The sequence below is a fragment of the Mesorhizobium sp. P3_B5 genome (assembly GCF_056402815.1).
This window is the reverse complement of sequence record NZ_JBFUGR010000010.1, coordinates 112,831-166,868: the sequence shown is the minus strand read 5'-3', so window position 1 is coordinate 166,868 and position 54,038 is coordinate 112,831. Positions and strand designations below refer to the sequence as shown.

Below are 54,038 nucleotides of genomic sequence, written 5' to 3'. Positions count from 1 at the left end.
CCAAGAAGTTGCGAACGTCCAGGATATTTCTCGACTACCTTCGAAATGATCGCATGGCGACAGCCGTGGCCCCGCTATCCCCTCGCGCAAGGGAAGGAGCGACGGTATCCATGCCGCTGACATGGAGTCAGGTGAGAGCCGATCTCGATCCGAAAAAATACACCGTGCGTACCGTGCCAAGCCTCCTGAGGAAGACCATCGCATGGGCCGACTATGCCGAGGGCGCGCGGTCGATCAGCACGGCGATCAAACGCATCGGTTCGGCAAAGCTTGCCGCATGAAATCGAACCCTGTGAAACCGTGCTTCGCCCTTCCCTTGGACACCGCGCCGATGGAGGCAAAGACTGCAGATGCGCTGCCAAGTGACACCGGCCAGTGGCAATACGAACCCAAATGGGACGGGTTTCGCTGCCTGGCCTTCAAAGCGGGCGATGATGTGGACTTGCGGGCAAAGTCGGGAAAGCCGCTCGGCCGCTATTTTCCCGAAATCGTTACGATGTTGCGTGACCTGAATGCGAGAGAATTCGTGGTCGACGGCGAGATCGTCATCGATGTCGATGGCCTGCTTTCATTTGACTCGCTGCAGATGCGGCTGCACCCGGCGGAAAGCAGGATCAGAAAACTGTCAGTCGAAACGCCGGCCAGGCTGATCCTGTTTGATATGCTGGCCAGCTCCGGTAGCAGTTTGATCCATCAACCCCTGTCTGCACGGCGCCGGGCGCTGCAAGCGTTCGTAAAGTCGGTTGACCGTACCGATCTTGAGCTGTCGCCCTGCACGCAAAATCTGGCGACCGCAACGATGTGGCTTGCAGAGGCAGGTCGGGAGTCAACGGACGGCGTTGTCGCCAAACGACTCGATGACGAATATCGGCCCGGCGAGCGCGCCATGGTCAAGGTCAAACGCCTTCGCACTGCGGACTGTGTTGTAGGCGGCTTTCGCTATCTGGCGAAGTCCCGCGAGGTCGGCTCGTTGCTGCTAGGTCTCTACAATACAAGCGCCCAACTCGACCATGTGGGGTTCACCTCGAGCATCCCCCCGGAAGGTCGCGCAAAGCTGACCCGGGAACTTGAAGCTTTGCGATCGCCGCCGGGCTTTACGGGCAAAGCTCCAGGCGGCCCAAGCCGCTGGAGCACTGAAAGAAGCGGACAGTGGGAACCATTGCGGCCTGAACTGGTCGCCGAAGTCCGTTTCGATCACGTCACGGGCGATCGCTTCCGGCATGGCACGAAATTCCTACGATGGCGCCCCGACAAGGACCCAAAGCAGTGCACGTTCGAACAGATATCGAATGTGTGAGGAGCCCTGATTGCGCGGCTTCCAGTCCACCGACCACGACATGATCAGACCCTTATCCGGGGGAGCGCAGCGAACTGCACCAGGTGGCTAACGGCAACATCGAGATCGTGACCACGGCGCAGGGAGACTCGAGGAGGCTACGGGCATCGCCTGTAGCAGATCGACGGAGGGCACTACTGGAATCCCAGCGCTCGCTTGTGGATAATGCTCACCTATTCCCCACCCGTTCGTTTCTAACGGATCGCTACCGCTGCTAAATGCACGTGCAGGGGTTTCGGTTCCCGCCGCGCCTTTCGGCGCGGCGGGGTTGCCAGGCTGCAGCGGCCCAACCCCAGCGCCACGGCCCAACAACAGAGAGGAACCTATCCCGCCAGCCGCGGTCTATTAAATTTGACATGTCGGAGTGGAAATCACCTCAACGGTTGAACGCGAACGGCTTTGCATCCGTGTCGTCGGCACCGCCGATCGCGGAGGAGACGATCTCGGAGGCGATCTGCGAGAAGGTGATGCCGTTGCCGCCATAGCCCATCACCGCATAAATTCGCGGACGCCGAGGCAACGCGCCGATATAGGGCAGACCCGTGGTCGTGGTGCCGAAGGAGCCGGCCCAGATGAATTCAGGCCCGGTTTCGAGATGTGGAAACAGTCGGCCGAGTTTTTCGGCGATGCGCACCGACTTGTCCCGCGTCAGTGAGTCGCGACGGGTTTCGTCGGTGAAATCCTCGTCCTCGCCGCCGCAAATGACGCGGCCGTCCGCTGTCGCACGCATATAGAGGTAGGGTTCAGATGCTTCCCAGATAAAGGCGGCGCCTGGCCAGATGTTGCGCGGCTGCCGACCGGTGGCGATTGCCCATGTAGAGATGATGCGGTGCTCGGTCGCCGGCACAATGTCGGTCAGTTCGAAGCCTGTCGCCAGCACCAAATGCTTGGCCGTGATGGTCGGGCCGAGGCTGCTGCCGACAACAACCTCGTCGTGACTGTCCTCGATGGTTGTCGCCTCGACCGGTGCATAAAACCGCGCCTTGCGTTCCATCGCCTTGAGCAGCAGGCCAGCGGTGAGCTTGCGCGGATCGAGCGCGAGGTTGTCATGGCTGAGAATGGCGGCGGCGCGGTCGATGCCGAATTTTTCCGCCAATGGTTCGTGGCTCAGGTAGGTTGCACCGATGCCGGCCTGCCTGCGGGCCTCGGCTTCATCGTGCAATTGCGAAGGTCCGAGCGCGTTGCCGGCGAGATAGAGCGACTGGATGCCGGTTGAGCCGCAGTCGATGCCCAGTTCGGCGATACGTCCACGGAGGTTCAAGACGGCAAGCCGCGAGCGTCGCCACGCCTGTTGCGCAGAGGCTCGGCCGATCATGCGCGAAAGTTTTATCAGCGGCTGGTCGATCTCGAACTGCACCAGCGCTGTCGTTGCCGGGGTCGAGCCTCGCAACGGGCCGCGCCGGTCGATCGAGATCACCGAATGGCCGTCGCGCGTCAGCGCCTCCGCCATCATGGCACCGCTGATGCCCATACCGACAATCAGCACGTCGGCCCTCACATCGCGCGTGAGTTTTTCGACAGGCACCGCGGGCGCCCTATAGACGAACCAGACCGGCCGGCCGCTTCGGAGATCGAGCTTGCGGGGCATGACAATCTCCTGGGGGCGCTCGGGGTCTGTTGGCGCGTTTATGCTCTTACAAAAAGCCCGCCGCTCCCGGAGAGGCGGCATTGCCGACAGTGATCCGCCACCATAGTTAACCGGCGGGGCAATATGAAGCGCGGTAGATCCTCGAAGGAGAGGACGCCAAAGGATTGGCGCCCTTGGTCAAGGCCGGGCAAAGCTCAACCCAGGCTGGTGCGTGGTCGCTCGGCTTCTTCCATCCTCGGGTCTCGACATCCACGCCAGCACCGTGCAATCGTCTCGATGTCTTTCGTAAAAAAGTCCCATGGGCGCACTCCATTTTGGCGAGATGAGTTGGGCGAAACGCACAGCTGGAAAAGCTGTTCCAATCAATATTCGTCAGACGCACTTATCGGGGCTGACGGGGTGTTCGATCTCGGCCGCAGCTCGGCCTTTATCTGTCCCAGTAAGATCCGGACAGAGATGTCCGCCGCGCAAGCAGGAATGAGCCAATGCAAGCCCACCAGCTTGTCGACACGGTCAAATGCCTGACGGCATTGATCGGCGTCGCCGTCGGCCCTAACGGGTGAATTTGTGCAGCGCTGCGGAACCTTCAGGCAGCGGCAGCTTTTATTCTCCAATATTGAGGCAGGCGGGCGAAACCAGACCTCGGCGCGATACTCGATCTCTGGGCATCAGCAGTCCGCTTGCACGACACCGATGAGGACGTTAGGCGTGGAAAGGACACGCAATGCAGTGCTTCCTATTTCTTCACGAGATGGCCTCGCGCCGTAGTGACGGCCTGCACCCCGAACTTGTACGCCTTCTCGAACAGCGGACCGCGTTATCGGCGCCAAACGTTGTGACGTTGCACCCCCGTGGGCCAGACGGCGGCCAGCAGGCCGGTCCCAATCCCTCCGGGATGTCACAATCGACCTCGCCCATCGAGGTGGTCCGCTTTCCTGGGAAGCCGAAATCCGTAGTCCGGGGCGCCTAATGTCACCGATCACACCGATCAGGTGCAGTTATACTCCAGGTTATGCCCGTTTTCCCGCACGTCGACGCCTCCAGCAGGCACCATTCGCAACAAAGGTCGGCCGGAGGATAACTGGATGGCTGCCATGCAGCTAGCCGTAGGCGTTTCCGGTGACAAAAACCTTTGGCTTTGCCGCTCGTACCTGTTGCTGACCCTGCTCGCATTGGCGGCCTGTTCGTCTTCGGAGCCCATCGAACAGCAATCAAAAATCGCGGCGTCGGCTTCGCAGACGGCGGCCATGGTCGTGAACGCCTGGGCCGCCGGCGCCGCACCGTCGAACTATGCATCGGCGGCATTGCAATCGACGGCCGAAATCCTTGCCGAGGCCAGTCGGCAGATCCAGTCTGACAACTCTCTTCAACCCGCCGAGCGACGTGTTGTCGTCATGGCGATCGGCCAGCTGTCTGCTGCGGCAAGGCGCGCTCATGCGGGGGTTGAGGCTGGCAACCCGCGACAGGTGAGTCAGGCGCTGCAGGACCTTCGAACGGCTGCTGCCGACCTCGACGCCTATGCCAAATATGGCACGCCGAAATCATGAAGAAGCTGGTTGAAATTTCGCTTGGCATCGTCACCAGCGTTGGCGGCTTCCTCGAGGTCGGGTCGATGGCGACAGCAGCGCAAGCCGGTGCGACTTTCGGGTTCCGGCTGATCTGGGCAATCCTGCTGGGTACCATCTGCATCATCTTCCTGGTCGAGATGGCTGGCCGGTTCGCTGCCGTCAGCGGCCACACGATCGTCGACGCAATCCGCGAGCGGTTCGGATTCAACGCCTTCCTGTGGCCGTTGTTGGCCACCTTGCTCGTCAACTTCATGGTGATGTCGGCAGAGATCGGCGGCGTTTCGATCGCGGCGGAATTTGCGACAGGGATAGGCTTCCAATGGTGGGCGGTGCCAGTGGCCGTCTTGACATGGCTGCTGCTTTGGAAAGGCACGTTCGGTTTCATCGAGAAGGGCGTGGCGATCCTGGGTCTTGTCACGCTCTGCTTCGTGGTCGCCGCCGTGATGCTGAAACCGGATTGGAAAGCGGTTGCGGCCGGCGCAATACCCAGCCTCCCGGAGCATGACGTGGCAAACTACTGGTTCATGGCAGTCAGCATTCTGGGCGCATCGATATCGCCCTACCTTTTCACGTTCTATTCCTCGGGCGCCATCGAGGATCACTGGGACAAAAGCTACCTCGGCACCAACCGCGCCATTGCTGGCCTCGGCATGACCTTCGGCGGCACGATCTCGGTCGGCGTGCTGATCGTGGCCGCACTTGCGCTCGGCGCGCACGGCATCAACCAGATCAACGATTACCACCAATTGCCACTGCTGCTGATCCCGACATTCGGTTTCTGGGGCTTTGTCCTGTTCATTGCATCGCTTGCCATAGCCTGCTTCGGCGCCGCACTCGAAATCGGCCTGCAGCAGGCATATCTCGTCGCGCAAGGCTTCGGCTGGACGTGGGGCGAGGACCTCAAACCCCGCGAGGATCCCGCCTTCTGCGGTGTCTATACGCTGTCGCTGCTGCTTGCCGCCATCCCGATAACGCTTGGCCTCGATCCGCTAAAACTCACCATCTTCTCCATGGCCGTAACGGCTGCCAGCCTGCCGCTGACCGTGGTCCCGTTCCTCTTCCTTCTCAACGATAAGCGCTATGTCGGCGAGCATCGCAACGGCATGATTTCGAATGCCGCGGTGATCTTCATCATCGCGCTCGGCTTCGTCCTTGCCGTGGTGACCATTCCCTTGCAGATTTTCGGAGGTTCGTGATGGATTTGCTGCGCGATCTACTCGACAAACAGGTCGTTGACCGCGAACAGGTCAAGATCGGCAAGGTGGATGGATTGGTGGCCGAGTTGAGGCGAGGCAAGCCTCCAAGGATCGTTGCGATCGAACTCGGGTCGATCACGCTGGCGCGTCGCCTAGGCGAGCGGCCGGGGCGCTGGATGGCATGGCTCGCGGCAAGGCTTGGCGGGGAGCGCCATACCGAGCCGCACCGCATAGCGTGGAAGAAGGTGCGCGAAATCGGCGTCGACATCGAAGTCGACATCGACGTGCGTCGGACGGCGATCTTCGACTGGCAGGACTGGCTGCGCGACCACGTCATCGGCCGCATCCCGGGAGCCTGACGATGGCCACCGTCAATCTCGAACATCTTGCTGGTCGACGGGTGCTCTCGCTGCGCGGCAAAAGCGTCGGTCACATAGAGGAGATAATCGCAGAGCGTGAGGGTGACGATATCGTCGTCACCGAATTTCACGTCGGCATTTTTGCCGCTTTCGAGCGCCTCTCCGCCTTGGCCATCGGCACCGCGGTTCTCGATCTCTTTCACCTGCGCCACCGCGATTGCCTGTACCGCATTCCCTGGGACAAGCTCGATATCTCCGACCCCATCCGGCCAAGGCTACGATGCACCCTTGAGCAACTTTCTCATATGAAGGTCGGAATGGAAGGCAAGAGCGAGGCCCCGCCGCCTGACAGCTTACGCGACCTCAGGATGAGCACTGTGTGGAAAATTGCTCTCACTTTTTTCCTGTGCGCAGGCGTCGCCGGCGCAGTCTTGTGGTACATGACCGCGGCGCGGCCGCCGTTTTCGGATCAGGACCAGCAATTCGACGGCGCAGGCGATGTCGCGCACGGTGAGCTGGTCTTTAACGCGGGCGATTGCTCTTCCTGTCACGCAACACCGGGACAGCCTGACCGCCTGAGGCTTGGCGGCGGCATGGCGCTTGCTTCACCATTTGGCACGTTTCGGCCTCCCAACATTTCCCCGGATCCCGTCGATGGCATCGGCGCATGGAGCGTGACCGACCTGGCGAATGCGCTCATCGGCGGCGTGTCGCCAGAGCGTGAACACTACTATCCCGCTTTTCCCTACACGAGCTTTACAAGCATGAAGTCTGCGGACGTCAGGGACCTCTATGCGTATCTCAGGACGCTTCCAAAGGTATCGGGGCGTGCGCCGCCGCATAGTCCCGCGATCCTGTTCAGCATTCGGCGATCCGTCGGGATTTGGAAATTGATGTTTTTTAGCCAAGGAAAAACCGCTGCGCACCCTGACGGAGACCCTGTGCATGATCGCGGTGCCTATCTCGTTGAGACCGTATCGCATTGTGCCGAGTGCCACTCGACGCGGAACGCGATGGGCGCAATTAAACGGGGTACCCGCTTTGCCGGTGGCATCGATCCTCAAGGCACGGGATTCGTTCCGAACATCACCCAGGACAGGTTGGGCGGATGGACAGAGAACGACATCGCAACGATGCTCAAAACAGGGGAGACGCCCAACCACGGTCGCGTGGGATCCTCGATGGCCGATGTTGTGACGAACACCGCTATGCTGCCTGACAGTGACCGCCAGGCGATCGCACGTTACATCAAAGCCCTCCCGCCGATTGCCACGCCGCTTCCTTGAAGCAATCCAGGAAAGCGTGAAGCGCTTATCCTTCCGGAATTGCGTCAAAAACATCCAGGGTCATTGAGCATAAAGATACGCTGCCAGGTCTTTGGCTTCCTGTTGCGAGATGCCAGTCGCCGGCATCGCCGTCTGCGGGGAGAAGCTCCGGGGTGAAACGATCCATGCGACAAGGTTGTCGGAATTGTTTTCCAGCACGCCCGCTATGTACACACGCTTTGACAGGCCGGCGAGCGGCGCACCGGCCTGGCCGTCCGCTCCCGGTATGCCGGGAATGGTGTGGCAACCGGAGCAGCCGTAGCGGCGAAAGATTTCCGGCGCGCGTTCGGGATCGCCTCCGGTCATCGTTTTGACCACGGCCGCCTGCGTGTGGTCGTCGCGCGCCACCTCGGCCGCGAAAAATGCCGCTGATGCCACGACCAGGGCAATGCCGATCAAGGCGGTGCGGCCAGAGGGAGACGCAAGCAGATCAGGCATTTTGCGCCTTTCTTTCGCTCGAGCCGCGAATCCAGAGCGCCAGCATCGTCATTGCCGCCCCCGCATAGATGGTGCCGGCGGGCATCCACATGATCATGCCTGCCAATTGCTGGTCTTCCAGGGGCGTCAGCCCCCAGGCCGCCGCGTCTTGCGTCTGTGCGATGTAGAGCACGCGTGGGGCAAGCGCCATCAAGGCGCCCAAAACGCCGGTGTGGATCATGGTTGCGAACAGATACCAGGCTGACGCGCCGGTGTCGCTTCGCCAGACAATCGCCCACCAGAACAACATCGCCGTCGCAAAGAAGCTGAGATGCTGGAGGCGATGCAGGGCTGTGCTGGTTACGGCCGCGTCGAATAACACCGGTGCGTGCCAGGCCCAGATGGCGGCGCCATGAACGATGGTTGAGTTCGTGGCGCCCGTGCACCAGTCCCATGGTCCGCGTATCAGAGGAGAACGCATCGCCGACCCGACCGCATGACGCGCCGCTGCGGGTAATCCCCACAGCAGGATACCAACCGGCCGCGCGAGCACGATCAAGGGTGCCGAGACGGCCATGACGATCTCGTGCTCGATCATATGAAAGGTAAAAAGGTGCTCGCCTAGCCAGTGAAGCGGCGAAAGCAGTGCGCCCGCCAGTGTCAGTATGCCGCCGCAAGACAGCAAGGCGGGGATGATCATGCCGCCAGGCCGTCTGGTTCGCCACGCCAACCTCACGGCGCCCACGCAGTAGAGTATAGCTAGTATCGCAAGCGGGACGACGATCCACGGGTCAAATGTCCAGGGAAACCGCGAACCATGCGCCTCGTCTCCATGCGCTATCGCAGGGGTAGCGATCATCAAGAAGACCAATATCCAGATCAGCGCTGGCATGGGTCGAGCAGCATCGTAGCCGTCCCCTGCAACGACAGCGCAAAGACAAATGTCAGTGCGATCAGAAAGCCCGCGTCGACGACAAAACGTTTTGATTGGACCAGTCCCGTTGAACTGACCCGTGACGCAGCGACGCCGGCGATCGACACGACGAAAAGTATGGCGCATGAGGCAGCGGTCCAGGGAACAGTCTGTCGGCAATCAATGTAGGGTGTAATTTGTCCAAGCTGGGTGCTGAGCGCCCAGGCTAGGGGCGGCACGACAAGGCCGGTATATCGAAGCCAACTGTTCGTCATAGCCGTGGAACCCAATAGAGACATGCGTACATTGGCAACCACGTAACGACCACGAAGTTCCAGTACATTGCGTTGTCGCTAACATCCCCGAAGCGCCGCGCGTTGTCGCCATGCCGTGAAAACATCAGGCAGGTCAGGACCAGCGTCTCGATCAGATCGGTCAGAATGTGCGTCGTATGGAGGCCAAGCATGACCCACACGATCGAGCCGTAGGCGTTTTGGTCCCACTTGATGTGCATGGCCGGAAATTCAAAGGCACGCAGGATTAGTGGCACTATCCCGAGCAAGGACATGACGATGAGGCCGACACGAACCTTCAGCAAGTCCTGGTTGCGCGCCCAGCGGGCGAGGAAGAGGTTGGGAACAAGGCTCGCCAGCAGCAGGGCTGTCATGCTCGTTCCGGCAAGCAGGTCAGGCGGTCCGACCTCCAGGGGCCACCGCGGTGCCAGGCTCATGAGGTAGAGATAGACAACGATGGAAAGCGCAAAGCCCGTGCCTTCAATGAGCATGAACGCCAGCGTTCCCCACCAGGACACACTCGCGGTGCCGAGGCCATGCGGTGGAAGCTTCCTCAGGTCGAGTACGACGCCTTCCTTCATGACTCGTCCTCCGGTGTGCCCTTTGGCCAGAACCAGCCAATGAGTGCGATCGCAACTGGTATCGAGCCCCAGACGACCGCCCATGGAGTGAATATCGACCAGATCAGCGTCGCGGTGGTGGCAAGTGCCGCCCATAGTGGCCAGATCGAATCCCCGGACGACGATTCGCGCGCTTCCGGAACGGCTTCAACGACACTACCGACCAACAGTTCGCGACGGTCGACGCGCAGACCCGAAGCGACGGCCGGCATCTCGGGGTTGTCAGACAGCGGTTCAAGGCTGCCGACCACCGGCAGCCGGGCGAAGTTGTACGGCGGCGGCGGCGACGAGGTTGCCCACTCGAGCGTTGAGGCTCCCCACGGGTTGGATGGCGCGACGGCACCTGACCTGGCACTGCGAATTGCGTCGATGAAGAACAGCAGGAAACCGAGAGCGAGAATGATCGCGCTGAGGCTGATGAACATGTTCAGGCCGGACCATGGCATCTCTGGCTGGTAGGTGTAGATGCGCCGCGGCATGCCCCGCAGGCCGAGAAGATGCATGGGGAAAAAAGTCAGGTTGAAACCAGCGAAGATCAGGCCGAACACCCAGCGACCGAGGGTCTCGCTCATCATGCGGCCGGTCAGCTTGGGGAACCAGTAATAGATCGCGCCGAGCAGGGGAAAAACCGCGCCGCCAACCAACACGTAATGAAAGTGCGCCACGACAAAATAGGTGTCATGCACCTGCGTGTCGAACGGGACTGACGCCACCATCATGCCGGTCAGGCCACCAATGACGAATATGACCATGAAGCCGATGACGAACAAAAATGGAGTTTTGAAGATGGGCCGCCCGGCCCACATCGTCGCAAGCCAACAGAAGATCTGCAGTCCTGCTGGAACGGCGATCGCCATGCTCGAGGCGGTAAAGAAACTTTCTCCCAGCCGTGGGAGCCCGGCGACGAACATATGATGCACCCACAGGCCGAAAGCCAGGACGCCCGTGGAGATCAGAGCCATCACCATGCCCAAATAGCCGAATACGGGCCGCCGCGTGAACGTTTCGACGATCGCCGATACCATGCCCACCGCCGGCAGGAAGATGATGTAGACTTCGGGATGTCCGAAGAACCAGAACAGGTGCTGCCACAGCAGCACGTCGCCCCCCTCGGCCGGATTGAAGAAATGTGTCTCGACAAGCCGATCGAGGATAAGGGCCGTGCTGGCGATCATGATTGCCGGCATGGCCAGGATGACAAGAAACGATGTGACCAGCATCGACCAGACGAACAACGGGATCCGGTCAAGCGACATTCCCGGCGCGCGTTGCTTGAAGACGGTCACCACGATCTCGACGGCGACCGCGAGCGCTGAGACTTCGGTGAAGGTGATCATCTGAGCCCAAATGTCGGCACGCTTTCCAGCCGCATATTCGGGACCGGATAGCGGGACATAGGCGAACCACCCGACATCCGGACCGGCATCGAGCATAACGGCGATCCACAGCAGCAAGCCGCCGGCGAGATACATCCAGTAGGAGAAGGCATTGAGGCGCGGGAAGGCGATGCTTCGCGTTCCCACCATCAAGGGCACGAGGTAGACGGCCATCGCCTGCATGACGGGCACGGCAAAGAGGAACATCATGTTCGTGCCGTGCATTGTGAAAATCTGGTTGTAGCGATCGGGCCCGATAAACCGGGCTTCGGGTTGCGCCAGTTGCAGCCTCATCAGCAGGGACAGCAACCCGCCAAGTGCCAGGAAGACAAAGGCCGTGGTGATGTAGCGCCGGCCGATGATCTTGTGATCGACCGTCGAAAGGGCCCCCCACAGGCCTGGCGGCGTTGCCCACGTCGCCGTAAGGCGGCGGTCCAGTTCGGTAGCGTCGAATGCCGTGTCACGGAGCTCGCGGTCATCTTCGCGCGTCATTTCAGGCTCTCCATGTAGGCGGAGATGTTCCGGAGTTCGGCGCTGGTCAGCGGGACCATCGGCATATTGTTTCCCTGCTTGAGCGTCTGCGGGTCGGCAATCCAGGCCGCCAGCGAACCGCGCGTGGTTTCCAATAGCCCGGCGGCGATCGTCTGCCGTCCGCCGATATGCGTCAGGTCGGGGCCGGTCGTGCCGTTGGCAGACGTGCCCCGCACCGTGTGACAGGCAGCACAGGGCTTTGCCAAAAAGGCCACTTGCCCTGCGGCCGCGTCCGGATCGGAGGGCGTCATTGCATCACTACGCTGTGACGCCGCCCAGAATTCATAGTCCGCCGGCGTCTGGGCGATCACCATCATCGCCATGTGGCTGTGCTGCAACCCGCAGAACTCGGCGCATTGGCCACGGTAGACCCCCGGCTTTTCGGCTCGTAGCACCAAACTATTGGAGCGACCCGGAACAAGGTCCTGCTTCCCCGCGAGGCTAGGAACCCAGAACGAATGAATGACATCGGCGCTTTCAAGCCGGAGCTGGACATCCGTCCCAACGGGAATGTGAATTTCGTTGGCGGTTTGAAAGCCAGGCGTAGCACCTGAGCCGGCATAGAAGACCTGCCACCACCATTGCTGGCCTTTGACCGTGATCGTGAGGGCGGCGCTCTCCGGGGAGCCAATGCTGCGGGTGGTATAAAAGCTTGCGATCGTCAGGCCGGCGATGATGATGGCGGTGGCCACAACGGCGGCAATCACCGTTCTTGTCAGCCGCGCCTCGGACGTCGCGCTTTCCGTTTCCGCGCGACGGCCACGCAGGAGCGCCAAGGCAAGCATGACCATCACCAAGATCCAGATTACCGTGCACACGGCGACTATGCCGATGATCAGGTGCGCGACATGGATGGCGGGAGCGCCATGCGGATCAAGCGCCGACTGGTTGCCGCTGCAGCCCGACACCACGGCAATGATCGATAGCAGAAGGGCGCGGACGGTCCTCAAGGCGAGGGTCCCTGGGCCGGGTGAACGCCTGCCGGCCCCTGGTCGAACAGGATTTTGGCCGGACCGCGATTCTCGGCCGGGCGGGTGTGTTTGTCATCGTTGCGACTGGGTGCCGCCACCTTCGGCGTATAGGAACCGATCGTCTGGACATATCCTGCAAGCTGCCAGATCTGTTCGATCGTCATCTTGTCGCGAAAGGCGGGCATGCCGTGCGGGCGGCCGTCCCGGATGGAAGCCACGATGGAAACCATTTCAGGTCCGTAAAGCCACCAGCCGTCAAGGAAACTGGGTCCGACACCGCCACGGCCGTCGCCGTGACACGCGCTACAGCCGAACCAGGCATAAAGACGCTTGCCCTGGCTCAGATTGTAAGCGTCGCTTTCATACACTTTGCCAAGTGCGAAATAACTCTCTGGCGGGGTTCCGCTGATATCGTTTTGCATGAGGTGGAACCGGTCGAGATCGGCAGCAACGGGCGGGTCCGCGCGAAGCTCTCTCGGTTGCCGCAACCAGCCGAGGACACCGCCCGCGCCGATGATGAGTAGGAGCCCGGCAGCCATCAACGCTGACGTCGGAGTTCTGATCGCCCTCTCTGAAACGGTAACGCGGTCTGTCCCCATGGGGTCACCCATCTGGATGTAAGCTCGATCGGCTAAGACGGACTGGCAAAAGCTTATACGAAGGCGTCTTCGACTTCGGGTCGTGGTGAGCCAGAGGGAAGAGGGGGTTTGTCTCGGGAAAATAGGCCCCACAGCAGCCCTTCGGAATGTTGTAGGAAACGACCCTCAATCCCGTCACCTTGCGCACGGTAGCCTCATCGATCGCCGTAGTCAGATCGACAATTTCGCCATCGGCAAATCCCAGGCGCGCAATATCCTCTGGGTTGATGAATACAATCTGGCGCGTGCCGTTCACCCCGCGAAACCGGTCGCTGTAGCCATAGATCGTCGTGTTGAACTGATCGTTGGAGCGAAGCGTCGCGAGATGAAGGACGTCGGTACTCTGCGACGTAGACAATTCAGGAAACAGCCTGTCTGGCGTGATGAAATTTGCTTTACCGCTTTGCGTCACCCATTTGCGTTCGCGCGCCGGCAACGGTCTGGCGAACCCGCCAGGCTTAAAAAGGCGCTTGTTGAAATCCTTGAAAGTCTCCGGGTACGTCCGCTCGATGGCGTCTCGAATCTCGGCATAGTTGCCGACCCAGGCGTCCCAGGGAACCTTCGTCTCGCCGAGCGTGGCCTTGGCAATGCCGGCCACGATCGCCGGCTCCGACAGCAGTTCCGGGCTGGCCGGCTTTGCCTTGCCGCGCGACCCATGGAAATGGGCGATGGAACTTTCCACCGAGACCGCCTGCGGACCAGTCGCCTGCTGGTCCACCTCGATACGGCCGAGGCAAGGCAGGAGATAGGCGATCTCACCGTGCAAGACGTGGCTGCGGTTGAGCTTGGTCGCGATCTGAACGCTCAGCCGCAGTTTGCGCCATCCCTCTTCAATGGCTCCGGTCTCCGGCACCGCTTTTAAGAAATTCCCGCCCAAGCTGATGAAGGCGCGGGATTGACCGTTCATGATGGCTTCGCACGTCTCGACCGTTGAGCGGCCCGTCCAGCGCGGCGGCTCGAAGTCGTAGAGTTCGGAAAGCTTGTCCAGCGGAGCCAGCCCCGGCTTTTCCGTGATGCCGACGGTCCGTTGTCCCTGGACGTTGGAATGGCCGCGGACGGCACAGATATTCGCTCCCGGCTTGCCGATGTTGCCGCGCAGCAGCGCGAGATTGCAGATCATATGGACGTTCTGGACGCCCATAATGTGCTGCGTCAGGCCCATGCCGTATACCGTCATGACCGCATCGGATTTGGCATAGGTGGCCGCAGCCTGCATCATCTGATCGCGGCCGAGCCCCGAGACGCGCTCCAGCTCATCCCACTGGTATGCCCGTGCGGCCTGAGCAAATTCTTTGTATCCAGCCGTATGCTCCTTGATGAAATCATGATCCAGCACGTGCTTCTTGTCGACCGAGGCCATCGAGGCTGCGAAAGCGACCATTGCCGCATTGTCAGGGTCTTTCGGTTTACCGTCGTTCCCGGCCACGCGACTTTTGCCGTTGAGGGCATCATCGGCTTCGATGAGCGCCTTGCAAACGCCGAACAAGGCCGCAATGTCGCCGCCATTGTTGACCTGATAGTATTCCGACGAAATCTTCGTCTCTTTGCCGGTCAGCATCTGGCCCGGCGACTGCGGATTGACGAAGCGTTCCAGGCCGCGTTCACGCAGCAAATTGAAGGTGACGATCTTCACCCCCCGGTCGACAGCATCCTGGAGGTCGTGAAGCAGCCGCGGCGAAGATGTCCCGACGTTCTGGGCGATGTAGAAAATACAGTCGGTATTTTCGAAGTCCGACAAGATTGCCGTGCCGACAGAGGCGCCGATACTCTCCGGAAGCGCCACCGAAGAGCTTTCGTGGCACATGTTGGAACTGTCCGGCAAATTGTTGCTGCCGTACATGCGGGCGAACAACTGGTACATGTAGCTCGTTTCAAGCGATGCTCGGCCAGAGGTGTAGAGGTCGACCTGATGGGGATTGAGGGCGCGCAGCTGCCGGCCGATCTCACCGAACGCTTCTGACCACGTCACCGGAACATATTTGTCGCTGATCTGGTCCCACCGCATAGGTTGGGTAAGACGACCCTGTTTCTCCAAGTCGTGATCCGGCCAGTGTTCCAGCTCGCTCAGCGCGTGTTTGGCGAAAAAAGCCGGATCGGCCCTTCGGGAGGTGATTTCCCAAGCGGTCGCCTTGGCGCCGTTTTCACAGAACTCAAGTGGATGCGGCTGTGACGGTTTTGCCCAAGCGCAACTGACACACATGTAGCCTTCGGGCTTGTTCTGGGCCGAGAGCAGCCTTGTCCCTTTCAACGCGACGTGTTCTCTGGCGATGATCGCAGTTACCGATTTCGCGGAGCCCCAGCCACCGGCCGGTCCTGCATACGGTTTGATGGTGACCGACCTTGTCTTCGACGTCATTTTCAGCCCCATTGCACAGAGCGAGGCCGATGCCGAGCCCGGATACATAGAACTTGGAATCTGCCGGACGGTTCCACGGATGACGTGACTTCGTTGAGGTCGCGCCTTTGCTGACAGACGGGTCAGATTTTTGCATCCGTGCGACTAGGAATGCAGCGGCGGAATCGTGCCTCAGACGCCGGTATTTTCGTTGTGCGCCCAGCGGAAGGCGAATAGCGGTGCCTGGCCATGGCGCCTACGATGCCTATTCAACCCCGATGCCTCCCCCTCCGATGCGGTTATCGGACGGGCGGGACATGGTGTCCCGGTTCACGGGCATATTTGCTCCGCCGAGACGTCAACGACGTAATCTCTCCCTCGCGCCGCGGAGTGGCTCGAGCAGGCGGTCATCCCACGCGGCGACACTTGTGGAAATCGCGAACAAATTCGTTGAAGAAGCGGCCCTTCGAAAAGGCCCTCCTGAAAGCGGCATAGGTTGCTGGAGAAACGTTCTCATACTCATAGCGATTGCCGCTCGGCACAAACCAGACGGAGAGGGTTCTCGTCGTGGGATCGTAGTTGGTGTTTCGGATCACTGTCGACGGCATACTGGCACCCGATGACACGGATTAGAACCCACAAGGGACCCTTGAGTTCCCTTTGCCAGGCGCCTTTCGCTTGACCTGCGTCGACCTCAACGACTGTTGCGCGTCGATTGATATTCAAGAAAAGCGCGATGCAGGATTTGGCAAGAGACAGAAGCAATCGTTTGGGAGGATCAAAGGCGTGGCGGCCCGTTGGCCCTGGCGGTCGACAAGGCCGGCGCGCTGTGAACGCCGACGTTGTCGGAAAACACACCGTGGCGCGCGACTTCCCCAACCAAACGCGCCTCGGGCCGAATTGTCGACGCTCTCGCGCGAATGCCGGAACCTCATGCATCTCCGCGCATTTCGTCTTCGCGGTCGCGGACAGCACGTTGTCCCCCGCTATCAATCCGCCAGGGAGAAACCAGATGCAAACTTCAAGCGCGATTTCAGGATATGCAGAGCGGTTGGCAATAGAGCCGTTTGCCGGCACGGTGACAGTGCGATTTTCCGACGCAATAGTGGCTGCCACGGAACGAGCAAAAGTGCTTCGCGAAGAGGGGCACGAGCCCGTGTTCTATATCCCTTTCGAGGACATCTATTTCGATCTTTTCGAAAAGACGAGCACCACAAGCGAGAGCCCATTGAAAGGAACCGCGAGCTACTGGCGTGTCCATGCTGTGGGTGCCTCGTCCGACAACTTCATGTGGGCATATGAGACGCCGGACGCGGCACCACAGGCCATTGTACGTCATGGCGCTTTCGATGCGGAAAAAGCACGCATTGACGTCGATGCGGCCGAGGATAAGCGCCACACGCCACATTTCACTGAGTAGGTTGCCCTTCCGGAGACCTCCGCATTTGGCGGCCTACGGCGATGGCGAAGTCTCGTGTCGAGGCTTGTTTTTGAAGGGCGCCATCCACCTCATCGGGCAGCGCCTGCACCGGCAAACTGCGGTTGAGCGTTGGGCAGAGCTGCAGCGCCGACGGGAGGTTGGTGCGCTGGAGTCTTTTTTGATGATGCGATCTTGGGAGCGAAGGCAATGGATGAGCTGCACAATAGCGTTGTGGAGGCCCGGCGGCACCTTGCGGTGCCCGTCTCGCTCATGCTGACGGTCCTCTTGGCCGGCTTGTTCCTCACGTGAACCGGTTCCTGTTTCTCGCCGCCGACTTTCTGTCGCGTCCGCCCGGCTTTTATGTCTTGGTCGTGGCGATGGTGCTCTGCACTCTTTTGGTGCCCTTCGGTCTTACAAATGCCGTTACCTACGCACTTTCGGTTGCGGCCATTATCATCACGGGCGTTGTGCTGATCCAGGGTTATCGAGACACCGCCGCCATACACGCCAAGCTGGACGAGTTGATTATCGCGCTGGCAGAGACCCGAAACGACGTGGTGGGGCTGGAGCACGCCGACCCGCATGAGATTAAATCGAAGCTCACGCAACTCGAACAGGAGGCCCAGTCCGATCTCTCGCGCCCCTCTCGCACAAGTCGGGGGGAAGTCGCCGAATTCGACGCAGACAACTCCGACGGAACGTAAGGCGCCTAATCTGAGCCCTCTTTAAGGCTTTGGTGCCATTTCACGGACCAGCTTATTCGGCCGCCGATACTTATCAGCAGCTCGCGAGGTATTGACCGTGACGGCCGTGCCGGCTTGGTGGACTGACCGACGCCACGCTATATCGGCCGATGGCAAGATACTCGACAACTGCCAGGCTAGCAGATGGCAATGTGATGAACCGCGCCCCACCTAAACGATGTGTCAGGGCCGGAAAGTTTGCGTTCCACTACCTGAAGGCCGCTCCGGTCGGAACGCTGACCATCCGCGTAAAGAGCGTGCGTAGCTCGGCCTCATAACGGAAATGTTCGGCTGCTGGAGGCGGTGCCGCGGCTGACGGAAGGACTGCCCTCGATTCGGATCTATCGGCCTGCCAAGCAGTGGAGCACTCGAGGCCTTCTGCAGGAAGTCCATGGTTGTGAGGCAATAAAGAAGGGCGCCGTACATAAAGCGCCCTTCACAATTCGGCATGCGGTCTCGGTGTTTACCAGCCTTGGCGGCCGTACCAGTCGTCGATATCGCGTCGAACGCGATCCTTCTCGATCCCGTAGCGCTCCTGGATCTTGCCTTCGAGCTGATCGCGCTTGCCGGCGATACGGTCGAGATCATCATCAGTGAGCTTGCCCCACTGTTCCTTGACCTTACCCTTCACCTGCTTCCAGTTTCCTTCGACTCGGTTCCAGTCCATGGCACCTTATCCTCCTTGTTTCGGATAGAGCGAAAACGCCGTCAGCCGATGGGAGTTCCACGACGAATTTTTCACTATAGGGCCGCTTCGATGCAGGCGTTGAAAGTCGTCCCGCCACAACAAGCAGTTTCGATCGCATGACGGCTCGCAAGGTTTTTGGCGCCATCAGCGCAACAATCCCTCGTCCTCGAACGCGTCCCAGCCTTCTAACTTTGGCGGTGAGCCGTCTGTCTGCCGGCCGGCCTTCGTCAGGCGGGCCTTATTACCCTTACCCTGCGCCTTTCCCGCGCGTGTCAGTGCGGCCTTGCCGGCGCCGCGCCGCCTGTTTTGGGAGACTTCCTGCGCATCCTCTTCTCGCCAGACAGTCGGGAGATCACGGTCCAGAATGTCCTCGATGTGGCGTGCGTCGAACACGTGAAAGGTAACCTTCGTGGATCGGCCGCGCATCTTGACGGTTCGCGTGCCAATGCTTTGCAGCCGACCGTCCTTGATCCATTTGTGGCGCTCACGCGCAGAGATCGTCAGAACATCCTCTGCCTCGCGTGGAAGCACGGGCAGCTCGTCGATGCCCTCCAAAATTTGGGATATTGTCACAGAGGCGGCTCGGAATTCGTCTGCCTCGTCTTCTGGCATCCTCAATGCAATGCGACCGGTCTCTGCTTTCACCTGCTTGCGCACTGCCCATGGCAGGCGAGCGCGCAGTTCGCGCTCGATCCCCTTCGTACGAACTGACGAACCAAGGGTCGCCGACGGTGGCAGCGGCCATTCAGCAATCAGCGAGGTGCTCATGGAGCAGGTGTTCAAGTCGATAGGCAAGACGGCCTCGGGCGAGAAATGCGACGCTATCGAAGGCCTTATCAAGGAAGCCGACGGGCTGATGGAAGAAGCGTCAAGGACGGCTCTCGAAGCAGGCTTGCTGGCAGCGTGCCAGGCAGTCGAGCACTACGAAATTTCCCGGTGCCGGTCTCTGCGGGAATGGGCGAAAGACCTCGGGCATGACGAGGCGCACAAGCTGCTCAGTTAGATACTTGATCATCAGGAGAGGCGACCAACAACAAGCTGACGAACCTCGCGGTCACGTCGATCAACAAGCCAAGTTGACGACTCCCTGTGATGCGGAACTCGTCGTTGCGGGAAGGCGATCCTCTGTTTTCGCGACTCTTGGAACGCCTTGCTGCGACGCTAGCGAAACCGCTCTTCGCCGTTGCGATTCGAGGGGCTCTGCCGCCTATGACGACGGCAGCCCCACTACGCAACAGGATTTTCGCCGGGGCTCGGAACCGCACGGTCGTCCCGGAGTTCACCTAAAATAACAGGAGGAAACGCCATGAACCCGATCAACACCAACGAATTCGGTCGATCCAACCCCTCTGACGAGGAGGATTTTCTGGGTCAGACAGACGCCGAGCGCGCCGCCAAGAGTGCCGAAGCCATCGGCAAATTGAAGACGAGTGCAGCGGAAACAGCGACGCATTTGAAGAACGCCGCAGCCTCTGTATCGACCGACGCAAAGGATTATGCTGGCACTGTCGCCGCCGACGCCGCAGGTGCGTTCAAGGAAGCGGTGGAGTCGAATAAGACCGCTGGTGCCGACGCGATCGCCAACATCGCGCACTCCGTCAAGCAGGCCGCCGACGGCATCGAAAAACAATCGCCACAGGTCGCCGGGATKGTGCGCAGCGCGGCTGAAGGTGTGGAACGGATCTCGACCGACATCAGGGATCGCAACGTCGGCGAACTAATGGACTCGGTGACGAAGTTCGCGCAGCGGCAGCCGGCCGCCTTCTTCGGCGTCGGCATCCTGGCCGGCGTGATGCTAACCCGGATCATGCGAAGCTCCGACCGGTCCTGATAGAGGACTTGCGAGATGGATAATGGTGTCGATCGCCGTCCCTTCGGGACTGTCGTCAACGAAGTGTTAGGTCAATTCGCTTCGTTGATGCGCCTGGATTTACGCTTGCTCGAGGCGGAGATGCGAGGCAAGGCGTCCACGATTGTCTCGTCCGGTGCATGCGGAATCGCGGCCGCTATTTTCTTCTTGCTGGCCGCCTTCGCGATGGTCCAATTCCTGATCCTGGCGATGATCCATTTTGGCGTCGGCGCGATGGTTGCCTGTTTGATCGTTGGGATCGTCCTGGTGGGCGGGGGGCTGCTGTCACTTCACCTGGCCAAGCGAGCAATGGTCGGATGGACCCTCACTCCGGTGGAGACGGTAAACCAGGTTCGCAGCGATCTGGCTGCATTGAAGCAGGGGGTGCGCTATGGCTCCACTCAACGATGAAATTCGCGAGATCATGGTCCAAAGCCGAGCGGAGCGGCAGGCGCTATTTGAGCCGGTCAGCGAAGTGAGCCGTCGCTTGCAGCCTCGGCACCTGGTCGATGTCGCGACCCACTACGCCAAGCACAAGGTCGCCGGCGTCGTAGGAGGTGTGGCGGAGACAATTAAACAAAACGGGGGCACGGCTGCGGCGGTCGCGTTGGGCGCCGTGGCAGTCTTTGACGCTGGCAGAAGGAGCAACTCGTCCGGCTCCGCGCCGGAACGCTTTGCTCTACCTGAGCTGCGCGCATCAATTCCTGCCAGTACTGACAGTGCGCCCGTACCCGTTCCAGATTTGAGTCAATCGAGGCACACCGTCACCAACCTTGCTCGTGCGAAAGCCCTTGCGGGCTCCGCTGCAGGATTGTTGATCGGGCATGTGATTGGCCGGGCGTTTCAGCCGACCGCGAGCGAACAAGAACTGTTCGGAAAAGCGGGCGGTGAAGTTCAAGACGCCGCTTCCAAATTCGTCAGCCAGCATTCGCATGGCGCAAAAGTGGCAGCTGCGCAGGCTTTCGGCTTTGCAAGATACTCTGCCGCTTTCCTGGCGGTGATGGCGACGGTCGGCGCCTATATGAACCAACCTGGGGACGGTGGCGATCCGCCCGCCTGAGGGCCATTTTCGCCCACCGGTTACGATCAGGTCGACACGATTTCGTTGTGGTGTTGTATCCCCGTTTCGCCGCATAATCGATCTTGAACGGCAACGCGAACACCCTGCTTGACGTTTGAGATAGTTACAGTCCTCTCATCGGCGAGGGTCCATTTGCGTTGCAGAAGGCCAGCTGGTTCGCCTGCACCTCGACAAATTAGTGCGGCTTTAGCCCGGTTGGGTCCGCGTCGGGCGACAGGCCGCGGGCCTTCGCAAAAGGAGCAGTAGCAATGGCCGCGTGGCGACAAATCAAAGTACACCGATAAGCTGGAACGGAAGGCTGACCATATCGCCGAAGGGTATGAGCATCGCGGCGTCTACAAGGACGATGGCGGCGGCAAGAAGGGGGCGCGGAAGGTCACCGGCCAGCCAGCTGCCCACAAAGGGGGCGAGCTTGGCGGAAAAGCCGCAGCGTCAAGGTCCGAGGCCAGCAAATCCGCTTCGGCCAAGAAGGCGGCCGCCACCAGGAAGCGGAACGAAGGACACGCTGGCCACCAGCGCCCGGCAACAAAAGCCCCTAGGCGTCTTATGCGGACTTTCGCTTTGAAGTTGCAGCCTTGCCCTCGGCTGCTGCGCCACCCTCGCTGGCCAGGCTCTTGCGCAGGATCTCGGCGAGGTTGACCACATTCTCCTTCGGCCTCGGCACTGGCTTCGGCGGGGCCTTTCCCTTTCGCTTCGCGTCAACCATTGCGATCAATGCATCCTCGTACGTGTCTTCGAATTTTGACGGGTCGAACTTGGTGACTTTCTTGTCGATCAGCATGCCGGCGATTTCGAGCAGCTCGGGATCGTAGTCGGTTTTCTTGATTTCCTTGAAGACGCTGTCTTCCGAGACCATCTCGTTGTGAGTGCGAAGCTCGGTCAGCAACATGCCTTTTTCAAAGGGCTGGATAAGCACCTCCCGCCCTCGCTGGTAGAGCACGACGCATGACCTGGCCGCTACCTTCTTTGTTTCCATTGCCTTGCGGATGACCTCAAACGCCTCGGCGGCGGCACCGTCGGCGGGGATCAGATAATAGGGCTTTTCGAGGTAGCGCGTGTCGACCTCCCTCAAGGGAACGAACTCACCAATTTCGAGCGTATGTTCGGACGTCAGCTTGAGCTTTTTGATTTCGTCCGGCTCGATCTGAATGAAATTGTCCTTGTCGATTTCGAAGCCCTTCACCTGGTCGTCGGCCTCGACCGCTTCTTCTGTCTTTTCGTCTATATACGCGCTCTTGACCGGCAAGCCGTCCTTGCGGTTCAGGATCTTGAAATGAACCTTTGAAGACTCGCTCGTGGCGCCGACGATCTTGACGCCGCACGCGACGGAACCAACTTTGAGAAAACCGTTCCAGACGGCACGTGGCGCGACCATGTCATACCCCATGATTGATGGGGTGGAACGGACGCCAGCCCGGTTTGTTCCGGCAGGGACCCATGACTTGAGAGATGAGTTTTGAATCCGCAAGGCGATTGCGCTGTGACTGTGGATCAAAAGACGATAGACCAGGCCCTCGACCTGCTGAGCAATATCGAAACATTTTGGTGATGAGCTTTGCGCGTGACCAGATTTTCGAAGCCATCATGCAGGGTCGGGGTAAGTGGACACACGCTGGAACCCAGTCCCGTAGATCCACGTTTTCACAAAGGTCATGCCGAATGACCTAACGATGGAGGAAACAATGAACATCAAGATGCTCACTCTGGGCGCGATGGCGCTTGCCATGATGGCTGGCGCAGCAGCCGCCGGGAATACGTCCGCGCTCGACGATCCGGCAAAGATGTCGCCGTTCTTTACCGATGCCGGCATGAAGACCTTGAAGTCCGAGGCGGACTTCAAGTCCGCATGGATGGCCATGAAACCCGATGAACAGAAAGCGGTGATGAAAGACTGCGGCGATACCACACTCAACAAGTCGCACGCAGATTTCTGCGCGATGGCAAAGATGATGGGCGGCTGAATTTAGGCCGACACCTCGAAGGTGGACTTGGGTCCGCCTTTGAGGTCCGCCGCGCTCTCAGCGAGAATTCATTTACAACTGGTGTTCATTTGCGCGAGGCCCGGACACTGAAACCGAAGCTGTAGGGTCTAAAGCCACGTGAAGTCGGCAAGCCCCTAGGCGTCTCCGCTGGCCTCTGCAAAGGCCAGAGCGAAGGATTCAATCTCGAAGGCTCGGGTCAGCTCCTCGCCTTCCTTGACAACGCGGACGAACCATTCGCCGCAGGCTTCGACCACTTCCACGCAAGAGTGAACCTTGCCATTTGGAATCTCGCCGTCCATCGGGTTGCCTTCTCAGCAATGGGAACGTCGGGCATTTATGACCCTGGAATTGGCCCTCGCAATTAGAAATGACATATGCCGTCGAGAGAAATTAGCGGTTTCTAAAAAGTTACCAGGAAGGAGATCATGTGGCTTCGCAATCATGTCCCCGAAACATTCGAAGCCGATTGAAAGAATCCCCGCCATGACAGCAATCAATGAACGCGTCGGTATTCCTGCCGCTCGCTAGAGTAGCATTCTCAGGTTGGCCGCTTAGGGGCAGGACCGAAGCCGCATGCTATTAGCGTGGATCGCCTTCGGAACCTCCGCGCACTAGATGCTGATGCATCTCGAAAATCCTAAGCTTGTCTGGATAGCCGACGCGGCTGGCTAGCAAAAGTGGCCCATGCATCCCTGCAGGATTTCAGGGAAGAGAGCTGACACTACCGACGGTGGTGCTTCGATCGGGTCTCATCCTGTAGACAACCGACTTGGTAGAGAGATGAACGCTCTTACCTAACAACGTGGAACCGAATTGGGGTGCCCCGCTTAATTGGTCATGAGCACACGCGGCACCAACTTCCTTCACAAGTGGATTTCCAGCAACGTCCACGAGACCGTCGGCGCCGACATCATCTCAGTCGCCGAGCTGACGCAAAAGCTGTTCGCTGACGCCAAGGCGCTCGGGATCAACAGCCTAGAGATCGAGGAAGACACCGGGAGCGTCTACGAAGCGATCTTGGACGCCATCGTGCATCATAATGCCGGCTTGGCTGATTGACCGGGCGAAGCACAACTCACCTATAGGATTAGGCCCGATATAGGGCGGTATCGTCCAAGACACCTTCTTACGTTAGGTAATGCTAAAAAACCCTGCCGCGCGGCCCCCAACCATGCACGGCGATGGCTTGCATGGCGGGCTCCCTTGCGCAAGCGCAGCAAACGCTGAAACAAAGCCGGTTCTGATCGTTTTCAATCTGCAGACCCCTGTCGTACTCCACAAACTCCCCGCTGGCTTCGGCTGGGGCTGACAATCGCCGGAGGCCGCTACATTGCGTTGTTGCCGCTTATCCCGGCCTCACCCTCCGAGAGGTTAGCGCGATGCAGCCGCCGTGCTGATGCACCCGCACGATTGACGTGTCGATCATCTGGACTGCCGCGTCATGCATTGCGGCTAGCGCGTCCATGATTTGGTCCCAAACACCAGCCCGTCCCCAGCGAACGAAGCGATTGTAACAGGTCGTATGAGGGCCAAGGGTCTCCGGCACGTCGCGCCACGGCGCGCCGGATCGCAAGACCCAGAATATGCCGCTAAGCACACGCCGGTCGTTCACGCGCGGAACGCCGCGCGGCTTATTCGGAGGAACGGCTGGATGGATGGCGGCCCATTCAAAGTCCGTGAGTTCGTAGCGCATGATTCGAGGCTCCACCTTGGGAGCTTGAATCACGGTTCAATCATCCATCTCAACGCCATCATACCTCTAAACTGTGCTAAGTTGTGCAATCGCAGGTAAGCAATGAGCCCGGTTATGAGTGATCCAAACGAGGTGCCTATAAGCCAAGGGCAAGAGCGCCTGGCAGACTTCATTCGCCACAACCCCGCCCCCATCGTTAAGGAATGGGTCGAGTTCGCGCGCACCCGCTCGCCCGCCAGCGATGGGATGTCAGGGCTTGCTCTCCAAGACCATATTCTGGAGATTCTCAAATTCATCGCTAACGACTTAGAATCCCCGCAAACCAGCGCCGAACAGGTCGGTAAATCGCATGGTATCGGCCAAGAAAACTCACCGTTTCGTCAGAGCGCGGCAGAGATTCATTCAGCACTTCGTCTCGCGAACGGTTTCAACATTGATCAAATGGTATCGGAATACCGGGCGCTGCGGGCGAGTGTCACTAAGCAGTGGGTAGCGCAACACAAGAGCCTTGCCGTCACGGATGTCCAGGATCTTACAAGGTTCAACGAAGCAATCGATCAAGCCATTACGGAATCGGTCGCTCATTACACCAACACCATCAATAATTCGCGGAACCTATTTCTTGGCATCCTAGGTCATGACCTGCGCAACCCGATAGGCGCTGTTTCTATGGCCGCGAGGCGTATGGAACGGTCGGGGTCAACCGATCCGAAGCAGACGAAAGTCGTGTCTGAGATCGTCAGGGCAACGGACCGTGTAACACGCATTTTAGACGATCTGCTCGATCTTACTCGTTCGTCCTTTGGGACCGAAATTCCGCTAGGGAAAGCTAAAACCTCCATGGCCGCGCTATGTCAGGAAATCGCAGATGAATTCGGCGAGATCGATGAAAGTCGGCATGTCGAAGTCAAACTTGAAGGCGATCCGATTGGGTTCTGGGATCCGGTAAGAATGGGACAGGTGCTCTCCAACTTGATAGGCAATGCGATCCAGCACAGCGACGCATCGAGTCCCGTCACGGTCACGATATCGGGCAATGATCCACAGACGATCGGTGTGAGCGTTCACAATTTTGGTGCGCCCATTCCTGCCGAGAGCCAAACGACAATTTTCCGTCCGTGGATGCGTGGGAAGGTCAATGACGCTATCCAGCAAACTCACCTTGGACTCGGACTCCACATCGCACAATTGATAGTCGGCGCGCATGGCGGCGAGATCGCTCTCACCTCGGATGAGATGAACGGCACAATGTTCACGCTTCAGCTCCCGCGCGCGTAAAGGTTACGAACCGAATTTATGAGTACGCGCCCTGACTCAGGGAGGATGTTATGAAGATGAATCGACGTAATGCTCTCGCCCTTGGTGCCACCTCGTTGGCGGCTCCGCTATTGGTCGCAAAGCCCACTCCGGTAGCGGCCAAGGCTTACGGTCCGACTGATGGCAAAGAGATTTTTCCTGGCGTTCGGCTGGTCGAACTGGGAACACGAGACTCCCATATCAAGGGGTTTAAGACCATCGCCATGGAAGACGTCGTCTATCAGCCAAAGGGGTCTAGCCCGCTGGGGGATGTTATGGCCGACGACATGGTTTGCACGTGCACTGAAGGCGAGCTGCAGGTCACGGCCGGGGATATGCAGTTCACGGCCAAGGAAGGCGATGTATGGAGCTGCGGCAAGGGTAGCACGAAGGAGGCCGCTACGAACATCGGAACAGTGGTTGCCGTGATGCGAGTCATTAATCTGAAGGGCGCCGCCGCATAGGGCGAAAGGCGTGGCTTGCCCGGCGCGGCTTTTTTGCTGAAACAAAAACCTGTTCCGATCGTTTCCGATTGGCCAGAACACCCACACTCTGGCTACTCCAGAACTCCCGCTGGCTTCGGTCGGCGGGCTTTTTTACTTCCGCTCGGAACTTTCGCCATTCCAAGCAGGTTGATCTGCAGCGGCTGGTTCGTACCGGTTCCGGCTGCTGGCCAAGGCTCCAAAACTTGGTCGACCTGCGTCCTCTCGCAAGTATGCGGGCCGAAACCCGCCAGTGGTCCCCCTCGACCTCCTGGCGGGTTTTTCGTTTCGGGAACCATTTAAGCGCAAGCTAATTGAATTGCGGGTGGTGGGTCTGTGCACGCGTTTGAAGTTCATCGTTCCGATGATGCCGACCTTGGTGGACAGGCCACCTCAAGGCCCAGGTTGGATTCATGAGGTCAAGTTCGACGGCTACCGATCCCAAGCCATCATTGAAAACGCCGCGGTTAGCATCTTCACGCGACGAGGCCTCGATTGGACCGCTAACTTCCGCGACATCGCTGAGGCTGCTAAAGGTCTGAACGCTCAGAGCGCCATCATTGACGGTGAGGTGATCGTCACCAATGAGGCTGGACTGTCCGACTTCTCGGCGCTGCGCGGAGCCATCACGCGGCGTCAGCATGACCTCTACTTTGTGGCTTTCGATCTGCTGCACCTCAATGGTCATGACCTCCGCGACATGCCGCTTGAGGATCACCGCGAGATCCTCCAGGCCATGACCACGGCAGGAGGTCGTATCCAGTTCAGCCAATCGCTTCCTGGTGATGCCAAAGCCATCTTCGAACTGGTGGATCGCGCCGGCCTTGAAGGGATTGTATCTAAGCAGTGCGGCAGCAAGTATCGCAGCGGTTCGACCACCAACTGGCTGAAGGCCAAGTGCTATGCAATCAGCGAATTTGATCTGCTCGGCGTCGAGCGTGAGCCCGGCAAGCCAGCCTTTGCCCTGATGGCCGAGCGGGGCACAGGCCGGTATGTCGGCTCAGCCTTCATCACCCTGAACCGCGAGCTGCGCGAACGGCTCTGGAAGCGCATCCAGGACCATGCAGGGGCGGCGCCCAAGGGCATGAAGCGGCCGGCGACGCAATGGGTCAAGCCGGGACTGATCGGCCGTGTGAAGCACCTGCGCGGCGAGGAAGACCTTCGGCATGCCTCGTTGCAGGATTTTAGGGAAGAGGACTAGGCATGCCTATCAGACGAAAAGCCGTGGAGATACCGGGATTTTTGCTCCTTCGGAATTGGCCTTGCTTGGGCGGGCTTTCGAGCAGCTCAAACTCGCTGACCAATCAGCTGACGCACCGGCGCATCCTTGCCGGTGACATCCCGTACCGTCTTTAACAAGGCTTCATGAGCCGCCTGAAGCGCTCGGAAGTGATCGCAGCTAGGCGATAGCCGCGCGGCTGGACAACGCTCTTGTGCAGCGCTTCGGCTGCCACCAGAAAGCGCTCGATTTCAGTCTGTGAACGATGCTTGAAAAGTTTGGTCCTGGCCATTGCGTGGTGAGGGCGAGTGATTAGCGGGGGAACGTCCCAACAGGGTTTTGTTGCAGAGTTGCTAATACTAGGGTTGGTGTTAGCCGGCTCGCCAGCCCCGAGCCGGTTAGGCCCGGCGGTAAGTCGAATGTTACCCCAACGGACTGTCGGGCCGCTGGTGGGCGTCAGTCCGCCACACTGCCGTCGCGGTGCTGCATGGCGTCGAAATCCCCTCGCACATATCGAGCAACTTAGACCAAAGGCCCTGTGCTCGCGGACCTTTGGCCACCTAGCCGTGAGGGATTGGGGGGATCATAGTCGATTGCAAGCGGAACAGGCCGGCAGGGACAGAGGCCAAATGCTTTCCCTCATCCCGGCCCTGATCGCGTAGTCTGATCAGGTGTCGGCTCGCCGGGTTTGAGGTAGTTGGGGTCTTCGCCCGGCGAGTTCTATCGCGCCGCTGGTCTGCCATGAAAACCCGCCCCTGTGTGGCAGTCATTGGCACCAGCTCATGTGCTCACCACAGGCGGAAGATGCGCGTTAGGTTCAATCAGCGGCGCAGGCAGCCGGATATATCTTTCAGCTGGCGGAACGTATGTAGCCGCCCCGGTGTTATCACCATGATCCCCGCATAGGGATCATAAAGGGCCCTTGCCCCTCTTGGCCCCAGTTTGAGTCCGATGTCTCCCGGAAGTGCCCAGTTGCGCAACGTTTGCGCTTTTGGAGCCGTCGACAGCGGACCCGACGCGCCCCAGGGGCCAGCGCCAGAGCGCGAGCAGCGCACATCGATCGCGCTTTTTGCTGGTCTTTCTTCGTGATTGGACCGCCCTGGCCATACGAGCGTACCGTTCCGCATCGCTGACAACTGGCAAGGGCGTCGGCGGCCGAAAGAGACCATAGATGCTTTCGCCCCGACCGGAAGGTCAAAAGCGATGTACGATCGGCCGATGTTGCAATCATTGAAATCCGTAGAGGTCGTCGGCGCTCTAGGCGAGTGGTTCGTCTTTATCAGCGATGGCAACGGCGAACCCGTTGTCCAGCCATTCGACTTCGAGAGCTATGCCCGCGCGTACGCCGAGGGCCAGCGGATTCGGCTTGGGCTGCAGCGTTTCACTACCGTCTAGGCCGCATCAGTCCAGCAGCAAGCCCACGGGGACTCGGCAGAGCGGGCGAGGCCCGTCGCCGGTATAGGACAGCGGCTGGCAGGGCCGCGCTGGCGAGGCTTCCTTCAGTGGTCTCACCGGAGCCTCATGAGTTTGCATCAGCGGGTAGCCCTAGGCGCAGTCGCTGACCTTCTGCGAAATCTCTGGCATCTTGCTCGAGCTCGAATTCACGTTTTCTGAGTTGTCCTTGCGCAACGATTTGGACGATCCACAGACCGCCGAAATAGACGACCGAAACGCGGGCAGGCCCATCCTTTTTCATGGGCGTTTTCGCACTCCCGAATCCTGTTTTATGTTCACACTAGTTAAAATAAGCGGGTGACCTGGACTCAGTTCCATGCCTAATTCTCGTTGGCCTGCAACCCAGCCGCCATGTTAATGCTAGGTTGACATGAGGCTCTTTTTGATCGCGCTTGCCGTCGCTCATAACTGGTATTCCGGCTACCATGATCCGGTCACCGGCTATGAATGCTGCGACGACAAGAAGGATTGTAGGGTCATCAGCCCGCGCTATGTGGAGCCGCTGCCGGGCGGCGATTTCAATATCCGCACGGGGTCAAAGAGCCGATATTTCATCCCCAAGAACCGCGTCATAGAGAGCGAAGACAGCCAGTATCACGTCTGCTCGTCGTCCCCGAATTTGACTATCCGCTGCTTCTTTGCGCCACACACGGAGGCGAGCCGATAGCGGCCGCATGGCGAAGGGATGGACGTTCCAATCTCTGATCGACGGCAAGATGACGGTGACCGCGCACTGCCATCATTCGCCCTGCAACCATTCCCAAAAACTCGACCTGGTGAAGCTGCGCGATCGGTTCGGCCCAGAGGCGCCGGCAATGGCCGATGACCTCATTCCAAAGCTGAAATGCGCCAAGTGCGGCAGCAGGAAAGTCGGGCTGATCTATACGCCGGACAGCAGCCCGAATGCCTATGGCAAGGCCAAGGACGGGCGACAGACAAGCCCGTGACGACCAACCATGCGGCGGAAGCGGGAACCAATCAGCCGCCTGGAGCTTCTACCCAAAAAGGGCAAAGGAAAAGATCATGGCCGATGAAACTAGGCGGCCGGAACTGAATGCGGAAAGTGTCCGAGCCTTGGCTTCGGCGTCAGGCGTCACCGAGGACCAGATTCGCGAAATCGTCTCGATGGTCGGCTTTGATTTCGCTTCAATCTTGAGGGAAGCAAGGGAAATCCGACAGGGTAAGAAAAAGCCCTAGTTTCCGCCCGCTAGGCTGAACATAACCGTGCCGTCGTCCTTGCGAACTTCCACCGCCACGATACCGTCAACCTCCTTGCGAGCGGGAAAAGTCGCAAGGGCATGATCCCGCGCGGCTTTCTCCGCGTCGAAGGGCACCTTTTCAAAGATGCCCTGTTTCCCATACCAGATCACCGTGTAGGCCACCGCTGCGACGCTCCCTCGGCAAGCATTCGATCTTGCTAACCAGCAACTTAATGGGCGCTGCTAGCCCTTTGACGACTGTGTAAAGGGCCACCGTGGACACAGGTGGTCTTCTGACTTCCCGTTGTCGTTGGCGAAGTCTGACTTTACAGACGTCTTCATGCGGCGATTATGCGCCTTGTAGTGGCAGCTGGCTACTTCCGCACAATCCAGTCCAACAAGTCCGCTTCGACCATCGGTTGGCCTGTGAGTTCACGGACCATTTGCGAGGGCAAACTCCCGCCATCGATCTTCGCCGCGTATCGCTCTGTGGACAGCATTCCTCAGGATGTCAGCATCCAGTGCCGACACCTTGGCCCGGGACATTCCGCCTCCCTCACAAGACAGAAGCGGATTGTACGCTGTACCGCGAAATTCGCGAGTCATTTCCTCGTGACGCCGGACCAGCGGCGCTAAACGAATAGGCCCGGCGCCAGGGTGAATGCGCCGGGGGCCATTGTGGCATGTACGAAATACCTAGCATGGCCGCTTATTATCATCGGCTAATATGGTCAACAAACGATGAAGGGCCACATCCGATGATGGCCCGCAGCGAACGCTAGAGAAGATGGCCGGCGCCACAAGGGCGGGTTGGGGTGCCATTTGGGGAGGGCGCCGGCCAGGCGGACTGGTCCGCCGCCCGAATAAGCTAACAGACGGGTCGCAGTTGCCTATGGTGCGATCGCGGAAGCTATCCCGGCAGTAGGCCCGACCGCGCCGCTCCCTCAAACCACCCGATCCGGGATTGCGGAAGGCTAGCGCGCTGATTGTTTCTTGGCGTGTGCGGCGACTGCACAGAGGAAAGCCAATGCGGCGGCATCGCACGCCGTCCGAGACGGGCCTTTGGCGAAAAGAACCGCGTCCGCAGCCGGCATCGTCAGGCCATGCTTTTCGGCGAAAGAGGCAATTTCGTAAGGTTGATCATCTTCAGATCGATGGCCGATACCGAAATCGTAATTCATGTAATTCCTCCCAGTTCGCTACTTTCCTTCCTCGTCCGGAGGCAAAATTAACAGCCAGTGCATCGCGCGAGTCCAGCAATTAGGGATTGTGTAAAACGATATAACTCCGCCCCCTGCTACATTTCGCTGTTTTTCGATGATGCCGGCTTCGCCGCCGGGGAGATGAGTGGCTGGGCGTTGGCGACTTTCACAGCCTCACCCCGGCGCCGCCGCCATTCTCGGCGATGAACTCGACGCGCAAGTCGCGCTAACGATACGATCAAGATGGCGCCTGCCGGCTCTTGTCGGCGCGTCGTGGTGCGATAGTTCTTGTTGGGAAGGGACCTCGATCAGCAGGAGCCAATCGTGAAATACCAAACACTAAGCCAACTGCAGACAGTCGCAGAAGTCGAACCCTTGTCGACATACCCGATCATGACCCGGCAACAGCGCAGTGAGCGCTGGGCAGAGATGCTGGAAGAAAATCCCAAGCGACGCCTGCGGGCGCTTACCGGCACTGAGCATCTGAAAGGGGAAGCCCGCGACGCAGCACGCGCGGAGGGCTCGCCAATCACAGTGGCCTTCGAGGATTCGGTGCTGCGTGGGCTGGGCCTGAAGAGTGATACCTATGGGGAAGCAAAGCGCTTCTTCGAACTGACTGACTGGGAATTGCATGACATCGTCTGCAGTTGCCATGTCGGGACCACGATGAGCGGGCAATGGGCTGCAGCCAGAGTCCGCCGGACAATCAGTGGGAACAGGTTTCTTAAATGGCTCAGAGAGAGAATGTGGCACTGAGGTCACCTAAGACGGCGACAACTGTTAGAGCTGTTTCGAAGCAAGTGGATGCATGGTTTTGGCGGCCGACTGGCGCTCATAGGTCCGCTCGTCCCCGCCATGCGGTCCTGACCCGGTGTTGCCCCGTGATTTCCGCCGCCGTCACGACGAAGCCGTCGGGTTCTTGCCTGAATTGGTTCTGACGAGCTTTGTAAATGGGTCGAAGAGTCTCGGGCCGGGTGCGTCCGGGCGCGCCTATGCTTGCACAGAGGGAGACCGATAGAACCCGTCGAGCGCCAAAACATGTCCGTTGACGGTGAGATCAATCGTTTGTTGCCTACGCCGCGGAGCGTCAGAAGGTTTGCCGTTTCATTAGAAGTCGCTAAAAATTCCATCGACATCGGGAATTGTCAGATTGGATGCTTCAAACATCAGCTTCGAGGCTAGGCGGCAGGCAGACTCGGTTGCGCCGCCGCCTCGATATGATCCTTTCCGGGCAGGTGTGACCGGGGCGGCAATCGCTGGCGGCTCGGTGGCGGTCTTTTGTTGGCTTGTCGGCAGCAACCACATGACGGGCGCGACCGGCGTGGTCATGATTTTGGCATTTGCCGTGCCGTACTTCTATCTCCGGAGCGAGGACCGGAAGAACATGGAGGCCTTTGAGAGAGAATACATCAGGCTGATGGAACTGGAGAGGGCAAGAGAGAAAAGCATGCCTACCGCCAAACCAAAGTCGCTTCCGGCAAGAAAAGCTCGCCTGACCGTGAGAAGACCCCGACTACCGGTAAGAAAACCCCGCCCATGGTAGCCGGCCGCTTGGCGCAATGCCCCACGCCTTCACTACTCTCTTCGGCATAGAATCCCGATTATCCGGGGGATGGGCTGTCCTCAGACGCGTCTTCAAAACTTTCGCCCGCTGGCTCGCGCAGGGGGCTTTTTTGTGTGCCCTTGGAACCTCCCATATTCCCGATCCGCAACGGCTGGTTCTTAACGGTTCCGGTTGCTGGCCAAGATACCCTCATTTCTTGGTCGGCCCGCGCCTTTGCGAAAGGGGTGCGGGCCAAGACAGGACGACGATGGCCGGCTGAGTCGGCCGGCCCGCGCTTCTCGCACCGGCGCGGGTCCTTTTTCGGAATGTGGTAACATTCGCCGATGGGCAAGGAGGCAAAGCACAGCAGCCAATCTCCACTGGATCGCGAGCGGGCGATTGAAGTCGATTACTCTGCCCGCAAGTGCGGCCTCACCAAAGAGGAAGCGCTCAAGATCATTAAAGAAGCTCGGCCCGTTATGCTGGCGGCCAGCTCTGGAGGTCACTCAAAGCGCGGCTAAGGTCGAGATTTTATCAGACTCACCCGCGTCCAGGACCACGCGATGAACGCGCAATTTGGTCGGGCCGGCTCGTTGCAGACTGTGAAGAGCTTCCGAGAAGCTAAAGGCCGACGCGACATTCAGTGAAACTCGCGTCGGCCAATGCGGTCCAGTAAGCCGCCTTGTCGAGCTAGCGCACTCAGCTGCGGTCAGGAGCTGCGAACGCCCGGCAAGCTGGAAGCCGCCTATCTGGTCATGCGTGATGGTCACCTTCATGTCTCCTTGTTGGTGAAGCGAGGATGCGTCTATCGCCGTCCGAACGGAAACGAGTTGTGCAAATCCCGGCAATAAGCGAGGCTTATAGCCATAGCTGTCCCCGCAAGCTTTGATCTCGATCTTCTTCGCACCTTCGTCGCGATCGCGGAGGAGAAGAGCTTTACACGTGCAGCAACACGCGTCGGGCGCACGCAGGCCGCGGTGTCGCTGCAGGTGCAGAGGCTCAGGTTTGCTTGGCAAGACGGTTATCGTGCGCGGCAAAGGCGGTATCGTCGAGCTGAACAGCGGGGCTCCAATTACTTGAGCGGGCACGCGAGCTTCTGGCGCTCAACGACGACATCATGCGCTCTATGCAGGCAGCTCCGGTCCATGGCACGATCCGGCTGGGGATCGCTGCCGAGCTTTCGGCGCGATTTCTGCCCCAAATCCTCGACCATTTCTCCCACGCGGCCCCCGGCGCTGAGGTGGAGGTGGAAGTGACGGGTTCCTGCATCCTGGCGCTGAAACTGAAGACGCGGAGTTCGACCTCGTAATCCTGAGGGACGGGCTGCAGTCGAGACAATGGCCAGTGGTTGAAGTCTGGCGCAGCCAGGCCAAGTGGATCACGTCCGACAAGCATGAGCAGCATCTGCGCCATCCGCTACCTCTTGCCATCTCTGCCGCCGATTGCTCTACGCGGCCGGCCGAACTCAGTGAATGCCCGTGGCGTAGCATGCTGCTCCGATCGCTAGAGCAAGATGGTCGCCGCTATCGCATCGTCTCCACGTCTTCGACAACGCAAGCCCTGCTAGCAGCGGTGCAAGCAGGCATGGCGGTGACGAGCACGCCTGAAGACGATGCGCTGCCTGAGGGTCTCAGACCCGTCGGCCCGGACGAAGGCCTGCCGAAACTGCCTGAAAGCCGCTATTTCATGCTGAAGGCGCGCGACCCTCGAAGCCGCAACCGACATGCGGCAATGAAGGTACAAGAGGTCTTCAGCTGGGCGGTAACAGCGGCGCTTAAATAGAATTGCCACCCCGATTATGACTATCCGCTGCTTTTTTGCGCCGCACACGGAGGCGAGCCGATAGGCAGGATCGCAAAGGGCTGGACGTTCCAGGGCTCGCCGGGTTTGAGGTGGTTGGGGTTTTCTCCCCGGCGAGTTCTAATGATCTGGGTCGGCAAAAAACAAAACACGGGCCTGAACGTTTCCAATCTGCCAGACCCAATATCTGGCTACTCGAGACCCTCCCCGCTGGCTTCGGTCGGCGGGCTTTTTTGCTGGAGACAAGGGCCGAACAGCCGCCCGGCATTTTGTGGCTGGGCCAGCCGTCGACTGGCTTAAGCCGGGCACCAGGGCCCGGGTGATGCATCTGCGCGGCGAGGCGAAACTGCGCCATGCCTCGCTGCAGGGATTTTCGGGAGGAGGAGTAGTAGCCGTGCCCTTCAGACGAAAAGCTGTGGATGCGGGGATTTTTGATCCCGCCGAATTGGCTTTGCTCGGCCGGGTTTTCGAACAGCTCAAACCCGCTGACCAATCAGCTGATGCGCGGGACAGACTGGCCTCTCGGATCATCGCCAACTACATGGCCGGCGTGGTTGATGAAGCGGAGCTGATTACGCTTTCAAGGCTGCCTCTGGGCCGCTAAGGGGCATTGCCGGATCGAACCGGTTTCATGGTCTTGGATAGCGGTTGAGGAGCGACCAGCCATGAAGGCCGCCGCCAAGCAGGGCATCACGACCGGCGCTACTTCTTGGTGATGTTGCCGTTGTTCAGATCGAAGGCCTCAGTGCCGCGCGTTTGGGCGTAAAAATCGTCCTGCAGCTCTCCCCATTCTCCGAGGTGGCCACCGCACTTGCTGCAATGAATCGGCGTGTGCTCCTCCGCACTATCCGGGATGTCCATCTGGATCGTCCCACACGCCTTACAATCCAGTTTGTGGTCTAGGCGCTTGCTGTTCATTGGTAATGTTTATCGATCGCCCGGCGAACCGTCCACACGCTTATTGACGCACGGTCCGATCTGCTTTTCTCGCGTCGACCGGAACGAAAACAGTGCTTCCCCGTTCGGTTCTGCATTGTCAGGGGGTAACCATGCACGATCCGTTTTTCGCAGTTCCAATCATCGTTGAAACGGAAATCGTAGGTGAGTTTCGCACTATGAGCAGCGTATCCGAGGCCGCCATATTCATGATGGAGCGTTGGCCGGAATCGCACGGGCCAAGGTACCGGGCTGCACTTCAGGCTTGCACGGGCCCCCTGAGTACAGCCGAAGACGTGGAGAATGCTCGGCGTGCCTTTCTGACGGCTGCCAAGGAGGCTGGCCTGAACGTGAAAGCTGTTTCGCTACAGGGCGACGCTCAATCGCCCCGCTCGGCCAAGCAGCCCAGGTCGTCCTACATCGGCGACGAAAAACGACGCGACCGCGGGGATAGAGAGGAGCAGGAGGACTTCCTCGTCCGGTTCCTCGCGCGGGAAACCGGCATCACCGAAGCGCAGGCTCGTGACCTCGTCAATATGATCGGGACCGATCGCGCATCGTTGCTGCGGGAGGCCAGAATCCTGAAGGGGCGGGATCGATGACCATACGTGGCACTAAGTTTCTGCACCAGTGGATCTCGTTCCCGAGACGACCAGCGCCGATATGATATCAGTCGAGGAAGATACTGGCAGCGCTTCGATCTTGCTAGCCAGCAACTCAACCGGTGCATCCAGCCCTTTGATGGCAGCGTGAAGGGCCACCGTTGCCACAGCTAGGTGATCTTCCGGCTTGCCGTTGTCGTTGGCGCGGTCTGGCGTGGTGGGCAGCTTCATAATAGGGGGAACTGCGCCCTATGGTCGGGTGGCGCCCGCTACTTGCGCACAATCCAGTCCAGCAAGTCCGGTTCGACCTCCGGGTTGTCGGTGAAGTCGCGGATCATTTTGCGCCGCTAATTCCCGCCATCGATCCTCCGGGATGTCGTCATCGATGACCGCTTTGCGAAAGGCGGTGCGCAGGATGTCGCAATCGAATGCCGATACCTTGGCGCCTGACATTTTACGCCCCCCTCACAAGACAGCAGCGGATTGTACACTGTACTTCCAAATTCGCGAGTCATTTCCCCGTTACGGAACAAGCGTGGTGTGCGGGCGTTGCAACTATCTGGGAGAGGAAATTCCGGTGGACGAACCAATCCAGCCCCCGCGAACAGACGAAGAAGCGCTCATCCGACGCTTGGTGAAAGCGGCCAATATCACCGAAGATCAAGCTCGCGAGCTAGTCACTGCGTTGGGATACGACTGGTCGTCGCTCATCCGGGAAGCTCGACTTCTGACCCGGAAATCTAGCTAGGCGTGGATCTACACCAGCAGCAGGCCTGCCCATTGCAACAGGCGATAGGCCCAGAAGCCGACCAGATACAGCGACAGGGCAATGAAGGCGAGCCGGAGGATCAGGCGGGCGTCGCGGCGGGTCCCCATCTTCCGCGCGGATTATTGCGCCATACGGTCTACGGCTTGCAGGAAGACAGAAGCACTTGCTGCGAGGGCAGCATAGCTGGCCCATCGGCTCTGCTGTCCGATGTCGACCATGAAGTCGTCAATTGAATCGCGGACGATAACATTGGCGGCGCGAATACCGAGTCCAGCCGCAACAAAGCTCGACGCGATCGCCAGATATTGCAACAGTTCTGTCATGCGCTTTCCCCTTCAACGTAAGCCGCCCGGCATGATGCCACGGGACAGGGCGCCTCGCGAGGGGAGCGCATGAAGATTTCATGCCGTGGAACAGGACATCCGGCCAAAGCTCGCTGCAAAAAAAATACAACGGGAACGACGTCGGGCTGATCTACACGCCGGACTCCAGCCCGAACGCCTACGGCAAGGCAAAGGCCGGGCGATGACCGACAAGACGCACGAAAACCGCGTATGATGGTCGAGCGTTTAATCATTTCCATGAGCGGAGGAGGAGTGAGTGAGCGCCAGGTTCACGCTATATGGTAGCCCGCATTCCCTACCGACCTACCGGATAGCGCTGATGCTGCGCCTATGCCGCATCGGCTTCACGTTTCGTTATATCAGCTTCCAGCGCGGCATGCACCTGACGGCCGAATTCCGTGCTCTGTCGCGCTGGGGTCAGGTGCCAGTGATCGAACATGACGGCCGGGTCTTCGTTCAGTCGGCGGCCATCCTCGAATACCTAGCGGACACGCTGGGCTGCTGGACACTCTCGTTGACGGAGCCATCCATAGAGAGTGGATTGTCGCCATGGGAAGGCGGTCAAAGACATCCCATCTTGCGCATCTTGTTTGCGAACTTTTCGTTCGGCTTCAAGTTGTGAAGCGCACCAACGGCATGAGTTTTCACCTCCCAATTTCACAGGTCGAGCTCGCTGACGTGCTCGGGCTGTCTGTAGTGCATATGAACCGGGTTCTCGGGGCCTTGCGGAGGGCCGGTGTCATAGGCTGGGCGAACCACATTAGTGACTGTTTTGGATTGGGATCGATTGGTGGACATCGCCGAATTCGATCCCACCTACCTCAGCATGAATCATGAACCGCGGTGAGAGCCCTTCAAAAGGAGCGTCGACACCCAAACTCTAGGGCGAGTAGGTGAATTGATCTGCCGGAGGCGCCGGTTCTGATGGGCGGCGCGGGGTTGGGAAATCGGTGGAGAAGCGGAGCCCGCCGGAAGTGCGAGGACCTGCTCGATCTCCGCATCTCGGACTTGCGCAAGGGCGGTCTGCTGGCGCCGGGGCGCAGAGGGGAGTTGACCTGGAATGTCGGCGTCCGTCCTAGCATTTCTATTGAAATTTTCACGGACGGAGACCGTCTGGAGTTGACCTACCACCGTCGGGGACCCGCCCAGGAATGGCCGCGCGTTCATGAGGTCCTCGCGCTGGATTGCACGGGACAACATTTCGGCGGAGTGCGCCGCTGGTTTATCTGCCCTTCCTGCGATCGACGATGCGAAGTGCTCTACGCCGGAGAGGCCTTCCGCTGTCGAGTGTGTTTGGATCTCAGCTATCGGTCCCAGAGCGATGACCCTCAGTGGAAGTGGTAGAGGCCTGCGGCGAGTGGTTCGTCCGCGTGGTTGAGGAAGACCAAGAAATAACCCGATGGTTCGAGATTGAATCTTTCGCTCTGGTCTTCGCGGAAGGCCAGTGGCGACGCCTAGGGCTTGATAGGTTCGCACGAATGTAGCGCGCAATTGCCACGCGGCGGGCCATTGCCGCGTTGATCGCCGATGGGCGGAGGGGACTGCCGAGATCGGTTGAATGACATGGGGCACATAAAATGTGCGCACCGGATCTAAACCTGATTGCTCTTTACGTCAGCGGATCGTGTCTGAATTCCCGAATCGGCCGTACCTAAAGGGACACATTCATGGCCGCAGCAGCGCCGCGCCGTATTTTGCCCATAGCTCCTCGCAATCATTAGCCCTAAGGCTTGGAGTTCCCCGCTCTCCATAGAACACCATCGCTGCACGAACATCGAATCCCAGCACCGTGGCGTTGGCGACGAACTGGATAGCCTCACCCAAGCGAATTGCCTCGATTTTGGCGTCAGTTTTATTGGCGAGATCCAATACCCCAAGAATCTCCGCGTTCTTATTCCTGGCAGCCAAAACTGCGGCCACAGTTGCATGCATATGAGCCTCCGCTAATATTAACATCGCAGAAGCGAACTTTGTTCCTCACCACAGCAGACTTTTCGTTACGTCGGGTCACGCAACCCCCCGACATCATCTAGGACCCGCCGCTGCCATCAATGGAGCGGCGGGTTTCGTTGAGAGTGGCAAGCTGGGGGGCGCGAGTAGTGAAGCCTAGGGAACATTAGGACTCTCTAATAGTTATGGATGAGCTGCAAGCAAATGGATGGGGGACCGTATGATAGCTGCTCACCGCGTCAATTCTTGGATTACCACTAAGAAGCCAATGGCTCTCTGCGATAGCTGCATCGTAGATGCGATGAACGTAACGCCCGCACAAGTTGCGCAGATCACAGGGGCGCTCGGGACTACGTCCGATTTCGAGCGGGACAAGGGAGTCTGCGGGAGCTGCAAGCAGGCTAAGACCGTGATCCATGCAAAATAAAGTTGGCCGCAAGCTCGGCCGCGAGCAGGCCGCCCGGTTGTATCGGCTGCTGGCCAAGGTTCCCTCATTTCTTGGTCGGCCCGAGTTCTAAGCCCACGGGCGCGGACCATTTTCTTTCTTTGAGAGCGGCCGGCGGGCTTCCTGGCGTTCAAGCCGACATCTTCCACTAGCCCTTGCTTGAGAGCGGCCGCTTTGTTCGCAGCCAAGGCGACGTCTGGCCTGCAACTGCCTTCTGTAGCGGCTGATACAATCCGGGTTGCCTAAGCATCCTTATTCGGCCACTGGGCTTTAAGGGCGATCCTGGCTTCGTTCAATGAAGATACGACCATCCATCTCCCATCGACGAACCTGATGTTGAGGGGCGGGTACGCTGTCATCGCAGGGTGGGGTCGTCCATTCGTCGATTGATAGCGAGGCATGTATGCGCTCCTTTTCCAGGAAACTCCCTGCGCTCGCTGAAGCTCCGGAGCTTGGTGGCCGGCTTACATCGGGCTTTTTCATTTCGGGAACCATTTAAGCGCAAGCTAATTGAATCGCCGTGTTGCGGGTAGGTTCATGAGTTTGAGGTTTTTCGAGCCTTTGATGCCGATCCTTGTGGAGAAGCCTCCAGAGGGCGACGGCTGGATTCACGAAGTCAAATTCGACGGCTACCGATCCCAGATGATCATCGGCGACCAGGGAACTCGGATCTTCACGAGACGCGGCCTCGACTGGACTTCGAAATATCGCGACCTTGCAGCAGCAGGCGCTGCGCTCGGCGTCGAGAGCGCGATCATCGACGGCGAGATCATCGTTCTCAACGCTGCCGGCCTGTCTGACTTCGGTGAGCCACGAAAGGCCGATTGGCTGAAGGCGAAATGCTACGCCATCGGCGAGTTCGATCTGCTCGGCGTCGAGCGCGAGGCGGGCAAGCCGGCATTTGCACTCATGGCCGAGCGCGGCACCGGGCGCTATGTGGGCTCGGCCTTCATCACCTCGAATAGGGAATTGCGGGAGCGGCTCTGGAAACGCGTCCAGGACCACGCAGGAACGGCGCCGAAGGGCATGAAGCGGCAGGCTACGCAATGGGTCAAGCCAGGCCTCGTTGCGACTGTGAAGCATCTGCGCGGCGAGGAGGACCTTCGCCATGCCTCGCTACAGGATTTTCGGGAGGAAGACTAAATGGCAGTGGCTAGAAGGGACCACGAACGGTTTGCGTATGCATGGATGTACGGCGTCCAGGCCTGCAAAGACGGTAAGGCGCGCGTCGTTCCGCAGTTCTGGGACGAATATGCCGATGCATGGCTGAAGGGCTTCGACGGCGAACCGATTGCCGGCGGGAAGACCAAGCCTATCAGCGACCAGCTGGAAGCGGAGCTGGATGATGCTGCGGTCCGGCCGCTTGGAACTTAACGCCGGCTTCCGACTTGTGGCCGAATGAGCACTTGTGGAACCGACTTTTTGTATAAATGGATAGGCGCAAACGTCCCTGAGACGGCGGGAGCAGATATCATCTCAGTTGCCGAGCTTACTCAAAAGCTATTCGCTGACGCCAAGGCGGCCGGCATAAGCAGCGTTGAGATCGAGGAGGATACCGGGAGCGTCTATGAGGCGATCCTGGACGCGATCGTGCACCACGATGCCGGAGTTGCGGACTGAGTCAGAGCAAATGGTTAAACCGTCCAGCCCTATCGGAGGTTGTACTCGCAGCGGTCGATTTTCTAAGTGACGGTTCCGTCCTCACCGGACCTACGTCGGAATAGCGATACGCTTCGAAAAACGGGTTGAAATTAGTTCTGCGAAAGTGAGGTGTTGCCTAGTTAGGCGTGTTGCTAGCGTCGGCAATTTCGTCCTTGAAGGTAACTTTCGTGCCCTTTTGCACCATCGAGGCGAGGTCTTCGGCATCCCAGTTCGTCAGCCTGATGCAGCCGTGCGAGAAGGTCTTCCCGATCTTGCCGGGTTCGGGCGTGCCGTGAATGCCGTAGCTTTCGATCGACAGATCGATCCATATCGACCCCACCGGATTGTTCGGGCCGGCAGCAACGGTGAAAGGTCGCTTCGTCTTGACCCCCTTGAAAGCGAAGCGGGGATCGTAGTGATAGGTCGGATTGTGCACCACGCGTCTGACCTCTGCCTGGCCATTCGGCGCCGGCTTTTCGTCGCTGCCGATAGAGGCGGGGTAGACTGCAAGCGCTTTACCGGAAGGATCGAGCGCGCGTAGCACGCGAGCCTCCTTGTCGACCTCAACCTCGGCAATGGCGGCGGGAGGATCGCCCCGACCAATATCAGGCACCAACAACTTCGTGCCGGCCTTCCTGAAGCCGATGCCAGGATTGAGCCTTCGCAACAGGGGTTCGCTGATATGGAAGCGCTCCGCCAGCTTCTCGGCCGTATTGCGATAGCCGAGCCTCGACAGCCGGGCCATCCGCTCCAGGCGAGCCGGAATTCGCTTGGTAAACGGTCCGCGCACATCCTTGCGCGTCAGCTCATAGGTGTTCAGGACTGGGCTCGCGGAGGTAGCCAACAGCCTGTCCCAGGTCTCCTGAGTGAGCTTGCCATCGGACGGAAATCCGTTCGCCGTCTGGAAGGCACTGACCGCCTTGGCGAAGCTCTCACCAAGCCGGCCGTCGATCAGGCCCGGCGAGAAGCGCGCCCGATCTAAAAGAATTTGCGCCTTCAAAACGACTGGGTTGAAGCCTTTTGAGTTGTCGGATGCGAATTGAGCCTGGTTGACGGCGGTCAGGTCCAGCTTAGCCGCTTCGGCCCCGCCACAAGCGAGGAGGAACGCTGCGGCGACAACAAGGAGCCTGATCATGATGTCACTCCGGACGGAACCTGCCTATATGACGCGCCACGGCCTATCTGGTTCCGTTCCCTCGGCCCAAGGCGTTCTGATTCACCGCTTGAGCACAAACGTGCCTGGTAACGGTCCTCACATCCCCAGTCGGGCAAATTGGTCGATCGCTCCGGACAGCACCGCAACGACACCCAACATTAGATCGTCGCTCGCGGAACTTTTGTGAAGCTGAGCCCTTCCTCCACTTGAACCGTTGAGGAGGCCAAAATGGCAAATCTGGGAAAATTGGCGATCGCGATGCTTGGCGTCCTGGCATACCAAAATCGCGACAAGATCGGCGACATGATCCGTGAAGCGGGAAATCGTAATCCCAACGACCCGCAAGGCGGGATTCTGGATCAGATATCGAAAGGGGTGTCCGGGACGGCCCTTGGGGACATCCTCGACCGATTCAGAGGGGCAGGGGCAGGATCGAAAGTCGACTCTTGGGTTGGCACCGGGCCGAACGAGCCGATCCAGCCAAGCGACGTGGAAGCGGCTATTGACGAAGACACGCTCACTTCCCTTTCGATGCAGACGGGTCTTTCGCGCGAGGACCTCATCCGCAGGATCACGCGAGATTTGCCCGAGGCAGTCAACAAGATGACGCCAAATGGTGATTTGCCAGCTGAGGGAACGCAAGGCTCGGATGAGACCACCCTGCTCGACGACGTGCCCCCACGTAGGCCGCAAGCCAAGAATTCAGGCGGCGATGTCTAGAGTCACAACTCTAGACCGGGGAGGTCTGGTAAATCGCACACGCCCGGCGGCCGGGACGCGGGGGCAGGGCCATCGCGACCCTGAGGCAGAAAAAGCAATCGCCGAGCTGGATCTATTGGCCGCTTTGCTTGATTCCCGCTGGCGCATTCCGGGGACGTCAGTTCGTTATGGACTGGATGCCCTGGTGGGTCTGGTGCCCGTACTCGGAGATGTGGCGACGGGCCTGGTCTCGGCCTATATCGTCTTGCGAGCCCGAAACTGCGGGGCTGGAAATGGCTTGGTCGCCCGCATGTTAGGTAACGTACTGCTTGATACAGTGGTAGGAAGCGTTCCTATTCTCGGCTCAATCTTCGACGTCTATTTCAAGGCGAACAATCGCAACATAAGGCTGCTTCGCCGTCACCTCCAAAGGTAAGGCCGAAGCAATGCGGTGCCTCGCGACTGCCGTACAACTAACGCAGAGCCAGCGGGAGCGTTCGACGCCCCCGAGGCGACCGAGGCCGGCTTCTCGCCAACGCTCATGTTCGGGTGGTCAGAGCGCGTCACCGGGAGCAGGACCGCAGACTGATTGGTTTAGAGTCAGGCGACCCTGCTCCGTGGCAGGGTATCCTCGTAACGACTTCGGTCATAGGATAGCTTGCATCGACGGGAATAAATTTGCTCAAGATCAGTTCGAGACAGACGCACGCTGGCGGGCTCCCTTAGCTTCAGCAGGAGTGGCCGATCCCCAGCGTTCGCGCTGGCCGCAAAAAGCCCGCGCCATGGAGGGACCAATGACGCGGGCCGGCCGGGGTTTGACCCACCAGCCTGCGCCGGATGCCAGTGACAACATCCGAGCTGGAACTCAACTATTCAAAACAGCTTATGTTCCGCCTGCCGGGGCCGTGACCGAGCTGCGGCGGCCAACTATTCGCACTGCCGACGTGGACCACCTGAAAATTGGTAGGTGCCCTGGCCGGCCGCGACGATGATTGAGAAAGGCGGACTTCGCGCCGCGCTTTCTCTTTCTTGAATTGAGCGGGCCGCTTTAGCGGTTGGTCAGGAAAACCGCTTCCTCCTCGTCGCGCTGCCTGCCGCCGAGGGCCGCCGCGGCACTGGCAATGAAGGCGCCGATGACCAGCGACAGCGCACCGAGCAGTGCAAAGGTGGCACTGCCCTTCCGTGCGGTGTCGGCGGCTTGCTTAGCCTTGACCTTGGCGTCCTCAACCTTGGCAATAAGCGCATCGACGCGGGCCTTGGCATCAGCTTCCGCCAAGCCGGTGCGGGCAGCCACCAGCTGCGCTAGATAGGTTTTGTCGTCGGCCGAAATCTCGCCTGCAGCAGCGCTGGCGATCAGGATGCGCGAAGCCTGCGCCGCGGCGTCGCTGTCCGGATTGACGGCTGCCAGCTTGGTTGCATCGGCCGGACGGAACAGCGAATCCACGAGATAGGATGTCGTATTGTCGGTCGATGCCCCGTTTACAGCACCCGCCGAAGCGCCCATCGCGGCACCCGATGCGACCGTGGACACGGCTTGCACGCCGGTTCCAACTACCGCCGACAGCGCCGAGCCGAGCACGCCGACGACGAGTAGCGTCGCCAGCGCCCAGGCCAGGAAGCCATGCGCGGTGTCGCGGAAATAGACCTCATCCGTGTGGATGCCGACCCATTTAGTGCGCAGCCGGCCAGCGAGATATCCGCCGACCCCTGACGAGAGCCACTGCACGATGACCAGCCAGATCCCGGTGGACACCGCGAAGGTGGTCACAGAAGCGCCGGAGCCGGACCACGGCGAAACCATGGTGAGCCCGAGCCCTGAGCCAAGCAGCATCAGGATGAAGGTCAGCGTCGAGGCCGCGAAGGCGCCGGCGATGATCGGTCCCCAGCTGACGGCGGTTGAAGAGGATTCGGTGGAAGTGGAAACATCGACAGCCGATAGGGTGGACTGCATTAACGCCTCCTACCGTGCAAAAAGCATGATGAGAATGATGATAGGAATCGGAATTCCGAGCAACCAGAGCAAGATCCCGCGACCCATGATCGCCTCCCGTAAATTGTTGCGATCCAATAACAATTCGTAAGCTGGTATTTCGTTCCGCAGTCCCTTGGCGAACGCGGTTTTGCATTCTTTATATAGACGACTTCGGCTGTAAGCTCCGCCATCTCCGCTTTATATCGGCTTCGTCAGTCGTGTAGCGATCCCCTTTCTTTGAAATAATCTGGCAAATCTAGGGAAGCATGGGCTGTGAGGGGATCAGGCAACTGCATATGCAACCAGATTACCCCTGAACGGTTCTTGCTATGATTTTAGGCAAGGCCGGCTGTGATCGCCGTCCAAAGGTGGTCATTTTTATGGACATATCCATTTCGCAAACCGCAGACGACAATATCAAGGCGGGAAAGAGCGGCTTGCTGCTTATCTCGGATACAATGACGCGCTTGCCGTGCGGGTGCTGGCGGCAAGAAGCTCAGTTCGCACCCTCGACCTCATGTACTACCTTTGGCACGATGACCACACCGGTCGCTTGCTTCTGCAGGAAGTTTTTCGGGCCGCTGAGCGGGGCGTGCAGGTGCGAATACTCCTTGACGACGTCAACTCGCGCAAAAACGATTCAGCATATCTGGCGTTGAACAAGCATCCCAACATCGAATTGAAGTTGTTCAATCCGAGCGGCATCAGGTCGGGCAGGATCATGCGTGGTGTGGAAGTGCTATTGCGGCTTTTTGCACTGACGCGGCGTATGCACAACAAGGCTTGGATCGCGGACGACAACATTGCCATTGTCGGCGGTCGGAATGTTGGCGATGCCTATTTCGATGCGGCGGAAACCAATTTCAGGGACCTCGACCTGCTGCTCCTCGGTCCTGCAGTGCAGCAAACGTCTCAAATTTTCGATGCTTTCTGGGCTTGCGAGGAAGCAAAGCCAATCGATGCACTCGGTTCAGCCGCCGAGCAGGGGAACGACAATTTGTTTGAAGGCATAGATCCCGAAACCGAATACTTGAACGGGATGGGGGACCGAGGATCCATCGCAGAGTTCATCGCGGCCAGCAACGATGTGCACTGGGTGGAACGAGTGCGGGTGATTTCCGATCCACCTGAGAAGGTGCGTGGTTGGAGACGTCGAAGCTGGCTCATGAAGGAGTTACGCCCCATCATTCAATCGGCGCGCGAATGTCTGGAAATAGTATCCCCCTACTTCATCCCTGGCAAAAGGGGTTCAGCGATATTGTTGGACCTGATCGGCAAGGGGGTCGGCGTTTCCGTTTTGACCAATTCCTTGGCCGCTACAGATGTCGCAGCGGTCCATGGGGCCTATGCAAACTATCGGAAGCGGCTGCTGAGAAATGGCGTCAAACTTTTCGAGCTTCAGCCCTTCAGCCGGCAGCCTGCGATCTCGGTATTTGGTTCCAAGGGCGCCAGTCTGCATACGAAAGCTTTCACGGTGGACGAAAAGACCGGTTTCGTCGGTTCCTTCAATTTCGACCCTCGATCAGTGTCTTTGAATTCGGAAATGGGCGTGCTCTTTGAGGATGAGAAATTAGTCGCGGGACTGCGGGATCGGTTTCAAACGGAAATCGCACCGGAAGCGAGCTATCGGCTCGAATTGAAAAACAATGTTCTGCATTGGCACGGCTGCGACGAAGGCAAGCTTCAGGACTATACCCATGAACCTGAAGCCGGAATTTCTCGCAGGGTCCTGGCGGCATTGGTCCGCCACCTTCCGATCGAATCTCAGCTGTAGCCAGTAAGATTGCACTCCGCCGGCCTATCTCCCTAAGCGGCTGCGGCGCCCTTGCCTGCTCAATACCCGCCTACAATCGGCAGGATCTCGCCGGTGATGTAACTCGAGCATTGCGATGAGGCAAAAAACACATACGCAGGCGCAATTTCTTCCGGTTGTGCCGGCCGCTTCATCGGCGTCTTCGCGCCGAACTGCGAGACATCCTCAGCCGTCTTTTCCGAAGGGTTGAGCGGCGTCCAAACCGGCCCGGGGGCCACCGCATTGACGCGGATGCCCCTGGGGATGAGATTGCCCGACAGCGCCCTCGTGAAAGCGTGGATGCCCCCCTTCGTCATCGAGTAGTCGACCAGTTGTTTCGAGCCGTCGATGCCGGTCACCGAACCGGTGTTGATGATGGCCGAGCCCGGCTTCATGTGCGCCACCGCTTCTTGCGCCATGTGGAAATAGCCGTAGAGATTGGTCTTCAGCGTCGTGTCGAAATGCTCTTCAGTGAGATCGGCGAAATCCGCGGAATGGACCTGGAAGGCAGCGTTGTTGACCAGTACGTCGAGCCCACCCAATTGTTTGACTGTTGTCGCCACGGCCCGGCGGCAAAAGGGGCGGCGGCAGACATCACCACGCAAGGTCAGGCAGCGCCGGCCTTCGGCCTCGACTGCCTGCTTGGTTACTTCGGCATCCCTGTCCTCCGACAAATAGACGATGGCGACATCGGCGCCTTCGCGCGCGAATAACACTGCGACAGCCCGGCCGATGCCTGAATCGCCGCCGGTGATCAGCGCCACCTTGCCGTCGAGCTTTTTCGAACCCTGCCAGAACGGCGCGTCATAGAGCGGCGCTGGCTTTATCTGCCACTCCTCGCCCGGTTTCGGGTGGTGTTGTTTCGGGAAAGGCGGTTCGGGATATTTTCGCGCGCCAGCCTGCATGGCGCCATCGAGTTTAGATTTCGCCTTCTTGCGGTCGTCGGCGTCGACCTTGCGTTGTACGCGACGTTGAGTCTGTGTTGCCTTCGAGGTGTCGGTTTTCGTCAGCATGAATTGCCTCCTTCGGTTTGAAAGGACAACGCATATGGGGCGAAAAGGTTTTCGTCGGTTCGCTGACGGCTCGGCACCGTCGGAAAAATATACGATCACACCTTCTTGCTTGACGTCGTCAGCGTTTCTTCCGGTGCAGGCTCCCATCCGAATACGCTACGGCCGCCGAGCAGATGCGATTGATCGAATTCTCCCGCGACAAATTCCTTGAGGCTGGGACCCGTGACATAGCGCTCGACTTGCCGAGATTGATTGTCCAGCCGACGCAAAGCTCCAAGCTCTTCGTCTCGTCCGAGCCTGGCCTTCTGAACCGCGGACTTCAAAACACCGATCGTCTCGTCGTAGACCTTGAGCGGCACCGGAAAGGGGTGCCTGTCCTTGCCGCCATGCGCCAGTGAAAAGCGCGCAGGGTCAGAGAAACGGCAAGGCGCGCCGTGCATGACTTCCGCCACCAGCGCCAGCGCCCGCACCGTACGTGCGCCTACACCTTGCACCATAAGCAGTTCTGCAAAATCCGAAGGCCCACGTTCGGCGGCGGCCGCTATGTTCCCGTGCAGGCGGCGCATCACGACATCACTTTCCCTGACATCGTGATGCGCAGGCATGACCAAGTGCGGTAGAAATGCCTGTGCGGGCTCCGGCGTTGGGCCGAGTTCGAACTTGGCGAATTCTTTGAGGATGCGGTCGGGCCCAAGATCGAGCAGGAGATCCAGCTGTCCCTTGCGGGATGCCTCGGCGCGATGATCCGTCAGGTTGATGATCTGGCCCTGGTTGGCGCCCTCGATCGCCGCATGCGGCTGGTCGACAAAGCTTTTCAGTCCTTCGGATAACCAGTGGTAGCGACGCGCGACCTTGCTATCGCCATTCATGCCTTGCTGCACCACGACCCAGTCGCCGTCATCGGTGACGATGAAGCCATGCAGATATAGATCGAACCCGTCCTGGACGGCAGCGCTATCCACCTTGGCAACCAGCCGACTGGCATTGGCCAAAGCTGTTCCGTCGAGGCCGACACGTTCGCCGATCAGTGCTAACTCGTGCGGAGTCTTTCGCGAATGCGCCCCTCGTCCGCCGCAGACGTGAATGCCAAGTTCGCCGGAGAGGGGAGTCAAACCGCGTTTCAAGGCGCCCACGACACTGGTCGTGATCCCTGATGAGTGCCAATCCATACCCATGACTGCGCCGAACGATTGAAACCAGAAGGGATGGGCAAGTCTGCGCAGCAGTTCGTTGCGTCCATAGTGATGGATAATCGCTTCGCACATGACAGCGCCAAGGCGCGTCATGCGGTCTCCGAGCCATTTCGGCACTCGCCCACCATGGAGCGGAAGATCGGCGCTTCCTGATCGTTGGGCCAACTTGTGCTGCCTGTGTTCTCTTCGCTGCCTTCGACAGATAGTCATCATCCGGTGGGCAGAGAGAAAGCTGTCTCATCGCGACGGGACCGCAGAGCGTGGGAAAGCGTTCCTCTTCTACCGCCAACGTTAAGAAGACGACGAACTGCCCAGCCGAGCGAGGTGAGCCGGCATGAGCAAGACGGGGTGCGCGATCGTTAGAGGCTTTGGAGGACGCCTGACAAGCCCTCGTTTCGGCGAATTTCTATTTGCTGAAATTCATCTTTTGTGTCGCCAAGCTCCGGGCAGCCTCTTCGATTGCCGCGCGGTCATTGCCGAGCCTGTCGATCAGGTCCTGCGCTTGTTGGCCGGTTATACCCGTTCGCATCGCCAGTGCCTCGACTGTCAAACGTCAGTGCTGGCAATCTCGCGGGTTTCCTGAGGACCTTCGCCCGCGGTGAAAAGGCAGTTCGGCCTCTTGATCAATTTCAGCTTCCGCTTGAAGCCACTGGCGCTGGTCAACGCCATGGGCACCACCTTCGCGTTCCCAGATTTCGTATGCCCGTTGCCGAATTTTTTCGTGCCGATCGTTTGCCATGTTGGTTCCTCTGAGCTGGTTTTTCACTCAACGCGGGGCACCGCCAAACGATCCGACACCAACCACAGATTTGAAAGGGTAGGACTCGCGGGCCGAGCTCCCGATCTGGAACGGACAGCTGGTTGAATCCGTTACTCCCGCTACAAACAGGAGATACGGACATGCCCACCAAGCAGAGAAAGAAAGACAATCGCCTCTCAGACAAGGAGGCAGTGCACATCGCGGAGACAACCGACGTGTCACCGCAGCAGGCCAAGGATCTTGTTGCGGAGCACGGGAAGGACAAGGGCAAGGAGGAGGCCAAGAACTTCAAGGCTGAGGGCTAGCGCGCGCGGGCTATGCTCCTTCAATTTTTTCCATCGCACACGGGCTACCTGCGTCCAGGGAAGATGCAGTGTCAGTCCGCAACCTTACCCACAGTGTCCGCGACGACCGCGCCACGCTTTCCCATGGGGAGCGCCGGACCCGTGGTCGAGTCGATCGCCGTCTGGTGCTCCATCTCTGCGTTGATTGCCGCACCGGCGATGAGGATGATGACTGAAATCCATGTCCACATCATCAAGCCGACGACGGCGCCGAGCGACCCGTATGTTGCGTTGTAGTTGGCGAAGTGCTGCAGATAGAACGAAAACAGCCACGATGCAGCGATCCACACTCCCGTCGCCGCCAGGGCCCCCCAACTCAGCCATCGCCATTTCGCGTGTTCGCGGCTTGGTCCGAAGCGATAGAGCAAGGAAATGCCCGTCAGCATTGCCACCACCAGGACAGGCCATCGCGATACCGCAACAAGCGTTTCCGTCCAGGCATCAAGGTAGAGAAAGCGCAACAGCGCGGGGACAACGCCCACCGTCAGCAACAGCACGATGCCAATGAATAAGGCTCCAACGGTGAACAAAATCGACATCAGATTTAAGGTGATGAAGCTGCGTTTCTCGCTTTCCTCGTAGGCGATATTCATTGCATCGAAAAGCGCCTTCATTCCGCTGTTGGCACTCCACAGCGCGATAGCCAGGCCGACGAAGAAACCGATCCCGAGGGCGCCCGGTTTCTGTGTGGCAAGGGCGTGCAACTGATCGCGAATGAGGTCTAGGCCTCCCGACGGCAACAAGCCGCCGAGATAGGCAACATGGTCCGCGACGGTGACCGGATCCGCGACAAAGCCATAAATCGAAATGAACGCCGCCAGCGCCGGAAACAGCGCGAGCAGGAGATAGAAGGTGGCTCCGGCGGCCACCAGGAGAACCCGATCCTTGTTGAACTCTTCCCAAAGTCGCCAGAAAATATCCTTCCAACCAAGCGCCGGAATTTCCGATGGCCAGTCAGCATCGCGCCCGCGATCGCCATGTTCCGACCTTAGCGCGCCCTTGCTGCCTTCCGTCGTTGACAGCGCGCGCCTGGCCGCTTCGGCATCGATCAACGAGGATCTGCTTTCCATCGCGTGATGGCTCCTTTCCGCCCTGCGCCGCTGTCTTGACCCAAAGGGTCTTTGCGCCTGATCTCAGTGCCGGGCCGCGTCTGCATCTCTGACGATCGCCTTGCTGAAATTCTTTACCTTGGCCAAATGGGATTTCCTTCTTTGCCCAACGATAACGCAATCCGATTGTTCCACGCGCTGGTCAGGGTGGCCCTCTCTCCGCTGACTGTGAGTAAGCTTGTTATTGTGCACTGCAGCAACGATATTGCTGCAATCGCGTTGTGTGCGATGCCATCCCGGCCAGCAAGGATATCGATTTGCGAACATGTCAGATACGATCGCGCGGCTGAGCGCGATGCGCGGCCGACCCATCGCTTCCGGACAGCACCATGACGATCGGCTGTCTGATGTGACCGGGTTTGGTTCCAATCCCGGCGCTTTGCGTGCACGCCTCTACGTTCCCGAAAACCTGCCGGAGGGCGCGGCACTGGTCGTCGTCCTGCATGGCTGTACCCAGAGCGCAGCCGGTTATGATCATGGTTCCGGCTGGTCGCAACTCGCGACAGAGCAGGGGTTTGCGGTCCTCTTCCCGGAGCAGCAGCGCGCCAACAATGCCAATCTTTGCTTCAACTGGTTTGCCCCTGGAGATATCAGGCGCGACAGCGGCGAAGCGCTGTCCATCCGCCAGATGATCGAGGCAGCAGTGGTCGCGCATGGGCTCGACCGCAAGCGCATCTTCATCACCGGCCTTTCCGCCGGCGGCGCCATGACGACAGCGATGCTCGCGGCCTATCCGGAAGTGTTCGCCGGCGGCGCAATCGTTGCCGGACTGGCCTACGGCAGTGCGGCGACCATCCCGGAAGCCTTCGACCGTATGCGTGGCCATGGCGGCCCGTCCAGGGCCGAACTGCAACGGCGCTTGCGCGAAGCCTCGCCACACAAAGGCTCCTGGCCGAAGATTTCGGTCTGGCAAGGCTCGGCCGACAATACTGTTGTGCCGTCCAATGCAGATGCGATTCTCGCGCAATGGCATGGCGCTCACGGCGTGACCACCAGCCCGACACGCGTCGAGACGGTCGATGGCCAGACACGGCAGGTCTGGTGCGACAGGAGCGGCCGCGAACTGATCGAGAAATATACCATTGCCGGCATGGGCCATGGGACGCCACTCCAGACGACCGGCGATGGCGGCTTGGGCAGGGCTGGGCCGTTCATGCTGGAGGTCGGGATTTCCTCAACGCGCCACATAGCTCGCTTCTGGAATCTCGCGAAGTCAGCTGCACGGCGCGCGGCGACCACGGAGACCGTGTCGGCGATGCCCGCTTCCGCCACCGCCTTAAGGACTTACAGCGTCGCTGAAAAGCCGCGCGCTGTGCGCATCGATCCCGTCACGGAAGCGCGGCTTGGTGATGCGTGCGGTTCAGCCGCTGGCATCACCAAGGTCATCGAGGATGCCCTGCGCGCCGCAGGCTTGATGCGCTAGCCATCCGCTCGCGGACATTGGAACTCAGCGCAACAGCGGGAGTTGTGCTCCAGCAATGGAGGACGAAATGACCAAAGAGCCCAAAACGAACGATTTGACCAAGACGCAGACGCTGCACGGCAAAGCCTTCCAGGTGAATGAAAACAGCGTTGAAGACGGAGAGCCGATCGGATCGCAAGCGCCGCCACAAGTGCCGCAAAGCGAGGATTCCAGCAGCAAGCGAAATCGCACGAAGCTGCATGGCAAAGCCTTCCAGGTGAACGAAAACACCGTCGAAGACGGAGAGCCAATCGCGTCGACATCGTCCAAACGCGTTTGAATTGCGTCGTTGCAACAATCTGGCAGTTTTGGCTTATTTTTGGAGGAGGGGCAGGTCCAATGCGGACCTGCCCCTTTTTGCGACCTAATCTGAACGCGGGAGCGCGGCTGGACCTACGACATTTTGACCTTAGGCTCCCGATCCCACAGGCGCAATGCGCCCAGCTCGCCAAGAAAGCCGGTAACGTCTTTTGGGCTGGACAATGCAATGACACCCTTGTCGAGACTGTCCGCGATGCCGGCCTTCTCGAAAAGCGCCGTTGCCGCTTCGACGTAGCCAATGAATTTGCAGTGCGCGAAAGCATCGGCGACGAAATCACGGGCGGTCGATTCCTTCACCAGACTGGCGATCGCGGCCTGCGAGGGCAGCAGCGCCACCGCGTCGTAGAGGACAGATGGAGCGCCCGCCAGCATCTGATCCGCCTCGATCAGACTACCGTCGCTGGCCTTGGCG

At 59.3% G+C, this 54,038-nt stretch carries 61 protein-coding genes and 7 pseudogenes (2 of these 68 only partly in view); 40 read left to right on the top strand and 28 right to left on the bottom strand.

Features of this window, described 5'->3' with window-relative positions:
- On the top strand, positions 1-281 hold the 3' portion of the coding sequence (ligD, locus tag AC1DVW_RS23320; protein ID WP_477326238.1) for a DNA ligase D. The gene continues 2,368 nt to the left of window position 1, outside the view; the window shows 281 of its 2,649 coding nt (coding positions 2,369-2,649); the start codon falls outside the window, past its left edge; the stop codon is at positions 279-281.
- The gene (locus tag AC1DVW_RS23315; RefSeq protein WP_477326236.1) at positions 278-1,297 is read left to right on the top strand and encodes an ATP-dependent DNA ligase; all 1,020 of its coding nucleotides are present in this window, start codon (positions 278-280) and stop codon (positions 1,295-1,297) included. The genes ligD and AC1DVW_RS23315 overlap by 4 nt, the downstream gene beginning before the upstream one ends.
- Positions 1,298-1,712: 415 nt before the next feature.
- Here AC1DVW_RS23315 and AC1DVW_RS23310 read toward each other — a convergent pair whose 3' ends face one another.
- Complete coding sequence (locus AC1DVW_RS23310; RefSeq protein WP_477326234.1) at positions 1,713-2,924, bottom strand: NAD(P)/FAD-dependent oxidoreductase; 1,212 nt, start codon at positions 2,922-2,924, stop codon at positions 1,713-1,715.
- A 1,085-nt stretch (positions 2,925-4,009) separates the two neighbouring features.
- Between AC1DVW_RS23310 and AC1DVW_RS23305 the strand changes: the two genes are divergently transcribed.
- From AC1DVW_RS23305 to AC1DVW_RS23290, 4 genes are read left to right on the top strand one after another with little or no spacing between them, the layout of a single operon-like run.
- Positions 4,010-4,471: a hypothetical protein gene (locus AC1DVW_RS23305; RefSeq protein ID WP_477326232.1), complete on the top strand. Its 462-nt coding sequence runs from the start codon at positions 4,010-4,012 to the stop codon at positions 4,469-4,471.
- Complete coding sequence (locus AC1DVW_RS23300) at positions 4,468-5,688, top strand: Nramp family divalent metal transporter (protein ID WP_477326230.1); 1,221 nt, start codon at positions 4,468-4,470, stop codon at positions 5,686-5,688. Before AC1DVW_RS23305 ends, AC1DVW_RS23300 begins: the two co-directional genes overlap by 4 nt.
- Positions 5,688-6,047 (top strand): hypothetical protein, encoded by a 360-nt coding sequence (locus AC1DVW_RS23295; RefSeq protein WP_477326229.1) that lies wholly within the window; start codon positions 5,688-5,690, stop codon positions 6,045-6,047. Before AC1DVW_RS23300 ends, AC1DVW_RS23295 begins: the two co-directional genes overlap by 1 nt.
- Positions 6,048-6,049: 2 nt before the next feature.
- Positions 6,050-7,333 (top strand): c-type cytochrome, encoded by a 1,284-nt coding sequence (locus AC1DVW_RS23290; RefSeq protein ID WP_477326227.1) that lies wholly within the window; start codon positions 6,050-6,052, stop codon positions 7,331-7,333.
- 60 nt (positions 7,334-7,393) lie between these two features.
- On the opposite strand, the gene AC1DVW_RS23285 is transcribed toward AC1DVW_RS23290, so the two are convergent.
- The 8 genes from AC1DVW_RS23285 to AC1DVW_RS23250 form a co-directional block, all read right to left on the bottom strand.
- A complete protein-coding gene (locus AC1DVW_RS23285) occupies positions 7,394-7,771 on the bottom strand; it encodes a c-type cytochrome (protein ID WP_477326225.1) in 378 nt (125 codons plus the stop codon).
- Positions 7,772-7,802: 31 nt separating this feature from the next.
- On the bottom strand, positions 7,803-8,681 hold the full coding sequence (locus AC1DVW_RS23280) for a cytochrome c oxidase assembly protein (protein ID WP_477326223.1): 879 nt from the start codon (positions 8,679-8,681) through the stop codon (positions 7,803-7,805).
- A 292-nt stretch (positions 8,682-8,973) separates the two neighbouring features.
- On the bottom strand, positions 8,974-9,576 hold the full coding sequence (locus AC1DVW_RS23275) for a cytochrome c oxidase subunit 3 (protein WP_477326221.1): 603 nt from the start codon (positions 9,574-9,576) through the stop codon (positions 8,974-8,976).
- Positions 9,573-11,483 (bottom strand): cytochrome c oxidase subunit I, encoded by a 1,911-nt coding sequence (ctaD, locus tag AC1DVW_RS23270; RefSeq protein WP_477326219.1) that lies wholly within the window; start codon positions 11,481-11,483, stop codon positions 9,573-9,575. The genes AC1DVW_RS23275 and ctaD overlap by 4 nt, the downstream gene beginning before the upstream one ends.
- Complete coding sequence (gene coxB / locus AC1DVW_RS23265; RefSeq protein WP_477326217.1) at positions 11,480-12,472, bottom strand: cytochrome c oxidase subunit II; 993 nt, start codon at positions 12,470-12,472, stop codon at positions 11,480-11,482. Before coxB ends, ctaD begins: the two co-directional genes overlap by 4 nt.
- Positions 12,469-13,032: a c-type cytochrome gene (locus AC1DVW_RS23260; RefSeq protein WP_477326215.1), complete on the bottom strand. Its 564-nt coding sequence runs from the start codon at positions 13,030-13,032 to the stop codon at positions 12,469-12,471. The genes coxB and AC1DVW_RS23260 overlap by 4 nt, the downstream gene beginning before the upstream one ends.
- A gap of 64 nt (positions 13,033-13,096) precedes the next feature.
- Complete coding sequence (locus tag AC1DVW_RS23255; protein WP_477326213.1) at positions 13,097-15,487, bottom strand: FdhF/YdeP family oxidoreductase; 2,391 nt, start codon at positions 15,485-15,487, stop codon at positions 13,097-13,099.
- Positions 15,488-15,873: 386 nt separating this feature from the next.
- On the bottom strand, positions 15,874-16,074 hold the full coding sequence (locus tag AC1DVW_RS23250; RefSeq protein WP_477326211.1) for a KTSC domain-containing protein: 201 nt from the start codon (positions 16,072-16,074) through the stop codon (positions 15,874-15,876).
- 404 nt (positions 16,075-16,478) lie between these two features.
- Here AC1DVW_RS23250 and AC1DVW_RS23245 point away from each other — a divergent pair, with 404 nt between their 5' ends.
- A complete protein-coding gene (locus AC1DVW_RS23245; RefSeq protein ID WP_477326209.1) occupies positions 16,479-16,886 on the top strand; it encodes a DUF427 domain-containing protein in 408 nt (135 codons plus the stop codon).
- Positions 16,887-17,191: 305 nt separating this feature from the next.
- Positions 17,192-17,590, top strand: a complete 399-nt coding sequence (locus tag AC1DVW_RS23240) for a low affinity iron permease family protein (protein ID WP_477326207.1) — start codon at positions 17,192-17,194, stop codon at positions 17,588-17,590.
- A gap of 502 nt (positions 17,591-18,092) precedes the next feature.
- Here the strand turns inward: AC1DVW_RS23240 and AC1DVW_RS23235 are convergent.
- Entirely contained in the window at positions 18,093-18,296 is a 204-nt protein-coding gene (locus tag AC1DVW_RS23235) for a CsbD family protein (RefSeq protein WP_042640013.1), read from the bottom strand.
- Positions 18,297-18,461: 165 nt separating this feature from the next.
- Complete coding sequence (locus AC1DVW_RS23230; protein WP_477326205.1) at positions 18,462-19,085, bottom strand: hypothetical protein; 624 nt, start codon at positions 19,083-19,085, stop codon at positions 18,462-18,464.
- Between AC1DVW_RS23230 and AC1DVW_RS23225 the strand changes: the two are divergent.
- From AC1DVW_RS23225 to AC1DVW_RS23205, 5 genes and pseudogenes are all read left to right on the top strand, one after another.
- Positions 19,084-19,397, top strand: a pseudogene (locus AC1DVW_RS23225) (DUF892 family protein); the annotation flags it as partial. The gene AC1DVW_RS23230 and the pseudogene AC1DVW_RS23225 sit on opposite strands and share 2 nt — an antisense overlap.
- A 226-nt stretch (positions 19,398-19,623) precedes the next feature.
- On the top strand, positions 19,624-20,148 hold the full coding sequence (locus AC1DVW_RS23220; protein ID WP_477326203.1) for a hypothetical protein: 525 nt from the start codon (positions 19,624-19,626) through the stop codon (positions 20,146-20,148).
- Between the two features lie 15 nt (positions 20,149-20,163).
- Positions 20,164-20,577 (top strand): phage holin family protein, encoded by a 414-nt coding sequence (locus AC1DVW_RS23215; RefSeq protein WP_477326201.1) that lies wholly within the window; start codon positions 20,164-20,166, stop codon positions 20,575-20,577.
- The gene (locus tag AC1DVW_RS23210; protein WP_477326199.1) at positions 20,558-21,226 is read left to right on the top strand and encodes a hypothetical protein; all 669 of its coding nucleotides are present in this window, start codon (positions 20,558-20,560) and stop codon (positions 21,224-21,226) included. The genes AC1DVW_RS23215 and AC1DVW_RS23210 overlap by 20 nt, the downstream gene beginning before the upstream one ends.
- Positions 21,227-21,532: 306 nt before the next feature.
- Positions 21,533-21,760 (top strand): annotated as a pseudogene (locus AC1DVW_RS23205) (plasmid stabilization protein); the annotation flags it as partial.
- A 31-nt stretch (positions 21,761-21,791) separates the two neighbouring features.
- Here AC1DVW_RS23205 and ku read toward each other — a convergent pair.
- Complete coding sequence (gene ku, locus AC1DVW_RS23200) at positions 21,792-22,715, bottom strand: non-homologous end joining protein Ku (RefSeq protein WP_477326197.1); 924 nt, start codon at positions 22,713-22,715, stop codon at positions 21,792-21,794.
- A 214-nt stretch (positions 22,716-22,929) separates the two neighbouring features.
- Here ku and AC1DVW_RS23195 point away from each other — a divergent pair, with 214 nt between their 5' ends.
- Entirely contained in the window at positions 22,930-23,208 is a 279-nt protein-coding gene (locus AC1DVW_RS23195; protein ID WP_477326195.1) for a hypothetical protein, read from the top strand.
- A gap of 155 nt (positions 23,209-23,363) precedes the next feature.
- On the opposite strand, the gene AC1DVW_RS23190 is transcribed toward AC1DVW_RS23195, so the two are convergent.
- Positions 23,364-23,528: a hypothetical protein gene (locus AC1DVW_RS23190; protein ID WP_477326193.1), complete on the bottom strand. Its 165-nt coding sequence runs from the start codon at positions 23,526-23,528 to the stop codon at positions 23,364-23,366.
- A 538-nt stretch (positions 23,529-24,066) separates the two neighbouring features.
- On the opposite strand from AC1DVW_RS23190, the gene AC1DVW_RS23185 reads away from it, so the two are divergent.
- Positions 24,067-24,288 carry a DUF768 domain-containing protein gene (locus AC1DVW_RS23185; protein WP_477326191.1) on the top strand — a complete coding sequence of 74 codons (222 nt, stop codon included), beginning with the start codon at positions 24,067-24,069 and terminating at the stop codon, positions 24,286-24,288.
- A gap of 328 nt (positions 24,289-24,616) precedes the next feature.
- Here the strand turns inward: AC1DVW_RS23185 and AC1DVW_RS23180 are convergent.
- Positions 24,617-24,922: pseudogene (locus AC1DVW_RS23180) on the bottom strand (IS5 family transposase); the annotation flags it as partial.
- A 114-nt stretch (positions 24,923-25,036) separates the two neighbouring features.
- Between AC1DVW_RS23180 and AC1DVW_RS23175 the strand changes: the two are divergent.
- From AC1DVW_RS23175 to AC1DVW_RS23150, 6 genes are all read left to right on the top strand, one after another.
- Positions 25,037-26,200 carry an ATP-binding protein gene (locus AC1DVW_RS23175; RefSeq protein WP_477326189.1) on the top strand — a complete coding sequence of 388 codons (1,164 nt, stop codon included), beginning with the start codon at positions 25,037-25,039 and terminating at the stop codon, positions 26,198-26,200.
- Between the two features lie 50 nt (positions 26,201-26,250).
- Positions 26,251-26,682, top strand: a complete 432-nt coding sequence (locus tag AC1DVW_RS23170; protein WP_477326187.1) for a hypothetical protein — start codon at positions 26,251-26,253, stop codon at positions 26,680-26,682.
- 382 nt (positions 26,683-27,064) lie between these two features.
- Entirely contained in the window at positions 27,065-27,901 is an 837-nt protein-coding gene (locus AC1DVW_RS23165) for an ATP-dependent DNA ligase (RefSeq protein WP_477326274.1), read from the top strand.
- A 1,221-nt stretch (positions 27,902-29,122) separates the two neighbouring features.
- The gene (locus tag AC1DVW_RS23160; protein WP_477326185.1) at positions 29,123-29,314 is read left to right on the top strand and encodes a hypothetical protein; all 192 of its coding nucleotides are present in this window, start codon (positions 29,123-29,125) and stop codon (positions 29,312-29,314) included.
- Positions 29,315-29,756: 442 nt separating this feature from the next.
- Complete coding sequence (locus AC1DVW_RS23155) at positions 29,757-30,041, top strand: hypothetical protein (protein ID WP_477326183.1); 285 nt, start codon at positions 29,757-29,759, stop codon at positions 30,039-30,041.
- 7 nt (positions 30,042-30,048) lie between these two features.
- Complete coding sequence (locus tag AC1DVW_RS23150) at positions 30,049-30,321, top strand: hypothetical protein (RefSeq protein WP_477326181.1); 273 nt, start codon at positions 30,049-30,051, stop codon at positions 30,319-30,321.
- Positions 30,322-30,567: 246 nt separating this feature from the next.
- On the opposite strand, the gene AC1DVW_RS23145 is transcribed toward AC1DVW_RS23150, so the two are convergent.
- Positions 30,568-30,756: a hypothetical protein gene (locus AC1DVW_RS23145; protein ID WP_477326179.1), complete on the bottom strand. Its 189-nt coding sequence runs from the start codon at positions 30,754-30,756 to the stop codon at positions 30,568-30,570.
- A gap of 791 nt (positions 30,757-31,547) precedes the next feature.
- Positions 31,548-31,754, bottom strand: a complete 207-nt coding sequence (locus AC1DVW_RS23140) for a hypothetical protein (RefSeq protein WP_477326177.1) — start codon at positions 31,752-31,754, stop codon at positions 31,548-31,550.
- A 345-nt stretch (positions 31,755-32,099) separates the two neighbouring features.
- Here AC1DVW_RS23140 and AC1DVW_RS23135 point away from each other — a divergent pair, with 345 nt between their 5' ends.
- The gene (locus AC1DVW_RS23135; RefSeq protein ID WP_477326175.1) at positions 32,100-32,531 is read left to right on the top strand and encodes a hypothetical protein; all 432 of its coding nucleotides are present in this window, start codon (positions 32,100-32,102) and stop codon (positions 32,529-32,531) included.
- A gap of 351 nt (positions 32,532-32,882) precedes the next feature.
- Here the strand turns inward: AC1DVW_RS23135 and AC1DVW_RS23130 are convergent, their stop codons facing one another.
- Complete coding sequence (locus AC1DVW_RS23130; protein WP_477326173.1) at positions 32,883-33,104, bottom strand: hypothetical protein; 222 nt, start codon at positions 33,102-33,104, stop codon at positions 32,883-32,885.
- 558 nt (positions 33,105-33,662) lie between these two features.
- On the opposite strand from AC1DVW_RS23130, the gene AC1DVW_RS23125 reads away from it, so the two are divergent.
- The 5 genes and pseudogenes from AC1DVW_RS23125 (at position 33,663) to AC1DVW_RS23105 (ending at position 35,722) form a co-directional block, all read left to right on the top strand.
- Complete coding sequence (locus AC1DVW_RS23125) at positions 33,663-33,839, top strand: hypothetical protein (protein WP_477326171.1); 177 nt, start codon at positions 33,663-33,665, stop codon at positions 33,837-33,839.
- Between the two features lie 339 nt (positions 33,840-34,178).
- Positions 34,179-34,310, top strand: a pseudogene (locus AC1DVW_RS23120) (LysR family transcriptional regulator); the annotation flags it as partial.
- A gap of 125 nt (positions 34,311-34,435) precedes the next feature.
- Positions 34,436-34,627 carry a hypothetical protein gene (locus tag AC1DVW_RS23115; RefSeq protein ID WP_477326169.1) on the top strand — a complete coding sequence of 64 codons (192 nt, stop codon included), beginning with the start codon at positions 34,436-34,438 and terminating at the stop codon, positions 34,625-34,627.
- A gap of 35 nt (positions 34,628-34,662) precedes the next feature.
- A complete protein-coding gene (locus tag AC1DVW_RS23110) occupies positions 34,663-35,100 on the top strand; it encodes a type 2 periplasmic-binding domain-containing protein (protein WP_477326167.1) in 438 nt (145 codons plus the stop codon).
- Between the two features lie 340 nt (positions 35,101-35,440).
- A complete protein-coding gene (locus tag AC1DVW_RS23105; RefSeq protein WP_477326165.1) occupies positions 35,441-35,722 on the top strand; it encodes a hypothetical protein in 282 nt (93 codons plus the stop codon).
- Between the two features lie 98 nt (positions 35,723-35,820).
- On the opposite strand, the gene AC1DVW_RS23100 is transcribed toward AC1DVW_RS23105, so the two are convergent.
- Positions 35,821-35,979 (bottom strand): hypothetical protein, encoded by a 159-nt coding sequence (locus tag AC1DVW_RS23100; RefSeq protein WP_477326163.1) that lies wholly within the window; start codon positions 35,977-35,979, stop codon positions 35,821-35,823.
- A gap of 188 nt (positions 35,980-36,167) precedes the next feature.
- Here AC1DVW_RS23100 and AC1DVW_RS23095 point away from each other — a divergent pair, with 188 nt between their 5' ends.
- Complete coding sequence (locus tag AC1DVW_RS23095; protein WP_477326161.1) at positions 36,168-36,656, top strand: DUF982 domain-containing protein; 489 nt, start codon at positions 36,168-36,170, stop codon at positions 36,654-36,656.
- A gap of 12 nt (positions 36,657-36,668) precedes the next feature.
- Here the strand turns inward: AC1DVW_RS23095 and AC1DVW_RS23090 are convergent, their stop codons facing one another.
- Together AC1DVW_RS23090 and AC1DVW_RS23085 are read right to left on the bottom strand one after the other, a co-directional pair.
- Entirely contained in the window at positions 36,669-36,887 is a 219-nt protein-coding gene (locus AC1DVW_RS23090; protein WP_477326159.1) for a hypothetical protein, read from the bottom strand.
- Positions 36,888-37,544: 657 nt separating this feature from the next.
- Positions 37,545-37,748: a hypothetical protein gene (locus AC1DVW_RS23085; RefSeq protein ID WP_477326157.1), complete on the bottom strand. Its 204-nt coding sequence runs from the start codon at positions 37,746-37,748 to the stop codon at positions 37,545-37,547.
- Positions 37,749-38,025: 277 nt separating this feature from the next.
- On the opposite strand from AC1DVW_RS23085, the pseudogene AC1DVW_RS23080 reads away from it, so the two are divergent.
- Together AC1DVW_RS23080 and AC1DVW_RS23075 are read left to right on the top strand one after the other, a co-directional pair.
- Positions 38,026-38,247, top strand: a pseudogene (locus tag AC1DVW_RS23080) (glutathione S-transferase N-terminal domain-containing protein); the annotation flags it as partial.
- A 23-nt stretch (positions 38,248-38,270) separates the two neighbouring features.
- A pseudogene (locus tag AC1DVW_RS23075) lies at positions 38,271-38,616 on the top strand (Crp/Fnr family transcriptional regulator); the annotation flags it as partial.
- Positions 38,617-39,434: 818 nt separating this feature from the next.
- Here the strand turns inward: AC1DVW_RS23075 and AC1DVW_RS23070 are convergent.
- On the bottom strand, positions 39,435-39,701 hold the full coding sequence (locus tag AC1DVW_RS23070; protein WP_477326155.1) for a hypothetical protein: 267 nt from the start codon (positions 39,699-39,701) through the stop codon (positions 39,435-39,437).
- A 1,000-nt stretch (positions 39,702-40,701) separates the two neighbouring features.
- Here AC1DVW_RS23070 and AC1DVW_RS23065 point away from each other — a divergent pair.
- The 3 genes from AC1DVW_RS23065 to AC1DVW_RS23055 are packed head-to-tail and all read left to right on the top strand — an operon-like array spanning position 40,702 to position 41,784.
- Entirely contained in the window at positions 40,702-41,307 is a 606-nt protein-coding gene (locus tag AC1DVW_RS23065) for an ATP-dependent DNA ligase (protein WP_477326153.1), read from the top strand.
- Positions 41,308-41,538, top strand: coding sequence for a hypothetical protein (locus AC1DVW_RS23060; protein ID WP_477326149.1), 231 nt, complete (start codon positions 41,308-41,310; stop codon positions 41,536-41,538).
- A gap of 24 nt (positions 41,539-41,562) precedes the next feature.
- Complete coding sequence (locus AC1DVW_RS23055; RefSeq protein ID WP_477326147.1) at positions 41,563-41,784, top strand: DUF768 domain-containing protein; 222 nt, start codon at positions 41,563-41,565, stop codon at positions 41,782-41,784.
- Positions 41,785-41,941: 157 nt separating this feature from the next.
- Here AC1DVW_RS23055 and AC1DVW_RS23050 read toward each other — a convergent pair whose 3' ends face one another.
- A complete protein-coding gene (locus AC1DVW_RS23050; protein WP_477326145.1) occupies positions 41,942-42,940 on the bottom strand; it encodes a L,D-transpeptidase family protein in 999 nt (332 codons plus the stop codon).
- A gap of 249 nt (positions 42,941-43,189) precedes the next feature.
- Here AC1DVW_RS23050 and AC1DVW_RS23045 point away from each other — a divergent pair, with 249 nt between their 5' ends.
- Both AC1DVW_RS23045 and AC1DVW_RS23040 read left to right on the top strand, forming a co-directional pair.
- Positions 43,190-43,681, top strand: coding sequence for a YidB family protein (locus tag AC1DVW_RS23045; RefSeq protein WP_477326143.1), 492 nt, complete (start codon positions 43,190-43,192; stop codon positions 43,679-43,681).
- Positions 43,575-44,096 (top strand): DUF4112 domain-containing protein, encoded by a 522-nt coding sequence (locus AC1DVW_RS23040; RefSeq protein ID WP_477326141.1) that lies wholly within the window; start codon positions 43,575-43,577, stop codon positions 44,094-44,096. Before AC1DVW_RS23045 ends, AC1DVW_RS23040 begins: the two co-directional genes overlap by 107 nt.
- Before the next feature lie 612 nt (positions 44,097-44,708).
- Here AC1DVW_RS23040 and AC1DVW_RS23035 read toward each other — a convergent pair.
- Positions 44,709-45,611: a hypothetical protein gene (locus tag AC1DVW_RS23035; protein WP_477326139.1), complete on the bottom strand. Its 903-nt coding sequence runs from the start codon at positions 45,609-45,611 to the stop codon at positions 44,709-44,711.
- 538 nt (positions 45,612-46,149) lie between these two features.
- Here AC1DVW_RS23035 and AC1DVW_RS23030 point away from each other — a divergent pair.
- Positions 46,150-47,406: a phospholipase D family protein gene (locus tag AC1DVW_RS23030; protein ID WP_477326137.1), complete on the top strand. Its 1,257-nt coding sequence runs from the start codon at positions 46,150-46,152 to the stop codon at positions 47,404-47,406.
- Between the two features lie 59 nt (positions 47,407-47,465).
- Here AC1DVW_RS23030 and AC1DVW_RS23025 read toward each other — a convergent pair whose 3' ends face one another.
- On the bottom strand, positions 47,466-48,437 hold the full coding sequence (locus AC1DVW_RS23025) for an SDR family oxidoreductase (protein WP_477326135.1): 972 nt from the start codon (positions 48,435-48,437) through the stop codon (positions 47,466-47,468).
- Positions 48,438-48,532: 95 nt separating this feature from the next.
- Positions 48,533-49,795 carry a DUF763 domain-containing protein gene (locus AC1DVW_RS23020; protein ID WP_477326133.1) on the bottom strand — a complete coding sequence of 421 codons (1,263 nt, stop codon included), beginning with the start codon at positions 49,793-49,795 and terminating at the stop codon, positions 48,533-48,535.
- A 169-nt stretch (positions 49,796-49,964) separates the two neighbouring features.
- Between AC1DVW_RS23020 and AC1DVW_RS23015 the strand changes: the two genes are divergently transcribed.
- Positions 49,965-50,213, top strand: a complete 249-nt coding sequence (locus tag AC1DVW_RS23015) for a hypothetical protein (protein ID WP_477326278.1) — start codon at positions 49,965-49,967, stop codon at positions 50,211-50,213.
- A 27-nt stretch (positions 50,214-50,240) separates the two neighbouring features.
- Here the strand turns inward: AC1DVW_RS23015 and AC1DVW_RS23010 are convergent.
- A pseudogene (locus tag AC1DVW_RS23010) lies at positions 50,241-50,369 on the bottom strand (DUF2934 domain-containing protein); the annotation flags it as partial.
- A gap of 161 nt (positions 50,370-50,530) precedes the next feature.
- Between AC1DVW_RS23010 and AC1DVW_RS23005 the strand changes: the two are divergent.
- Positions 50,531-50,695: a hypothetical protein gene (locus AC1DVW_RS23005; RefSeq protein ID WP_477326131.1), complete on the top strand. Its 165-nt coding sequence runs from the start codon at positions 50,531-50,533 to the stop codon at positions 50,693-50,695.
- A gap of 71 nt (positions 50,696-50,766) precedes the next feature.
- On the opposite strand, the gene AC1DVW_RS23000 is transcribed toward AC1DVW_RS23005, so the two are convergent.
- The gene (locus tag AC1DVW_RS23000; RefSeq protein WP_477326129.1) at positions 50,767-51,804 is read right to left on the bottom strand and encodes a YihY/virulence factor BrkB family protein; all 1,038 of its coding nucleotides are present in this window, start codon (positions 51,802-51,804) and stop codon (positions 50,767-50,769) included.
- Positions 51,805-52,108: 304 nt separating this feature from the next.
- Here AC1DVW_RS23000 and AC1DVW_RS22995 point away from each other — a divergent pair, with 304 nt between their 5' ends.
- Together AC1DVW_RS22995 and AC1DVW_RS22990 are read left to right on the top strand one after the other, a co-directional pair.
- Positions 52,109-53,266, top strand: coding sequence for an extracellular catalytic domain type 1 short-chain-length polyhydroxyalkanoate depolymerase (locus AC1DVW_RS22995; protein ID WP_477326127.1), 1,158 nt, complete (start codon positions 52,109-52,111; stop codon positions 53,264-53,266).
- A 67-nt stretch (positions 53,267-53,333) separates the two neighbouring features.
- Positions 53,334-53,585, top strand: coding sequence for a hypothetical protein (locus tag AC1DVW_RS22990; protein ID WP_477326126.1), 252 nt, complete (start codon positions 53,334-53,336; stop codon positions 53,583-53,585).
- Positions 53,586-53,698: 113 nt separating this feature from the next.
- Here AC1DVW_RS22990 and katE read toward each other — a convergent pair whose 3' ends face one another.
- On the bottom strand, positions 53,699-54,038 hold the 3' end of the coding sequence (gene katE, locus AC1DVW_RS22985; protein WP_477326124.1) for a catalase. 1,772 nt of this gene lie beyond the right edge of the window; the window shows 340 of its 2,112 coding nt (coding positions 1,773-2,112); its start codon lies beyond the right edge, outside the window; its stop codon occupies positions 53,699-53,701.

Bases quoted from the DNA above. Each gene is read 5' to 3' on its own strand.
- AC1DVW_RS23315 (WP_477326236.1), top strand. From the start codon at position 278: ATGAAATCGAACCCTGTGAAACCGTGCTTCGCCCTTCCCTTGGACACC.
- AC1DVW_RS23310 (WP_477326234.1), bottom strand. From the start codon at position 2,924: ATGCCCCGCAAGCTCGATCTCCGAAGCGGCCGGCCGGTCTGGTTCGTC.
- AC1DVW_RS23305 (WP_477326232.1), top strand. From the start codon at position 4,010: ATGGCTGCCATGCAGCTAGCCGTAGGCGTTTCCGGTGACAAAAACCTT.
- AC1DVW_RS23300 (WP_477326230.1), top strand. From the start codon at position 4,468: ATGAAGAAGCTGGTTGAAATTTCGCTTGGCATCGTCACCAGCGTTGGC.
- AC1DVW_RS23295 (WP_477326229.1), top strand. From the start codon at position 5,688: ATGGATTTGCTGCGCGATCTACTCGACAAACAGGTCGTTGACCGCGAA.
- AC1DVW_RS23290 (WP_477326227.1), top strand. From the start codon at position 6,050: ATGGCCACCGTCAATCTCGAACATCTTGCTGGTCGACGGGTGCTCTCG.
- AC1DVW_RS23280 (WP_477326223.1), bottom strand. From the start codon at position 8,681: ATGCCAGCGCTGATCTGGATATTGGTCTTCTTGATGATCGCTACCCCT.
- AC1DVW_RS23275 (WP_477326221.1), bottom strand. From the start codon at position 9,576: ATGAAGGAAGGCGTCGTACTCGACCTGAGGAAGCTTCCACCGCATGGC.
- ctaD (WP_477326219.1), bottom strand. From the start codon at position 11,483: ATGACGCGCGAAGATGACCGCGAGCTCCGTGACACGGCATTCGACGCT.
- AC1DVW_RS23260 (WP_477326215.1), bottom strand. From the start codon at position 13,032: ATGGCTGCCGGGCTCCTACTCATCATCGGCGCGGGCGGTGTCCTCGGC.
- AC1DVW_RS23255 (WP_477326213.1), bottom strand. From the start codon at position 15,487: ATGACGTCGAAGACAAGGTCGGTCACCATCAAACCGTATGCAGGACCG.
- AC1DVW_RS23250 (WP_477326211.1), bottom strand. From the start codon at position 16,074: ATGCCGTCGACAGTGATCCGAAACACCAACTACGATCCCACGACGAGA.
- AC1DVW_RS23245 (WP_477326209.1), top strand. From the start codon at position 16,479: ATGCAAACTTCAAGCGCGATTTCAGGATATGCAGAGCGGTTGGCAATA.
- AC1DVW_RS23235 (WP_042640013.1), bottom strand. From the start codon at position 18,296: ATGGACTGGAACCGAGTCGAAGGAAACTGGAAGCAGGTGAAGGGTAAG.
- AC1DVW_RS23230 (WP_477326205.1), bottom strand. From the start codon at position 19,085: ATGAGCACCTCGCTGATTGCTGAATGGCCGCTGCCACCGTCGGCGACC.
- AC1DVW_RS23215 (WP_477326201.1), top strand. From the start codon at position 20,164: ATGGATAATGGTGTCGATCGCCGTCCCTTCGGGACTGTCGTCAACGAA.
- AC1DVW_RS23210 (WP_477326199.1), top strand. From the start codon at position 20,558: ATGGCTCCACTCAACGATGAAATTCGCGAGATCATGGTCCAAAGCCGA.
- AC1DVW_RS23195 (WP_477326195.1), top strand. From the start codon at position 22,930: ATGAACATCAAGATGCTCACTCTGGGCGCGATGGCGCTTGCCATGATG.
- AC1DVW_RS23190 (WP_477326193.1), bottom strand. From the start codon at position 23,528: ATGGACGGCGAGATTCCAAATGGCAAGGTTCACTCTTGCGTGGAAGTG.
- AC1DVW_RS23185 (WP_477326191.1), top strand. From the start codon at position 24,067: ATGAGCACACGCGGCACCAACTTCCTTCACAAGTGGATTTCCAGCAAC.
- AC1DVW_RS23175 (WP_477326189.1), top strand. From the start codon at position 25,037: ATGAGTGATCCAAACGAGGTGCCTATAAGCCAAGGGCAAGAGCGCCTG.
- AC1DVW_RS23170 (WP_477326187.1), top strand. From the start codon at position 26,251: ATGAAGATGAATCGACGTAATGCTCTCGCCCTTGGTGCCACCTCGTTG.
- AC1DVW_RS23165 (WP_477326274.1), top strand. From the start codon at position 27,065: ATGATGCCGACCTTGGTGGACAGGCCACCTCAAGGCCCAGGTTGGATT.
- AC1DVW_RS23160 (WP_477326185.1), top strand. From the start codon at position 29,123: ATGTACGATCGGCCGATGTTGCAATCATTGAAATCCGTAGAGGTCGTC.
- AC1DVW_RS23150 (WP_477326181.1), top strand. From the start codon at position 30,049: ATGGCGAAGGGATGGACGTTCCAATCTCTGATCGACGGCAAGATGACG.
- AC1DVW_RS23140 (WP_477326177.1), bottom strand. From the start codon at position 31,754: ATGAATTACGATTTCGGTATCGGCCATCGATCTGAAGATGATCAACCT.
- AC1DVW_RS23130 (WP_477326173.1), bottom strand. From the start codon at position 33,104: ATGACCACGCCGGTCGCGCCCGTCATGTGGTTGCTGCCGACAAGCCAA.
- AC1DVW_RS23125 (WP_477326171.1), top strand. From the start codon at position 33,663: ATGGGCAAGGAGGCAAAGCACAGCAGCCAATCTCCACTGGATCGCGAG.
- AC1DVW_RS23115 (WP_477326169.1), top strand. From the start codon at position 34,436: ATGCGCTCTATGCAGGCAGCTCCGGTCCATGGCACGATCCGGCTGGGG.
- AC1DVW_RS23105 (WP_477326165.1), top strand. From the start codon at position 35,441: ATGCATCTGCGCGGCGAGGCGAAACTGCGCCATGCCTCGCTGCAGGGA.
- AC1DVW_RS23100 (WP_477326163.1), bottom strand. From the start codon at position 35,979: ATGGACATCCCGGATAGTGCGGAGGAGCACACGCCGATTCATTGCAGC.
- AC1DVW_RS23095 (WP_477326161.1), top strand. From the start codon at position 36,168: ATGCACGATCCGTTTTTCGCAGTTCCAATCATCGTTGAAACGGAAATC.
- AC1DVW_RS23090 (WP_477326159.1), bottom strand. From the start codon at position 36,887: ATGAAGCTGCCCACCACGCCAGACCGCGCCAACGACAACGGCAAGCCG.
- AC1DVW_RS23085 (WP_477326157.1), bottom strand. From the start codon at position 37,748: ATGACAGAACTGTTGCAATATCTGGCGATCGCGTCGAGCTTTGTTGCG.
- AC1DVW_RS23070 (WP_477326155.1), bottom strand. From the start codon at position 39,701: ATGCATGCAACTGTGGCCGCAGTTTTGGCTGCCAGGAATAAGAACGCG.
- AC1DVW_RS23065 (WP_477326153.1), top strand. From the start codon at position 40,702: ATGAGTTTGAGGTTTTTCGAGCCTTTGATGCCGATCCTTGTGGAGAAG.
- AC1DVW_RS23060 (WP_477326149.1), top strand. From the start codon at position 41,308: ATGGCAGTGGCTAGAAGGGACCACGAACGGTTTGCGTATGCATGGATG.
- AC1DVW_RS23055 (WP_477326147.1), top strand. From the start codon at position 41,563: ATGAGCACTTGTGGAACCGACTTTTTGTATAAATGGATAGGCGCAAAC.
- AC1DVW_RS23050 (WP_477326145.1), bottom strand. From the start codon at position 42,940: ATGATCAGGCTCCTTGTTGTCGCCGCAGCGTTCCTCCTCGCTTGTGGC.
- AC1DVW_RS23045 (WP_477326143.1), top strand. From the start codon at position 43,190: ATGGCAAATCTGGGAAAATTGGCGATCGCGATGCTTGGCGTCCTGGCA.
- AC1DVW_RS23040 (WP_477326141.1), top strand. From the start codon at position 43,575: ATGGTGATTTGCCAGCTGAGGGAACGCAAGGCTCGGATGAGACCACCC.
- AC1DVW_RS23035 (WP_477326139.1), bottom strand. From the start codon at position 45,611: ATGCAGTCCACCCTATCGGCTGTCGATGTTTCCACTTCCACCGAATCC.
- AC1DVW_RS23030 (WP_477326137.1), top strand. From the start codon at position 46,150: ATGTACTACCTTTGGCACGATGACCACACCGGTCGCTTGCTTCTGCAG.
- AC1DVW_RS23025 (WP_477326135.1), bottom strand. From the start codon at position 48,437: ATGCTGACGAAAACCGACACCTCGAAGGCAACACAGACTCAACGTCGC.
- AC1DVW_RS23015 (WP_477326278.1), top strand. From the start codon at position 49,965: ATGAGCAAGACGGGGTGCGCGATCGTTAGAGGCTTTGGAGGACGCCTG.
- AC1DVW_RS23005 (WP_477326131.1), top strand. From the start codon at position 50,531: ATGCCCACCAAGCAGAGAAAGAAAGACAATCGCCTCTCAGACAAGGAG.
- AC1DVW_RS23000 (WP_477326129.1), bottom strand. From the start codon at position 51,804: ATGGAAAGCAGATCCTCGTTGATCGATGCCGAAGCGGCCAGGCGCGCG.
- AC1DVW_RS22995 (WP_477326127.1), top strand. From the start codon at position 52,109: ATGTCAGATACGATCGCGCGGCTGAGCGCGATGCGCGGCCGACCCATC.
- AC1DVW_RS22990 (WP_477326126.1), top strand. From the start codon at position 53,334: ATGACCAAAGAGCCCAAAACGAACGATTTGACCAAGACGCAGACGCTG.